At 40.8% G+C, this 46,750-nt stretch carries 45 protein-coding genes and 2 pseudogenes; 28 read left to right on the plus strand and 19 right to left on the minus strand.

All coding sequences use genetic code 11. The features are described 5' to 3' along the window. Positions 1–669, minus strand: a 669-nt coding sequence (locus AACS90_RS13730; protein ID WP_445286261.1) for a phage integrase, incomplete at its 3' end; no start/stop codon positions are given. Positions 670–884: 215 nt separating this feature from the next. Between AACS90_RS13730 and upp the strand changes: the two genes are divergently transcribed. The 4 genes from upp to hda all read left to right on the plus strand — a co-directional run bounded on the left by upp (position 885) and on the right by hda (position 4,586). Continuing rightward, positions 885–1,511 (plus strand): uracil phosphoribosyltransferase, encoded by a 627-nt coding sequence (gene upp / locus AACS90_RS13735; RefSeq protein WP_099110881.1) that lies wholly within the window; start codon positions 885–887, stop codon positions 1,509–1,511. Between the two features lie 65 nt (positions 1,512–1,576). Next, on the plus strand, positions 1,577–2,890 hold the full coding sequence (gene uraA, locus AACS90_RS13740) for a uracil permease (protein ID WP_099123030.1): 1,314 nt from the start codon (positions 1,577–1,579) through the stop codon (positions 2,888–2,890). A 212-nt stretch (positions 2,891–3,102) separates the two neighbouring features. After that, positions 3,103–3,453 (plus strand): hypothetical protein, encoded by a 351-nt coding sequence (locus AACS90_RS13745; protein ID WP_099123031.1) that lies wholly within the window; start codon positions 3,103–3,105, stop codon positions 3,451–3,453. 425 nt (positions 3,454–3,878) lie between these two features. Beyond that, a complete protein-coding gene (gene hda, locus AACS90_RS13750) occupies positions 3,879–4,586 on the plus strand; it encodes a DnaA inactivator Hda (RefSeq protein ID WP_193757262.1) in 708 nt (235 codons plus the stop codon). Positions 4,587–4,649: 63 nt separating this feature from the next. Here the strand turns inward: hda and arsC are convergent, their stop codons facing one another. Together arsC and AACS90_RS13760 are read right to left on the minus strand one after the other, a co-directional pair. Beyond that, a complete protein-coding gene (gene arsC / locus AACS90_RS13755) occupies positions 4,650–5,009 on the minus strand; it encodes an arsenate reductase (glutaredoxin) (protein WP_099123033.1) in 360 nt (119 codons plus the stop codon). A gap of 11 nt (positions 5,010–5,020) precedes the next feature. Then, positions 5,021–6,484 (minus strand): beta-barrel assembly-enhancing protease, encoded by a 1,464-nt coding sequence (locus tag AACS90_RS13760; RefSeq protein ID WP_099123034.1) that lies wholly within the window; start codon positions 6,482–6,484, stop codon positions 5,021–5,023. A gap of 158 nt (positions 6,485–6,642) precedes the next feature. Between AACS90_RS13760 and AACS90_RS13765 the strand changes: the two genes are divergently transcribed. Together AACS90_RS13765 and AACS90_RS13770 are read left to right on the plus strand one after the other, a co-directional pair. After that, entirely contained in the window at positions 6,643–7,710 is a 1,068-nt protein-coding gene (locus AACS90_RS13765) for an AI-2E family transporter (protein ID WP_099123035.1), read from the plus strand. Between the two features lie 63 nt (positions 7,711–7,773). After that, a complete protein-coding gene (locus tag AACS90_RS13770; protein ID WP_228863939.1) occupies positions 7,774–8,796 on the plus strand; it encodes an AbrB family transcriptional regulator in 1,023 nt (340 codons plus the stop codon). Between the two features lie 83 nt (positions 8,797–8,879). Here AACS90_RS13770 and bcp read toward each other — a convergent pair whose 3' ends face one another. The 3 genes from bcp to AACS90_RS13785 all read right to left on the minus strand — a co-directional run bounded on the left by bcp (position 8,880) and on the right by AACS90_RS13785 (position 10,791). Next, positions 8,880–9,353 (minus strand): thioredoxin-dependent thiol peroxidase, encoded by a 474-nt coding sequence (gene bcp / locus AACS90_RS13775; RefSeq protein ID WP_099123036.1) that lies wholly within the window; start codon positions 9,351–9,353, stop codon positions 8,880–8,882. A 79-nt stretch (positions 9,354–9,432) separates the two neighbouring features. Beyond that, positions 9,433–10,149 (minus strand): aspartate/glutamate racemase family protein, encoded by a 717-nt coding sequence (locus AACS90_RS13780; RefSeq protein ID WP_099123037.1) that lies wholly within the window; start codon positions 10,147–10,149, stop codon positions 9,433–9,435. 45 nt (positions 10,150–10,194) lie between these two features. Beyond that, complete coding sequence (locus AACS90_RS13785) at positions 10,195–10,791, minus strand: glycine cleavage system transcriptional repressor (protein ID WP_099123038.1); 597 nt, start codon at positions 10,789–10,791, stop codon at positions 10,195–10,197. Positions 10,792–11,038: 247 nt separating this feature from the next. On the opposite strand from AACS90_RS13785, the gene dapA reads away from it, so the two are divergent. The 3 genes from dapA to purC all read left to right on the plus strand — a co-directional run bounded on the left by dapA (position 11,039) and on the right by purC (position 13,803). Continuing rightward, positions 11,039–11,938, plus strand: a complete 900-nt coding sequence (dapA, locus tag AACS90_RS13790; protein ID WP_099123039.1) for a 4-hydroxy-tetrahydrodipicolinate synthase — start codon at positions 11,039–11,041, stop codon at positions 11,936–11,938. 16 nt (positions 11,939–11,954) lie between these two features. Continuing rightward, positions 11,955–13,001: an outer membrane protein assembly factor BamC gene (bamC, locus tag AACS90_RS13795; RefSeq protein ID WP_099123040.1), complete on the plus strand. Its 1,047-nt coding sequence runs from the start codon at positions 11,955–11,957 to the stop codon at positions 12,999–13,001. 88 nt (positions 13,002–13,089) lie between these two features. Beyond that, positions 13,090–13,803 (plus strand): phosphoribosylaminoimidazolesuccinocarboxamide synthase, encoded by a 714-nt coding sequence (gene purC / locus AACS90_RS13800; protein ID WP_099123041.1) that lies wholly within the window; start codon positions 13,090–13,092, stop codon positions 13,801–13,803. Positions 13,804–13,945: 142 nt separating this feature from the next. On the opposite strand, the gene AACS90_RS13805 is transcribed toward purC, so the two are convergent. Next, positions 13,946–14,281: a hypothetical protein gene (locus tag AACS90_RS13805; RefSeq protein ID WP_099110893.1), complete on the minus strand. Its 336-nt coding sequence runs from the start codon at positions 14,279–14,281 to the stop codon at positions 13,946–13,948. A 248-nt stretch (positions 14,282–14,529) separates the two neighbouring features. Between AACS90_RS13805 and AACS90_RS13810 the strand changes: the two genes are divergently transcribed. Both AACS90_RS13810 and AACS90_RS13815 read left to right on the plus strand, forming a co-directional pair. After that, positions 14,530–14,982, plus strand: a complete 453-nt coding sequence (locus AACS90_RS13810; RefSeq protein ID WP_099110919.1) for a DUF441 domain-containing protein — start codon at positions 14,530–14,532, stop codon at positions 14,980–14,982. Continuing rightward, positions 14,979–17,192 carry a tRNA(Met) cytidine acetyltransferase TmcA gene (locus tag AACS90_RS13815; protein ID WP_099123042.1) on the plus strand — a complete coding sequence of 738 codons (2,214 nt, stop codon included), beginning with the start codon at positions 14,979–14,981 and terminating at the stop codon, positions 17,190–17,192. Before AACS90_RS13810 ends, AACS90_RS13815 begins: the two co-directional genes overlap by 4 nt. Here AACS90_RS13815 and AACS90_RS13820 read toward each other — a convergent pair. The 5 genes from AACS90_RS13820 to AACS90_RS13840 all read right to left on the minus strand — a co-directional run bounded on the left by AACS90_RS13820 (position 17,107) and on the right by AACS90_RS13840 (position 20,889). Then, positions 17,107–17,331, minus strand: coding sequence for a YpfN family protein (locus tag AACS90_RS13820; protein ID WP_099123043.1), 225 nt, complete (start codon positions 17,329–17,331; stop codon positions 17,107–17,109). The genes AACS90_RS13815 and AACS90_RS13820 overlap by 86 nt on opposite strands. Next, positions 17,319–18,005 carry a M15 family metallopeptidase gene (locus tag AACS90_RS13825; protein WP_099123044.1) on the minus strand — a complete coding sequence of 229 codons (687 nt, stop codon included), beginning with the start codon at positions 18,003–18,005 and terminating at the stop codon, positions 17,319–17,321. Before AACS90_RS13825 ends, AACS90_RS13820 begins: the two co-directional genes overlap by 13 nt. Next, the gene (dapE, locus tag AACS90_RS13830) at positions 17,992–19,128 is read right to left on the minus strand and encodes a succinyl-diaminopimelate desuccinylase (RefSeq protein ID WP_099123045.1); all 1,137 of its coding nucleotides are present in this window, start codon (positions 19,126–19,128) and stop codon (positions 17,992–17,994) included. The genes AACS90_RS13825 and dapE overlap by 14 nt, the downstream gene beginning before the upstream one ends. Positions 19,129–19,286: 158 nt before the next feature. Beyond that, positions 19,287–19,697 carry an ArsC family reductase gene (locus AACS90_RS13835; protein WP_099123046.1) on the minus strand — a complete coding sequence of 137 codons (411 nt, stop codon included), beginning with the start codon at positions 19,695–19,697 and terminating at the stop codon, positions 19,287–19,289. Between the two features lie 556 nt (positions 19,698–20,253). Next, positions 20,254–20,889, minus strand: coding sequence for a response regulator (locus AACS90_RS13840; RefSeq protein WP_099110899.1), 636 nt, complete (start codon positions 20,887–20,889; stop codon positions 20,254–20,256). A gap of 628 nt (positions 20,890–21,517) precedes the next feature. On the opposite strand from AACS90_RS13840, the gene maeB reads away from it, so the two are divergent. From maeB to AACS90_RS13865, 5 genes are all read left to right on the plus strand, one after another. Beyond that, on the plus strand, positions 21,518–23,797 hold the full coding sequence (gene maeB / locus AACS90_RS13845) for an NADP-dependent oxaloacetate-decarboxylating malate dehydrogenase (protein ID WP_099123047.1): 2,280 nt from the start codon (positions 21,518–21,520) through the stop codon (positions 23,795–23,797). Positions 23,798–23,963: 166 nt separating this feature from the next. Further along, a complete protein-coding gene (locus AACS90_RS13850) occupies positions 23,964–24,866 on the plus strand; it encodes a ChaN family lipoprotein (RefSeq protein WP_099123048.1) in 903 nt (300 codons plus the stop codon). Positions 24,867–24,978: 112 nt separating this feature from the next. Then, entirely contained in the window at positions 24,979–25,785 is an 807-nt protein-coding gene (locus AACS90_RS13855) for an energy transducer TonB family protein (protein ID WP_099123049.1), read from the plus strand. A gap of 40 nt (positions 25,786–25,825) precedes the next feature. Continuing rightward, complete coding sequence (locus AACS90_RS13860) at positions 25,826–27,997, plus strand: S9 family peptidase (RefSeq protein ID WP_193757263.1); 2,172 nt, start codon at positions 25,826–25,828, stop codon at positions 27,995–27,997. Between the two features lie 141 nt (positions 27,998–28,138). Then, on the plus strand, positions 28,139–30,394 hold the full coding sequence (locus AACS90_RS13865) for a TonB-dependent receptor domain-containing protein (RefSeq protein ID WP_099123050.1): 2,256 nt from the start codon (positions 28,139–28,141) through the stop codon (positions 30,392–30,394). Between the two features lie 116 nt (positions 30,395–30,510). On the opposite strand, the gene AACS90_RS13870 is transcribed toward AACS90_RS13865, so the two are convergent. The 4 genes from AACS90_RS13870 to xseA all read right to left on the minus strand — a co-directional run bounded on the left by AACS90_RS13870 (position 30,511) and on the right by xseA (position 33,219). Further along, a complete protein-coding gene (locus AACS90_RS13870) occupies positions 30,511–30,735 on the minus strand; it encodes a hypothetical protein (RefSeq protein WP_099123051.1) in 225 nt (74 codons plus the stop codon). 234 nt (positions 30,736–30,969) lie between these two features. Further along, positions 30,970–31,203: a hypothetical protein gene (locus AACS90_RS13875; protein ID WP_099123052.1), complete on the minus strand. Its 234-nt coding sequence runs from the start codon at positions 31,201–31,203 to the stop codon at positions 30,970–30,972. Positions 31,204–31,318: 115 nt separating this feature from the next. Continuing rightward, a complete protein-coding gene (locus AACS90_RS13880) occupies positions 31,319–31,555 on the minus strand; it encodes a hypothetical protein (protein ID WP_099123053.1) in 237 nt (78 codons plus the stop codon). Between the two features lie 302 nt (positions 31,556–31,857). Beyond that, the gene (xseA, locus tag AACS90_RS13885; protein ID WP_099123054.1) at positions 31,858–33,219 is read right to left on the minus strand and encodes an exodeoxyribonuclease VII large subunit; all 1,362 of its coding nucleotides are present in this window, start codon (positions 33,217–33,219) and stop codon (positions 31,858–31,860) included. A 174-nt stretch (positions 33,220–33,393) separates the two neighbouring features. Here xseA and guaB point away from each other — a divergent pair, with 174 nt between their 5' ends. From guaB to AACS90_RS13915, 6 genes and pseudogenes are all read left to right on the plus strand, one after another. Continuing rightward, positions 33,394–34,860 (plus strand): IMP dehydrogenase, encoded by a 1,467-nt coding sequence (gene guaB, locus AACS90_RS13890; protein ID WP_099123055.1) that lies wholly within the window; start codon positions 33,394–33,396, stop codon positions 34,858–34,860. Between the two features lie 82 nt (positions 34,861–34,942). Then, the gene (gene guaA, locus AACS90_RS13895) at positions 34,943–36,520 is read left to right on the plus strand and encodes a glutamine-hydrolyzing GMP synthase (RefSeq protein WP_099123056.1); all 1,578 of its coding nucleotides are present in this window, start codon (positions 34,943–34,945) and stop codon (positions 36,518–36,520) included. Between the two features lie 214 nt (positions 36,521–36,734). Further along, positions 36,735–37,385: a tyrosine-type recombinase/integrase gene (locus AACS90_RS13900; RefSeq protein WP_099123057.1), complete on the plus strand. Its 651-nt coding sequence runs from the start codon at positions 36,735–36,737 to the stop codon at positions 37,383–37,385. Positions 37,386–37,883: 498 nt separating this feature from the next. Beyond that, complete coding sequence (locus AACS90_RS13905; RefSeq protein ID WP_099123058.1) at positions 37,884–38,399, plus strand: DUF7823 domain-containing protein; 516 nt, start codon at positions 37,884–37,886, stop codon at positions 38,397–38,399. A 106-nt stretch (positions 38,400–38,505) separates the two neighbouring features. Continuing rightward, a pseudogene (locus AACS90_RS13910) lies at positions 38,506–38,775 on the plus strand (IS110 family transposase); the annotation flags it as partial. A gap of 43 nt (positions 38,776–38,818) precedes the next feature. Then, positions 38,819–39,516 (plus strand): IS1 family transposase gene (locus AACS90_RS13915; RefSeq protein ID WP_099123059.1). Its coding sequence is split into 2 segments (ribosomal slippage): positions 38,819–39,068 and positions 39,068–39,516, totalling 699 coding nucleotides; the frame shifts between segments, so codons are not numbered across the junction. Here the strand turns inward: AACS90_RS13915 and AACS90_RS13920 are convergent. From AACS90_RS13920 to AACS90_RS13930, 3 genes are all read right to left on the minus strand, one after another. Further along, a complete protein-coding gene (locus tag AACS90_RS13920) occupies positions 39,444–39,926 on the minus strand; it encodes a contractile injection system protein, VgrG/Pvc8 family (RefSeq protein WP_099123060.1) in 483 nt (160 codons plus the stop codon). The genes AACS90_RS13915 and AACS90_RS13920 overlap by 73 nt on opposite strands. Before the next feature lie 76 nt (positions 39,927–40,002). Then, positions 40,003–40,839: a hypothetical protein gene (locus AACS90_RS13925; protein ID WP_099109781.1), complete on the minus strand. Its 837-nt coding sequence runs from the start codon at positions 40,837–40,839 to the stop codon at positions 40,003–40,005. Positions 40,840–40,852: 13 nt separating this feature from the next. Then, on the minus strand, positions 40,853–41,467 hold the full coding sequence (locus AACS90_RS13930; RefSeq protein WP_099123061.1) for a hypothetical protein: 615 nt from the start codon (positions 41,465–41,467) through the stop codon (positions 40,853–40,855). Between the two features lie 319 nt (positions 41,468–41,786). Here AACS90_RS13930 and AACS90_RS13935 point away from each other — a divergent pair. From AACS90_RS13935 to AACS90_RS13960, 6 genes and pseudogenes are all read left to right on the plus strand, one after another. Further along, positions 41,787–41,876: pseudogene (locus AACS90_RS13935) on the plus strand (hypothetical protein); the annotation flags it as partial. Positions 41,877–42,203: 327 nt separating this feature from the next. Further along, entirely contained in the window at positions 42,204–43,400 is a 1,197-nt protein-coding gene (locus tag AACS90_RS13940) for an SIR2 family NAD-dependent protein deacylase (RefSeq protein ID WP_339373623.1), read from the plus strand. A gap of 133 nt (positions 43,401–43,533) precedes the next feature. Then, positions 43,534–44,154, plus strand: a complete 621-nt coding sequence (locus AACS90_RS13945) for a recombination protein NinG (protein WP_099123062.1) — start codon at positions 43,534–43,536, stop codon at positions 44,152–44,154. Positions 44,155–44,341: 187 nt separating this feature from the next. Next, entirely contained in the window at positions 44,342–44,926 is a 585-nt protein-coding gene (locus tag AACS90_RS13950) for a DUF1133 family protein (protein WP_099123063.1), read from the plus strand. 478 nt (positions 44,927–45,404) lie between these two features. After that, entirely contained in the window at positions 45,405–46,268 is an 864-nt protein-coding gene (locus AACS90_RS13955; RefSeq protein ID WP_099123064.1) for a Thoeris anti-defense Tad2 family protein, read from the plus strand. A gap of 133 nt (positions 46,269–46,401) precedes the next feature. Beyond that, on the plus strand, positions 46,402–46,608 hold the full coding sequence (locus AACS90_RS13960) for a hypothetical protein (RefSeq protein ID WP_099109787.1): 207 nt from the start codon (positions 46,402–46,404) through the stop codon (positions 46,606–46,608). The last annotated feature ends 142 nt before the right edge of the window (positions 46,609–46,750 follow it).

Consider the following 46,750-nt stretch of genomic DNA (forward strand, 5'->3'; position numbering starts at 1 on the left):
AATGCGCATACAAGAAAGTATTGAGAAATTTAAGATATCTTCGTAAGGAATATTGCTTGTCCAATGATTCCCTTTTCTACGTAGCACCTCCATTATTCTTTCCAGTTCCTCACGTTCTGGCCTTCTGCTGCGTCGCTGGCTTTTACAGATCAATCCCATTTGCGTTAACAGAGGGCGGGCTTCATGTGATGGATTTGAGGTGTAGTCTATATCATAGATGGGTTTAGCTGATTTAAAGGCTGAGGATAAATAGGCGATATCCAGATTAATAGTGGCAGGAGTAATACCTTTGGAACGCCGTTGTTTGCAATGCTCAATAATGTGACTGGTCGAGAGTTCAGTTAGAGTAAGTTTTGCTAATTCACTATTTAATAATGCATTCAATATACCCTTCTTGGTTCTTCCTGCCTTCATGCCCAGATTAGGATCATTAATATACCTGTGCAGCAAGTCACCCAGGGTTAAACTTTCGTCCTCATTGTTCGAAGGTATCCCGTTCTGTTCCAATTCAACTACCCGCATAGCACCCCAAGTTTTAGCGTGAGCTTGCTTTCCGAATGTACGATTCTCTCTGTAAATATATTTACCGCCGGATTTAACGCCCACAGTACAGCGATAACGGGTGGTGCCATCTGCACGTGAGCGCTTTTCTATGCTATAGTAAGCCATCTTTAATGCTCTCCAATTTGTATTTTTACGATATTAAGGGGTGCTATTAGGGGTGCTGATAATCCTAAAATAGCTTAAAATACCCTTAAATGCACAAAAATAAACAAAATATAAATGGACATAAATTCAGCTCAATAGCGAGATATAATGGGGTTCTAGCGTGTTATTTGAGTATTATTTTTTTATCTGCCGGCTATATACAGTAGGAGAAACCCATGAAGATCGTTGAGGTTAAACACCCACTCGTTAAACATAAACTGGGCCTGATGCGTGATCATGATATAAGCACTAAGCGCTTTCGTGAACTGGCTTCAGAGGTGGGAAGTCTTCTGACATATGAAGCAACTGCTGATTTAGAAACTGAGAAAGTGACCATCGAGGGATGGTGTGGTCCGGTAGAAATAGACCAGATTAAAGGGAAGAAAATTACTGTTGTGCCTATCCTGCGTGCAGGTCTGGGAATGATGGATGGTGTTCTGGAAAATATTCCGAGCGCTCGCATCAGTGTTGTCGGTGTTTATCGTGATGAAAAAACCTTTGAACCTGTACCTTATTTTCAGAAACTGGTTTCTGATATCAATGAGCGTATGGCGTTGATTGTTGATCCGATGCTGGCAACAGGTGGCTCTATGATTGCCACCATTGATTTGCTGAAAAAAGCAGGATGCCCTGTTATTAAGGTTTTGGTTCTGGTTGCTGCTCCAGAAGGGGTTGCCGCTTTGGAAAAAGCACATCCTGATGTTGAATTATATACTGCATCAATTGATGAGTGCCTTAATGAGCATGGATATATTGTTCCTGGCCTGGGGGATGCAGGCGATAAGATATTTGGTACAAAATAATATTTTTAGCCGGCTGAAAAGTCGGCTTTTTTTTGGTTCCTAGTAAAACATAGAGGACATAGATAGTGACCCGTCGGACTATTGGGGTAGATGAAAGGCCACCGTTAAGACAGACCATTCCGTTAAGTTTGCAACATTTATTTGCGATGTTTGGGGCGACAGTTCTGGTTCCCATTCTGTTTAAAATTAATCCCGCCACAATTTTATTGTTTAATGGTATTGGAACACTGTTTTATCTGTTTATTTGTAAAGGAAGGATCCCGGCTTATTTAGGATCCAGTTTTGCCTTTATATCTCCTGTATTATTGTTGTTGCCTTTAGGGTATGAACTGGCACTGGGCGGATTTATTGTCTGTGGATTGCTGTTCTGTCTGGTTTCCCTGATTATTAAAATCGCGGGAAGAGGCTGGCTTAATGTGATGTTTCCTCCTGCTGCAATGGGAGCTATTGTTGCAGTGATCGGTCTGGAGCTGGCAGGGGTTGCCGCTGATATGGCCGGGCTACGTCCTGCTGCGGGAACGGATGTTAATACGACGAATCTGATCATTTCAATGGTTACACTGGCTGTGACAATATTGGGTTCAGTCATGTTCCGCGGTTTTATGGCGATCATTCCAATCCTGATTGGGGTGCTGGTGGGTTATACACTATCCTTTTTTATGGGAGTCGTGGATTTTACACCAGTGCGTGAAGCGCCATGGTTTGCATTGCCGACTTTTTACACTCCGCGTTTTGAGTGGTTTGCTATTATGACGATTTTGCCTGCGGCACTGGTTGTCATTGCGGAGCATGTTGGTCATTTGGTCGTAACAGCCAATATAGTGCAAAAAGATCTGCTGAAAAATCCGGGATTGCACCGTTCGATGTTTGCCAACGGTTTTTCAACGATTATTTCAGGGTTCTTTGGCTCAACACCAAATACCACTTATGGCGAAAACATTGGTGTAATGGCTCTGACTCGCGTATACAGCACATGGGTCATTGGCGGAGCAGCGATTCTGGCGATTTTACTTTCTTGTGTCGGTAAACTGGCGGCCGCGATCCAGATAATTCCGGTTCCGGTAATGGGAGGCGTATCTTTATTACTGTATGGTGTGATCGGTGCATCTGGTATACGGGTACTGATTGATTCAAAAGTAGATTACAGCAAAGCTCAGAACCTGATTCTGACTTCTGTCATTCTGATTATCGGCGTGAGTGGTGCGAAAATCCAAATTGGTGCAGCAGAGCTGAAAGGTATGGCACTGGCAACGGTAGTTGGTATTGGTATGAGTCTGATTTTCAAGTTGATTAGTATCATTCGCCCGGATGAACCGTATATTAGTTCTTCTGTGGAATCACTCAGCGATGATAAAAAAGCGAGTGAAATCATAAAATAATTTGTATGGATTTTCCTTTAAGAGAAAGGGTTTTTCAACGAACTCTTTCTCTTATTTTTTTATTAGGAAAATATTGGCTAATTTCTCTTGATATCCCTATAGTTGCTTAATTTCACCTCATTCCTACTTATCGATTTGCTATCTTTTTGTCATAATCTTTTACTATACTTGTAAGTACAAACACTCAAAGATGAAAAATATTGAGGGATAAAATGGAAAGCATAAATAATATTACTCTATATATAGATAAATCATTGGAAAAAGAATTTTATACAGAGCTTAAAAAATTTAATATAGAAGTTAATTCAATCGGCTCGGATTTGAAAACACTCAATATAGCTAAGCGGACGCTCACGTTTATTAAAGATAATTTAAGGTATCTTGATGGTTTAAGAAAATCATTAATTGCTCTTTTAGGTGGTGAGCGTAATCTAAAAATATCTATCACTAAAAATGATGGTAGCTCCATATCTATTGAGGGTGATTTAGATAAAGGTGAAATTATTGAGGTCTTGAAAGAAGCGAGTGCTCTGATCATTTCGCAGTCTGATAAAGAAAGATAATTATTATTAATTAACAGATAATTCTCAGTTTGTTATCTGATATTTTTAAGTTTTGCTATTTTCTATCTTGATTGTTATTTTTAATGCTCATGGAGTTCAGTATAGGTCATATTATTCATTTCGGATATGTCATAATCAATGGTGATTTTAAACACAGTTTCGACAAAGAGTATTTTGTGGTGTTCAGTATAAATAATGTTCTGAAGCGAAAGAAAGGAATAATATTGAATATATGTCAATGATAATTTTTATTAAAAATAAATTTTTACTATTTCTTTGCTTTATTTTTCTTTTTTCATGAAAAAGCGAGTGTCAACGACAGCTACCATCTTAAACTAAGTATTCATTTCATTTGCTATCGTTTTTTGTGGTAAACTTGGTTTCTATGGTAAACTTAATGCTGTTCGTTATCCATTCTGTTTGAGGTGCTTCTGAATACACCGGCGCAGCTTTCATTGCCCTTATATTTGCCAGATGATGAAACATTCGCCAGTTTTTTTGCAGGTGAGAATTCTTCTTTATTAGCCGCAATAAAATTGGCTATTAGTCAGTCACATGGCAGTTATATCTATTTTTGGTCCCGCGATGGCGGGGGCAAGAGTCATTTGCTCCACGCAGCCTGTGCCGAACTGTCCCAGCAAGGAGAGGCTGTCGGATACGTGCCACTCGATAAACGTGCATATTTTGTTCCGGAAGTTCTTGATGGTATGGAACATTTATCATTGGTGTGTATTGACAATGTTGAATGTATCGCAGGTGATCCGGTATGGGAAATGGCTATTTTTAATCTTTATAACCGAATTGTAGAGATTGGCAAAACCTGTCTGTTGATCACCGGAGATCGCCCACCCCGGCAAATTAATTTAACATTGCCAGATTTGGCATCCCGGCTTGATTGGGGGCAGATCTATAAATTGCAGCCTTTGTCTGATGATGAAAAAATTCAGGCATTACAATTACGAGCTAAGTTACGGGGATTTGAATTACCTGAAGATGTGGGGCGTTTTGTGTTAAAGCGGCTTGACAGAGAAATGCAAACGCTATTCAGAACGTTGGATGAGCTTGACCGCGCTTCTATTGTGGCACAACGTAAACTCACTATCCCATTCGTAAAAGATATTCTTGATCTTTAATACGCCAGATCAGAAAAAAGTGATAGAGGTACAAAGTAGACTTCCCTATCACTTTTTTAATGATTAATTGCCCAAAATCTCTTTGACCTGTTCTGGTGGTCGCCCTAAACGTGCTTTATCTCCTGCAACAACAATCGGGCGCTCTATGAGCTTAGGATTATCAGCCATTGCCTGAAGTAAGGCTTCTTGCGTGAGTTCACTATTACCAAGCTCTAGTTCTTTATACAATTCTTCTTTTGTTCGCATTAATTGGCGGGCATCATCGAACCCCAGTTGTTTCAGTAAAACAGCCAGTTGTTCTGCTGTTGGGGGAGTATCGAGATAATGAATAACTTCTGGTGTAATACCGAGTTCCTGAACTAACTTCAGCGTTTCCCTGCTTTTTGAACAGCGGGGGTTATGATAAAAAATAACATGTTGCATATAAAAGAACCTCATTTCTTATATTGGCTATAGCGCTGTTGCAGCTTGCGTAACTGGTCGATACGAGCATCGTAACGGGCCTGATCATAGCTGTTCAGTTTTGCTAATGCACTGGCCTGACTAAGATAATTGATTGCCATATCAAATTTACCCTGTAATGCCATGGTTTCGGCGTAAGCTGACAGTTCTTCACTGCGTTTCCCCTGTTTGCTTGCTGCTTCGGCCATTAGTGACCAACCAGTTAAACTATCCGGATGACTGAAGGTGTATTGGAATAGCAGCTGTGATGCTTTCGAATACTGTTTGGCTTCGATATATACGTTAGCAAGATTGATTTGCAGCACAGAGTTATTTTTGTGTTTCTGTAATGCTTGCTGTAAGCGGGTAATCGCCTGCTCATATTGTGTTTGTTCAATATCGATATCCGTCATTGCATCAATAAACCAGATATTATCTGGCTGGTTATTCAATAACGGGGCGAGCACTTTTCTGGCTTCGGCATATTTTTTCTGTTTAGTCAGTAGCAGAGCCCGTCCATAAGAGGCCGAAATTTGTTCTTTTGGCGTTCCATGACTGTACTTATTGAGTAGATCTTCAATATAGGCTGAGCTAAGTGTGGATTCTAGTGTCAGAATTCGTACCCGGGCCAGTAGATATTCCTGTGATTCCGGAATAGATTTTTTCGGGTATTGATTGGCTCTGTTACGGGCATCAGCTAAACGGCTATCAGGCAGTGGATGAGTATATAAAATTTCTGGAATTTCTGAGTTGTGTAAAGTTCGCTCACTCAAAGTTTGCATAAAATTAGGCATTCCATAAGGATCAAACCCAGCCCGGCTTAATATTCGCATACCGATACGATCTGCCTCCTGCTCATTTTCACGAGTAAAGCTGATCATACCTTGTGAAAAACCAGCCAGAGTACCACTCAGGGCTGCCATTCCTGCCTGAGGGTTAGCCATTAGCAGTAAGATAGATCCAAGTGTGCCGGCCCATGCCAGTGGTGCTTTTCGCTGTGTATCTTCCATCATACGAGCCAAATGGCGTTGTGTTACATGAGATATTTCATGGGCCATAACTGAAGCCAGTTCGCTTTCATTTCGGCTGTAACGGAACAGAGCAGAGTGGAGTACAACGTTGCCACCGAAAAAGGCATACGCATTAATGTTAGGATTATTGACGATATAAAAGTGAAAAGGTGTTTTCACTGCATCAGCATGGTTGACGAGCCTCTGGCCTAATTTATTGATGTATTGTGTTAATAGAGGATCATAAATCAAGGGTGTTCCAGCACGTATTTCACGGATATAGAAGTCACCCATCTCTATTTCCTGATTGGTACTGAGAGTGGATGCAGCGGTTGTACCAATATCTGGTAATGTTTCGTCAGTAGGTACAGAGTATGCAGGGCTATTGCCAAATAGTGTCAGACTGACCAGTATCGCTATCAGGGGTTTAGTAGATGTTTTTTTCATAGAGCGATTCTCATAAAACGATTTTTATAAAATGCTGTGCCCAGTTAGCTATCAATTTCAGGATACGTGTATGATAGCTAAGGTTAACTTAAAATCGATCAGCCGTAAGCACTTTTAGTAAAATAGTCATTAAGTATTGTTATTAAGGAGTTTGGTTTATGTTGGATATGATCATGCAATGGTATCGCCGCCGTTTTGCTGATCCGCAAGTTGCTGCACTATCATTCATTTTGCTGGCTGGCTTTGGCATAATTTATTTTTTCAATGGTATTTTAGCTCCTGTTCTTGCTGCGATTGTGTTGGCTTATTTATTGGAATGGCCGACGGTAAAATTAGAAAAGCTGGGTTGTAGTCGTACTCTTTCAGTGACAATCGTATTAGCCATTTTTATGGGGATCAGTGCATTGATTATCCTGATTGTTGCCCCAACAGTCTGGCAACAGGGACTCAATCTGTTTTCCGATTTGCCGAATATGCTTAATCGCTTTAAGGAATACGCCCGGACTTTTCCCTCTCGTTACCCTGTTTTAGTTGATGTCGGTATCATTGATATGTTTGCCGAAAATCTGCGCAATAAATTTTCTTTAGCGGGAGAATCTGTATTTAAATTTTCTGTAGCGTCTTTGATTGGCCTGATGACGCTCTCTATTTATCTGATTATTGTTCCTTTAATGGTATTTTTCCTGTTGAAAGATAAAAATAAAATGGTAGCGGCATTCCAGCGTATATTACCGCGTAATCACGGTTTAGCCGGGCAATTATGGCATGAGATGAATCAGCAGATTACGAATTATATTCGGGGAAAAGTTGTGGAGATGGTTATTTTAACCATTTGTACTTATGCTGTATTTGCTTTCTTTGAGTTGCATTATTCCATGTTACTTGCTGTTCTGGTTGGTTTATCTGTTTTGATTCCCTATGTAGGCACGGTAATAGTGACTATTCCTGTCATTGTAGTGGCCCTATTTCAGTGGGGATTAGGCGCAGATTTTTGGACACTATTTATTGCTTATCTGGTTGTTCAGGGATTAGACGGTAATCTGCTTGTTCCTATTTTATTTTCAGAAGCAGTTAATCTTCATCCGCTTATTATCATTATTTCCGTCATTATTTTTGGCGGATTGTGGGGTTTTTGGGGCGTTTTTTTCGCGATTCCATTGGCGACGCTGATTAAAGCTGTTATTAATGTCTGGCCGGAAGATAAATCAGAAGAGTTATCGCCGTAATTTGAAATTATTGCAGTAATTTCGATAAAAATTCAAATAAACAGACTGAACTAAGGAGTGGCGGTGAAATCACTGTTAAGTGTTATACCTTGCATGCTTTTAGGATGGGTTTTGTCACTGCTGGGGCTACCTCTGGCATATATGTTTGGAGCAATGGCGGCTGTTATTATTGCATCCCGGCTGAGAATATCACTTACAGCACCAAAACATAGCCTGACTGTGGTCCAAATTGTATTAGGAAGCTCTATCGGGTTGATGGTCAAAGGATTACCGATGGAAGAGGGGCGGGATATCCTGATGCTGCTCCCCGCATTATTAATCTGCCTAATCCTGCAATTTAATGTCGGTTATTTTTGGTTTCACCGGAAAATGGGATGGACACGCACAGAGTCAGTATTGGGTGCTGTTCCCGGTGCGTTGGCTGCGATCTTAGTGCTGACTGAACACTCCAAAACCCCGCCACAAAAAATTGTTATCTCCCATGCCATTCGTTTGGTCGTCTTGATTATTATTGCCGGGATTATTACCGGATTAAATCCTCCTCCAGTGATTGAAGCAGCACCTTTTTCTTATACACCCGGCATTATTGGCTGGTTGATCCTGATTGCCGCCGGAGGTTATATCGTCGGCGTTTTGCTGGAGCGTTTACATATTCCGGCACCCTATATGCTGACTTCATTGGTTGTTGCTATCGCTGTTCACTATCTGTCTGATGTAACACTGAAGCTGCCTGAATTGCTCAGTTTATTATCAATGGGGTTAATGGGCATGAGGATTGGTTTGTATTTTAGTGCGTTTCCGTTTTCAGCATTGATTAGTAATATTTGGTCTTCCATACAATCTGTATTTATCGCACTGACCATCACAGTTTTAGTTGCAGCAGTGACGGCACAGGTGATGGATTACCCAATGCACTTGCTGATCCTTTCGTGGGCGCCCGGCAGTATGGAAGCAATGTTATTTGCCGCTATGGCGATGAAGGTTAATGTAGGTATTGTGATGGCAAGCCACATTATACGTATGTCGTTACTTCATATAGTTTCTGCGATTGCACTGATCGTGCAGGGAAGGCATAAAAACAGCTAATTTATTCTACAGGAGTTTGTGGCATCCTCCGTCAGTCAGACGGAGGACTGTGTTACTTGACTTGCTACCAGCTACATCAGATTTCAGGATGAATGCTGTTGCAGATAATCCAGAACAACTTGATGATGATCGCTTGTTTTGAATTTATCAAAAACGTGTTCAACATTACCCGCAGGATCAATCAGAAAACTGATGCGATGAATGCCATCATAGACTTTGCCCATAAACTGTTTTCTACCCCAAACACCAAACTGTTCGGCAACTTGATGATTAACATCGGAAAGCAGAGTAAAATTTAGCATTTCTTTCTCGACAAATCGGGATAATTTCTCGGGAGCATCTGTACTGATGCCTAATACGACAACATTAATTTTTTCCAGTTCATCCATCGTATCGCGCAAACCACATGCCTGAACAGTACAGCCCGGGGTCATTGCTTTGGGGTAGAAATAAACTAAAACACGCTGACCTTTGAAGTCAGATAAGTTAATGTTTTCACCATCTTGGTCAGGTAGGCTGAATTGTGGTGCCTTATCTCCGGCTTTCAATGGACTCATCACGTATTCTCCGTTTAGTCGTTTTTATCTAACTGGTTTTATACACTAATATTCTTATATGTTCACTACATGTATATTTTTAATCTTTCGGGTTGCCCCTTAATTCATAAAATGAATGAATAGTAGCTTCCGCCAGACTGGAAGCTGTGTCCACTATCTTCAGTGACTGGTTTCTCTTGTTTTTTATAAGGGGGCTGATATCAGTACAGGCAATCAGTAATACGTGCACCTTTAATGCCTGCGCACAGGATAATATTGTATCCCAGATAGCGACAACCTCTTCATGCTCAAACCCTTTCTCTTTAATTAACGTAATCAGTTTTGTTGTGTGATTACGCAATTCTGCCGATGAAACAGGTTCTTTCCCTACAGCCTGAATACGGGCCTGATAGAATCCGGCTTCAATTGTGGGTTCTGTACCAATGATTGCTATTTTTGTGTCATCAGGTGTTATTTTTTGGAGTGCACAATCAGCGATATGTAAGACAGGTATACCGATACTGGCCTTTTCTATTTCACTGTAATATATGTGCGCAATATTGCAGGGAATCACAATCAGATTTACTTCTGCTTTAACTAAATCTGCAATACCCGTTTGTAATGCTTGAACCATTTTCACATCATCAATAGCTTGCCCCGGATAAAAAGGAGTTGGTAAAGAGATGATGTGCATTTTGGGAAAATCTATATCGTTTTTTGCACCATAAAGATACTGGGATGCATTAACGAGCATGTCGATAAAAGGTGCCGTTGATCTTGGTCCCATTCCAGCAAGTACACCGATTGAATAAGACATTGCTTTTTCTCTCTATTTTTTATAGATACAGTTAATCAAAAATATCTATTTCACTTTTTTATCATTATTTGTTTTTATCCAGTCAACCGTATTGTCACCTAATACTTCCTGTACACTGATACTGCCTTGAGCATTTAACTCTGCACATAGGTGCTGAAAGGTTTCTTTAAATACAACGCCTTTATCATCTAATGGATTATGGCCTGTGATTTGTATTTGCAGCCGTGCAGGCATATTTTCAGTAGAGGGGTGCGTTTTTGAAACCAGTTCAGCAATATTGAAATTCTGGGTTGTGAACAGATTAGTAAAACGCTCGACGATGCCGGGAGAATCATCCACATCTACCCGAACTGAAATAGTAGAGGGAAATTTTTTTGCCGCGCCACTGCGGGTACGCTTCATTACAACAAGTAATTCGAGTTCAGCGGCTCTTTGTGGCAGGGTCGATTCAATCAGAGTAATTGCGTTCCAGCTACCGGACAGCAACATAATAAAGGTAAATTCTTCGCCAAACATTGCCAGACGGCTGTCCTCAATATTGCCGCCGCATGTATTAACAAGGCGGGTGATGGTGTTGACGATCCCGGGGCGATCTACACCAAGAGCTGTGAGCACTAAAAAATGTTGTTTTGATTTCGGCAAAGCGATTTTCCTTATCTATGGTCGATGGCTGCGGGTACATGTCGCTACTAAACATAAAAAATGATCAAGAGAAGGTCAATGGCATTTATAAGAGATGGAGCACGATTATAATCTCTGTTTAATTGTCTACACTTGATATTAACAAAAATCATCGAAATCATAGGGCCAAAGAGTTTCCTTCCTTATGACAAGAAAGTACCATGATTTTCTTATTTGTAGTGTAAGACTCATTGTAGAGGAAATGGTAATGGAGAGTGGTCACTTCGATTTTACAGGCAGTATGGTTGCGATAATCACACCGATGGATTCAACTGGCCGGGTTGATAAGAGCAGTTTGAAAAAATTGATTGATTACCATATTGCCAGTGGTACGGCATCAATTGTTTCTGTCGGAACAACCGGGGAATGTGCCACGCTTAACCATGATGAACATGTCGATGTTGTACTGACAACACTCGAATTAGCTGATGGTCGTATTCCTGTTATTGCCGGAACAGGCGCGAATGCTACTGCGGAAGCAATATCGCTGACCCGATGCTTTGAAAATACAGGTGTTGTTGGTTGCCTGTCTGTGACACCTTATTATAATAAGCCTTCGCAGGAAGGTTTGTATCAGCACTATAAAGCAATAGCTGAGAATACCGACTTACCACAAATTCTGTATAATGTACCATCGCGTACCGGATGTGATTTGCTGCCACCGACTGTTGCACGTTTAGCGAAACTGAAAAATATTGTCGCAATCAAGGAAGCAACGGGGAACTTAAGTCGTGTCAGCCAGATCCAAGAACTGGTTAATGATGAAAGTTTTATTCTGCTAAGTGGTGATGATGCAAGTTTTCTCGACTTTATGTATCTTGGTGGAAAAGGAACGATTTCTGTAACAGCGAATGTAGCGGCAGCAGAAATGGCACAAATTTGCCAGTTGGCTTCTCGTGGTGAATTTGCGAAAGCGCGTAGCCTGAACAGTAGCCTGCAGGAATTGCATCATAAACTATTTGTTGAACCTAGCCCGGCACCAGCTAAATGGGCATGTCATAAACTGGGACTGATTGCCAGCGACACATTGCGTCTGCCAATGGTTCCGCTGACGCAAGAAGGGCAAATTTCAGTTGAGAATGCCTTGAAAATGGCTGAATTACTGTAAAATTTAGGGAATTTTAATGGCAACATTATTGCAAAAATCGAAGGTCATGAAGGTTGCTGGCCTGTCATTGGTCGTTTTGCTGGCAGCCTGTTCCAGCGATCAGAGCTATAAACATCAAGTGAGTGGTGATGAATCTTATCTTGATACCCCCCCTCTGAAGTTATTGAATATTCCTGCTGGGATGAACCTACCTCTGCAAAATGGTGAATATGATATTCCATCTGTGGATCCACAAGGGAATGTCGGAAAATCGGTTGATATACGCCCACCGTTGCAGGCCGTGGCGCTATTAGCGGGTTCCCGTGTTGAAAATAGCGTACAAAGCAGTAAGCTGTTGCTTGAAAATACCCCTGAGTACAGCAAATTGTGGTCACAAGTAAATAGTTTTCTGGCTGAAAAAGGCTATCCGATTAGCCAGAAAGATGACGCAGCCCAGACATTGACAACTGACTGGATTTTATGGCCTCGATCAGATGAAAATGTTCCTTATAAGGTTCGTTACCACATTTCTGTGGTTCAGCAGGGCTACCAAATTGTTTTAACAGTTTCAGGTGCAGGTCTGGAACAGGGTGATAAAGCGGTTAACACCCCGTCGGAAATCCAGCGTTACAACACCTTGATGCTAAATGCGCTGACAGGTTATCTGAACGATCAAAAAGAAGCTTCAGCGCAGCATAATACGCAGAATGATGGTGCTTTATCGGTACAAAGTGGCGGTGATAATACAGGATTGCCACAAATTATCGTCCGTGCACCATATAACGTAATCTGGAATAGGCTGCCTTACGCGTTGGAAAGCATAGGTATGCAGGTGAACGATCGTACCCGTTCGACTGGTGCGATAGAGGTTACTTATAAAGGTTTGTCCTCTTCCGGCTGGAAAGCGTTAGGTGTGGAAGCACCAACTATCAGCGAAGGTAACTATAAGTTACAGGTGGGTGATTTGGATAACCGGAGCAGCCTGCAATTTATCAGCGAAAAAGGCAAACCGCTGACTCAGTCTGAAAATGATCAAATGGTAGAGGTGCTACAAGCAGCATTTAGCAAATCTACAGTTAAATAATATATAAAGGGGCTTCGGCCCCTTTATATTTAGGTAAAATTTTTTGTTTAATAGTCCGTTTAAAGATGTCATATCTCTGGAGTGTAATATGCAGAAAAAAGCTGAGTTGTATCGTGGAAAAGCAAAAACAGTGTATGCCACTGATAATCCTGACTTGCTTGTGCTGGAATTCCGTAATGATACATCAGCATTGGATGGTGAACGCATTGAACAGTTTGATCGTAAGGGAATGGTAAACAATAAATTTAACCACTTTATTATGAGTAAGCTGGAAGAAGCGGGTATTCCCACCCAACTGGAACAGTTGCTGTCAGATAATGAATCTCTGGTTAAGAAGCTTGATATGGTGCCGGTTGAATGTGTTATCCGCAATCGTGCGGCTGGTTCGCTGGTGAAGCGTCTTGGCGTGGAGGAAGGAATGTTACTGAATCCTCCTTTGTTTGATTTGTTTCTGAAAGATGATGATAAGCATGATCCGATGGTGAATGAATCTTATTGCGAAACTTTCGGTTGGGTTAGCAAAGAGCATTTAGCTGAAATGAAGCGCCTGAGCTATAAAGCGAATGAAGTCTTGGGTAAGTTATTTGATGATGCCGGTTTAATTTTGGTGGACTTTAAGCTGGAATTTGGTCTGTTTAAAGGGAAAGTGGTGCTAGGTGACGAATTTTCACCAGATGGCAGCCGGCTGTGGGACAAGCAGACAATGGATAAAATGGATAAAGATCGTTTTCGCCAGAGTCTTGGTGGCTTAATTGAAGCGTACGAAGAGGTAGCTCACCGGATTGGCGTTATTTTGGATTAATGACGCAAACGATTACCTTGCTTGAATGATGGCTGATTTTGTATCAAACATGCGGGTATAAAAAACAAAGGTGCTCTGTACACTAGAGCACCTTTGATTTCATAAGAAGATGTTTTCAGGGTGGATACCCAGCTATGGCAGGTTACAGCCAGTAATTTGTTTTTTGCTTCCAGCCTTTTTGCTGCATACAAAAACTATAGACCTGATTTCTGGAACTTTCGTTAACGTCAATGATATAACTTTCAGTCATAGGAACGCTTTGCATATATGTGCAATCTTTACCACAGGAATTTCTGACGGTTTTGAGGTGAGAAGTTTGGGCTACTTCATTTTTCACCGGGAATTGCTGTAGAGCGTTTGATTGACACTCCAAATCTGCTTCATGAAAAGGTGTTGGATTGCTCCTTGCTGGTATCCATTGAGTAGTACAACCTGTTAATAACATACTGATTGTGATTAAAAGTGCTGATTTTTTCATATTTCCTGTATGAACGCTTCCTGTTGCCGAGGAAGTGCCTCGTGACCTTTCCGCATTCACCTTATAAAAGCATCAATATCTGTCAGAAAGATAATTTGAAAGATTAACTACGTATTCGCAACTATTTTTTATAAAATATAGTGATTCATTGACTATATTTCCACTGATATTAATATTTCTACTTACATGTCTAATAATTAAGTTATCATTCTGCTCTATATCAGGATGTATATATGGAACAGAAAATGATGAGTCACATTGATCCTACCTTACTCATTTTGTTAGTACTGGCAGGGCTCGGTATTATCAGTCATAACATGACGGTAACATTGGCAATGTTGTTTTTGCTTGTTGTCCGAATCACTCCTTTGAATCAATTTTTCCCCTGGGTCGAAAAATATGGTCTAACTCTGGGGATCTTAATACTCACCATCGGTGTTATGGCTCCTATCGCAAGTGGCAAAATATCTGCACAGGATATATTCAGTTCATTCCTAAACTGGAAATCATTGCTTGCTATTGCTGTCGGCGTTCTTGTGTCATGGCTGGGAAGCAGGGGAGTATCCCTGATGTCAAATCAGCCATCGACCGTAGCCGGATTATTGGTCGGCACGGTGCTCGGTGTTGCTTTGTTTAAAGGTGTTCCGGTTGGCCCATTAATTGCGGCAGGCATATTATCCATTGTGATTGGAAAATCATGACGGGAATGGATTTTGAATGGAAAACGTTGCAGGAGCAGATGCAACGACAAGGGCAGCGTCGTTTGCTGGTGCTCAGCGGAGAAAATAATTGGAGTGAACAGATTGTTGCCTCTCTGAAAAATCAGCTACAGGGAGACTGGATAACAATAGCATCTGGTACTCCCGGCTATGTTGAGCCGATAAAGGCAGTTGGTTTACTGGGACGTGAATTTTTGCACGGGGTCTTTGATGCTACCCGTGGCTTTAATGCCGAAGCATTAGCAATACTGGCGGGGACTCTAAAAGCAGGAAGTTTGTTGGTGATGCGCGTTCCTGTCTGGTCACAATGGGTTGATTTACTGGATGAAGACAGTGCTCGCTGGAATGAATCTGCTGGTGTAATCCCAACCCCCTATTTTATTCAGCATATCCAACAACAGCTCCTCAATTCTTCTGATTGTTTATTATGGCGGCAGGGCAAGCCTTTTCAGGCATCGTTATTGCCTCAGACTCCGTCGTGGAAGATTCCTGATGGAAATCCGACAGCAGGCCAGCAACTCATTCTTGAACAATTGCTACAGGTTTCACAAGGGGTCTGGGTAGTTACTGCGCCACGCGGACGAGGCAAGTCTGCACTTGCAGGAATGCTGGCTCGTCAGTGGCAGGGAAGCTGCTGGTTATGTGCTCCGGCAAAAATAACAACTGAAGTCATTCGGCGCTATGCTGAATCTTTTAATAATAGGCTTGAAGATGGCCTTCAGAATAGCGCCACAGTTTCTGACGCGCAGCAAATACCATTCTGGTCAGTTGATAATTTACTGAAATTTATCCGGGAGAATGCGTGTCGGGAACAGGGAAATACAGACACACAACAGAGCAGTGCTGACTGGCTTTTGATTGATGAAGCGGCAGCAATTCCGACACCGCAGTTATCTGAGTTGATTCGACACTTTCCACGTGTACTAATGACCACAACAGTGCAGGGTTACGAAGGCACCGGACGTGGATTCTTATTGAAATTCTGTGCTGCTTTGCCTGATTGTCAGATTAGGGAGCTGAAAACGCCAATGCGCTGGTCTGAAAATGATCCGCTGGAAAAGTGGCTGGATAACGCTCTACTATTTGATGACAACAATTTGTTTTCATCGTTATTACCTGATCCTAATATTGAAAATAATTTGTCTTTTCAGCCTATTAATCAGGCAACGTGGTTACAACAGCCCCAGTTATTGCGGCAGTTTTACGGATTACTGGCAAGCGCACATTATCGTACGTCTCCCCTCGATTTACGTCGGTTACTGGATGGCAATGGAATGACATTCCTTGCTGCCATGTCCAGTTCCGATAATGCTAATCCACAATTGATTGGCGCTCTGTGGATGGTGAATGAAGGCGGGTTATCTCCGGCACTGGCACATGAAATATGGGCTGGTCGTCGTCGCCCGAGAGGTAATCTGGTAGCTCAGTCTCTGGCTGCTCATGCAGGATTTCCGCAGGCAGCAGTGATGCGTTCACAGAGAGTCAGCCGCATTGCTGTTCAGGCACAATACCGGCGTATGGGGATTGCACAGCGTCTGATTACTCAGCAGTGTCAGGTAGCCCGAACTCAAAAGCTGGACTTCATTTCCGTTAGTTTTGGTTATACCGCTGAACTCTGGTCACTTTGGAAAAAATGTGGTTTTCAGTTAGTGCGGATGGGAACACACCTTGAAGCGAGTAGTGGTTGTTATGCTGCAATGGCGATTCTGCCCTTGAGTGAACAGGGGGAATGGTTGGCCCGAGCTGCACAGCAGCAGTTATCCCGTGATGCAAGTTGGCTAGAGTCGTTGACTGGTTTTGCGCTGCCTGTTGAGCATAACAATGATAATCAGCTTAATGAAAATGACTGGCGGGAGCTGGCTGGTTTTGCATTTGCGCATCGTTCCTTGTCGTCTTCTTACTTTGCGTTGCAACGCTTGCTGTTGGCAAGTGATCTGGCTTTACCGGCGTTGAGGAAACATCTTCAACAAAAAATAGAGATTGAGCAATGTGCGCATGACTTATCACTGAATGGGCGTAAAGCATTGTTGAAATGCTGGCGGGAAGAAACGGCCCATGCTCTGGCAAATATTGATGAAATACTTGCCAGACAATGGAAAGATTGGGTTATTTCTTCTGATCATCCTTTTGATGATCACTCTTTTTACCATTCGCCTGAGGCCAGTCGTCCTCGTCATCCCATGAAGCATTAAGATCCCGATGAGGAGGAATTTCCGGTTTGTTATCCAAAAATTTTTTTGGATTGAGGCGGCTGAGTTCTTTTATCGCGTTAATAATAACCCCAGCGAGTAACAGCAAGACTATCCACCAATAATCTGTTAACCAGTGCATGATTCTCCTTCTGTTTTAACGTATTTTTTAAAAACATAGGAGAGGTTAGCGGTCAGCCAGTCGATACCGGCGATATCACGATCCTGCCATGCATTTAACAGAGTTTGCTCATTAAATAGACATTCTGCTTCATGAGAAAGAGGCCAATAGCTGATATGCCACGGTTCATAGGCTACACCCAGTGCACAGTCACGGGTAAATGGACGATAGAAGTCATAGCGGGACATATTTTCGGTTAACCAGTCAGTTAGTGGCTCAAAATAACCACCCGCTTCATATTCCCATGGCTCCAGCAATAGCTTTTTACCCTGAGGCAATAGGAAAGGATCATAGATATCCAGTTCTGTTCCCCAATGGTGGCGACTTGCTCCCGGCAAGGCAGACCAGCGTAGAATAGCTTCACAGATTTCTCCTTCGGTCATTTTGCTGATATCAAGAGGCTGACTATCGGCATCCAGTACCGGGCGTTGCCCACGACATTTCTCATTCCAGATAGTCTGTTGGCGGGTAAAATCACGAAACGAGCTGGCTGGTTGTAATTTAAAGCCAGCATTGGCCGCATCCCGTTGCATCGCAAGGAAGGCTTTAGTTGCATCAAATTGTAAATGGTGGCCTCCCGACAGTGCCACTAGGTGTTCTGTCGAGAGACCTGTCAACATTTCAGGCGACATCATTTGATAATTGCTCCATGATACGCTGATAAATAAGGCTTAATCCCTGTAGGTCAGAGACGCTGACGCACTCATTGGTTTTATGAATGGTTGCGTTAATAGGCCCCAACTCTACAACCTGAGCCCCGGTTCTGGCAATAAATCGCCCGTCAGATGTACCGCCGCTGGTCGATAGTTCCGGCTGGTATCCACAATAATGGCTGATAGCTTCAACTGTTGCATCAACCAGCTCCCCTTTACAGGTCAGGAAGGGCTGACCGGATAACCACCACTCAATATCATGCTTCAGATTATATTTCTTCAACATGTTTTCAACTCGTTGGCGGATCTCGGTATCGGTCAGTTCGGTACTGAAACGGAAGTTAAACTGAACCTTTAATTTACCCGGTATGACGTTATTACTTCCCGTACCCGCATTAATATTGACTATTTGCATACTCGTTGCAGGGAAAAACTCATTGCCATTATCCCATTTAGTATTGACGAGTTCCTGTAGGAAGGGGAGAGAATTATGAATTGGGTTATCAGCAAATTGAGGATAAGCAACATGCCCCTGAATACCATGAATGGTCACAGTTGCAGTCAGAGAGCCCCGGCGACCATTCTTGATCATATCGCCAAGGCGCTTTTGGCTGGAGGGCTCACCCACCAGACAGTAATCCAGTCGCTCATGGCGAGCCATTAAAGCTTCAACGACTTTAACAGTACCGTTTATTGCGTGGGCTTCCTCATCGGAAGTAATTAAGAAAGCAAGGCGACCCTGATGATTAGGGTTTTCTGCAACAAAGCGTTCTGCTGCAACAATCATGGCAGCCAGAGAGCCTTTCATATCCGCAGCCCCGCGGCCATACAACATTCCGTCACGAATGATTGGTTCAAATGGCGGGCTTTGCCATTCTGAAATATCACCGGCAGGGACAACATCGGTATGGCCTGCCAGAGCAAACGTAGCTCCTGTTCCATGGTAGGCCCAGAAATTCAGGGTATCACCAAAAGGCATCCGTTCAATGGTAAAGCCAGCGTTTTGCAGGCGTTGGATCATAATCTCCTGACAGCCCTGATCATCGGGGCTGACGGAAGGCCTTTTAATTAATTGCTGGGTTAATTCAATTACTGGACAAGTCATTATATACGCCCCTATTAAGTTGGAAGATCTTTCTGCCTGTCATCTTTCAGGCTGCGTTTCTTTGCAGCGGAGACGCAGCCTGAAATTTACCGGGTATATTTGTAAGAGAAATTCTCTACAGTTTTCAAGCTGTAGTTTTGTCAGCTTTCTTTTAGAAACTATTGGATAGAATCACGTGAAAAAAACTGTTGGTACTGTTCAGCTTTGAAGCCCAGTAAGTAACTGCCTGTTTTTTGCGATGTGTTTTCTTCTTGAGACGCTAATAGTGGTCGTTTAATGATAGCGGGTTGTTCCAGCATCAGAGCCTTGGCTGCTTCGGCATTATTGATGGCTGATTTTTGCTCATCGGTTAGTTTGCGCCAGGTTGTTCCACGGGTATTGAGTAAAGATTCCCAGCCTAACTGTTCAATAAATAGCTGAAGTAGATCAGGTGATAAGCCGTCAGCGCGATAGTCATGGAATTGATATGGGATCTCTTGATCTTCCAACCAACGACGTGCTTTTTTCACAGTATCGCAATTTTTGATACCGTACAGAGTGAATGTTTTTTGAAAGGTGGTATCTGACATTATGAGATCCTTAATCCTGATTTAATCCGACATATATACCCGTTGTTTTTCAAGCTGCCTCTTGCTGACTGGGAAAATTCGTTTCCTTGTCACCGCAATGCAACGCGCAACCCATGGGGTATAGCTGTTACTTTCAAGTTGCAGTCAGTTGGCTGAATCCTGAAAGGGGGAGAGTATAATGCGGGAAATTTGCCATTTTATCCAGATAACACAAACCTGCATATTGCTTCGGTTGAGCGGGGTTTACGTTTTCATCCGGCTAGCTATGCTCGCAAGGTTTGATCAGTGGTCAACTAGGCACAAGTTGGTTTGCTTTATTTAATATCAATAGATAGTTAAAATTTACAGAATGCAATTATCTATATATTTGGTGAATAAATTAACTTTTAAAACTTAGTTTCATTATAAAATAATAATATTATTTATTATAAGTCAAATTATTATAAATTTGGTTGAATTAATTCTCATTAACTTTAAGAGGTTTTAATTCACAATTTCCCTGTAAATTAAAATCAGGGAAATTGTGTTATACATTATAGGAATTGAGCGTCGAATATTATATTAAATCTGCTTTTCTATGTTTCAGATAGGTAATGGTGGCTTCGAGGCGGGAACGGGCTTTAAGTTTTTTCAATAGGTTACGTGTATGGACTTTGACTGTTTCTTCTGAGATAAAAAGAAAGTCAGCAATTTCTTTATTCGTCATTCCTTCTGAGATTTCTTTTAAAACATCTAATTCTCGTTTGGTTAATTTGGATAAAGGATCAACATAAAGATGACGGTTAGATAAATATTGGTAAACTTTCTCACTGTATACGGCTTGTCCGTTTACTGCTTTTTTAATGTTAACCAGTAGAGGGCTAAGTTCAATATCTTTTAACAAATAACCATTTGCACCTGCATCCACAGCATCATAAATATCACCTCTGTTATCTGAATCTGAGAGAACCAGAACATAGGAATCAAGCCCTTTTCGGCGTAATGACTTAATCGTATCAATCCCTGAAAGCCCATGAATCTTCAAATCTATTAAAATGATATCTGGCTTTATTTGACAAGCGATATTAATGGCATCTTCGCCGTTATCTGTCTCCGCAGTCACAATGAGTTCTCTTTCTGATTCAATCAGCCCTTTTAAACCATGACGAATGATAGGGTGATCATCGACTATCATGACTGTATGATTATGCATATTCCTTCTCCCATAATAGAAATGCCGGTCTTATGTTTTGATAAAACATAAAAAACAGAATTCTGTTTTATGTTAAATAGCTGTGTGATTTTTATAGAGTATATTGAATCATCAATAATAGAGATTCCAAAAATATATCCTGATATAAAAAATGAAATATCGCAAATAAGATTATCAATTCACGTGAAATAAATTCCATAGACATAAGAAAATGATTTTCCTTAATTGCTAATAATTTTCTCAATCAAATTTTTATGATTATTTTATAGATTAATTTTTGTTTTTGTAAACTCATTTTAAAGTTGTTTCTTAAATGTCTCTTTTATTAATTCAGTGAGTTATTAATGGATGGAAAATGGAGCTACCTCTACATGAGTATAATTAGCGTATTTCTATATAATATTGGTTAATGTGAAGCCATTAACAGATCATTTTATACTCTCTATATTTCAGGTTGTTTCTTTGTTGATTGCTTTGCTGGTTGCATTGAATTCTGAAAACAGCAGGGGATATGATCTGAAGTTTCGACGATCATTGATAAAAATGCGGTTAGCACCATGATTTAACCTTCCGTAACTATTATACTGAGCGGATTTTTACTTAGACATGACTCACAAAGGATCAGACGATGGACGAAAAATTAAAACAAAGTGCCCTTGATTTTCATGAATTTCCGCAGCCGGGGAAAATCACGGTTACTCCGACTAAACCGTTGACGACACAACGTGATTTAGCTTTGGCATATTCACCGGGTGTTGCCGCTCCTTGTCTTGAAATAGCAGAAGATCCACTGATGGCATATAAATATACTGCCCGTGGTAATCTGGTGGCAGTTATCTCCAATGGTAGTGCTGTATTGGGGCTGGGAAATATCGGGGCACTGGCTGGCAAACCCGTAATGGAAGGAAAGGGAGTTCTATTCAAAAAATTCTCTGGCATTGATGTTTTTGATATTGAAATAGATGAGTCTAATCCGGATAAATTAATTGACATCATTGCGGCATTGGAGCCGACTTTTGGCGGTATCAACCTCGAGGATATCAAAGCTCCAGAGTGCTTCTATATTGAACAGAAACTTCGCGAGCGAATGAAAATTCCTGTATTCCATGACGACCAGCATGGTACAGCAATTATCTGTACTGCCGCAGTACTTAACGGGCTGCGTGTCGTTAATAAAGATATCAGCAAAGTACGGATGGTAGTATCTGGTGCGGGTGCTGCATCTATTGCCTGTATGAACCTGCTGGTGGCTTTAGGCCTGAAACGTGAAAATATTGTCGTTTGTGACTCGAAAGGCGTTATCTATCGTGGTCGCGAAGAGAATATGGAAAAAACGAAAGCCGATTACGCAATTGAAGATAATGGCAGCCGCACACTGGCCGATGTTATTCCTGATTCTGATATTTTCCTCGGATGCTCCGGCCCCGGAGTACTGACGCCAGAGATGGTGAAAACAATGGCGAAGGATCCGCTGATTATGGCACTGGCGAACCCAGAGCCGGAAATCCTGCCACCACTGGCAAAAGCTGTGCGTCCTGACGCAATTATTTGTACAGGTCGTTCTGATTTCCCTAATCAGGTCAATAACGTGCTCTGTTTCCCATTCATCTTCCGTGGTGCGCTGGATGTAGGTGCAACGACTATTAATGAAGAGATGAAACTGGCCTGTGTACACGCAATTGCTGATCTGGCGCTGGCAGAACAAAGTCAGGAAGTGGCCTCTGCCTATGGCGATCAGGATTTGTTCTTCGGCCCGGAATACATTATACCGAAGCCATTTGATCCACGTCTGATTGTGAAAATTGCCCCTGCTGTAGCAAAAGCAGCGATGGATTCAGGCGTAGCAACCCGTCCTATTACCGATTTCGGTGCCTATATCGAAAAACTGAATGAGTTTGTCTACAAAACTAACTTATTCATGAAGCCTATTTTCTCTCAGGCGAAAAAAGAGAAAAAACGTATTGTACTGGCAGAAGGTGAAGATATCCGGGTACTCCACGCGACTCAGGAATTAGTTTCCCTCGGGTTGGCGTATCCTGTTCTGATTGGTCGCCCAAGCGTTATTGAAATGCGTATCAAGAAGCAGGGGCTTCATATTGAAGCAGGTAAAGACTTCGAAGTCGTTAATAACGAAAACGATCCACGTTTCAAAGAATACTGGCAGGAATATTACCAACTGATGAAGCGCCGTGGTGTTTCTCAGGATCAGGCACGCCGGACGGTTATTGGTAACCCGACTCTAATCGGTGCCATCATGGTTCATCGTGGAGAAGCTGATGGCCTGATTTGTGGTACGGTCGGTAGTTATGGTGAGCATTACCAGATTATCAAAGACGTCTTTGGTTTCCGTCAGGGTGTTCACACAGCAGGTGCAATGAATGCCTTGTTGTTGCCGATGGGTAATACTTTTATTGCTGACACTTATGTTAACGAAGACCCGACACCAGAAGAGCTGGCTGAAATTACACTGATGGCAGCAGAAACTGTGCGCCGCTTCGGTATTGAACCAAAAGTTGCTCTGTTGTCCCGTTCAAGTTTTGGCTCTTCTGACTGTGAATCTGCTCAAAAGATGCGTAAGACACTGGAGCTGGTGCAACAAATGGCACCATCACTGGAAATTGATGGTGAAATGCACGGTGATGCTGCGCTGGTGGAAAGTATTCGTCGTGACATTATGCCGGACAGCCCGTTGAAAGGTTCAGCTAACCTGCTGATTATGCCTAATATGGAAGCTGCTCGTATCAGTTATAACTTACTGCGTGTCACCGGTTCAGATGGCGTCACTGTCGGTCCGGTGCTGATGGGGGTTTCTAAGCCTGTCCATGTACTGACACCAATCGCTTCTGTTCGCCGTATTGTTAACATGGTGGCCCTGGCTGCGGTCGAAGCGCAGACTAATCCACTGTAATTGATTGGTATTATAATTCATTGGTATCAATATCCCGGTTTCATTAATTAGCCGGGATAAACAGACAATACCCCGTCAGGCTCTTGTTTAGCGGGGTATTTTTATTTGTAAATAATTATCATTATCTATAATATGCAGGGAATTTTTAACTGGATAATGAATACCAATGAAAACATCTATCTGTATAAAAACAACTTTTTTAGCGTGTGCCTTCCTGCTTGGTGGTTGTGCGACAACATCAACAACGACACAAAATAACTCTCAGGCAGTAAAACAAACGCTTTCCGGTGAATTAACCCAATCAGGCGTATTGCTTGACATGAGAACAGGCAAAGCCATCACTTCTGATGAATTACTTAATCAACTGGCCACTTATCCCAGAGTTATTGTCGGTGAAAAACACGATAACCCTTATCACCATCAAATTGAATTATGGCTGGTTCAGCAGCTGGAGAAAAAACGGCCTCATGGTTCCGTATTGCTGGAAATGATTAATCCGGATCAACAAGAAAGAGTCAATAAAGTTAAAAGCTGGTTGCAGGATGATCCGATAGTCAGGGATGAGCGCATTAAACAGCTGTTGGCATGGCAAGAAGGCTGGCCTTGGGAACAATATGGAAAACTGGTTGTGGAACTGGTGAAAGCACCTTATCCCTTGTTAGCCGCTAACCTGAATCGTAGTGAAATCGATCGGGCGTATAAAAGTTATAAAGCTGGAGACAAAACTTCCTTAGTCTCTGAAGATGTCAAAAAGCGTATTGATGAAACCATCAAAAATTCCCATGGTGGCAATATAGATGAATTACATCTTGCTGCAATGAGCAAAATTCAGCAACTTCGTGATCAGAGAATGGCAGAACAATTGATGAAAGCGCCATCACCTGCAATGCTGTTTGCCGGAGGATATCATGCGGTAAAAGCAATGGGCGTACCTCAGCATGTGAAAAAAGTAGCATCTGATGAACAGGTTGTTGTGCTGGTTATTGCTGAAAAAGGCGTTGTTTTGAATAAAGAATACGCTGATTTTGTCTGGTTTACACCCAAAGTGGCTGCCAAAGTAACTAAGTAGGTGTATCTATCACAAGGATGTGATGCTCATAATAAATAAAAATAGTTTTCATTTATATATCCAATTGATTATCATTCCCTTAATTTATCTTTGACATAATGTGCTATAAGAAATGTTGACGTATACAACGTATCAAACCACTCACGTTGGTCACGTGACAAAATCCTTTCTCGCCGCTATCACACTGCACGTCCTGTTGGTCGGTTGGTTGATTTATAAACCGAAGGATCTTGATATTGAGGAATTTTTACCTCCACCTGCAGTTATGATGGAAGTATCACTACAGACGGAAGCAATACACAAGGTCGAAAAACAGCCGGTTGGTATTGAACAGCAGTTATCTGTTACCAGCGAACAACAGGAAAGTAAGATTGATGCTGTCAATATGCCGAAACTGGATGTAAATGAAGAAGCCATGCTCCTGGTTGATAAAACGAAGAAAAAGAAACCAAAAGAACAGGATGCACCTAAAAAGGCTCAACCGGTTAAGCGCGTACAGGCAAAAGAGCAGGAAAGTGAAAAATCACAAAGTACCGCAGCACCGACAACCAGTACGGCTACGGCGGATAACATTACTTCCCGCACAGCGGCTTCTTATGAAAGTAATTCAGATGCTGCCGCTGATGCTAAAGCTGTCTGGCAGGCGGAAGTAAGCGGTCATTTAAACCGCTATAAAAAATACCCGGGAGATGCTCAGCGGAGAAAACGTACAGGGCGTCCAACGGTGAAATTTACCGTCAATCAATTTGGTAATGTGATTGACAGTGAATTGGTAAGACGCTCTGGAACGAACTCACTTGACAGGGAAGCAAGGCTTGTACTGGAAAGGGCGCAACCATTACCCATTCCGCCTGATTCTATTTTAACCAATGGCAGTGTTACGGTTGAATTACCGGTTGATTTCACTTTATATCAATAACAATTGATTTTAAAAACAATAAAAAAACAGGACGAATGGCATGTCACAGTATAAAACGGTGTTTTCACCAAAAGCCAAGAAAGCCGTGCTCAGTTTTTTGTTGGGTAGTAGTTTGCTGAGTAATAGCGTCACGGCTATCGCGATGGAGGAAAAAATGATACCACCTATGGCAAAAAAGCAGCCTCATGAAATAACTATTCATGGTGATACCCGTGTTGACGATTATTATTGGTTACGTGATGACCAGCGTCAGAATAAAGAAGTTATTGATTATCTGGCCGCTGAAAATAACTATACCAAAGAGATGCTGAAATCTGGTCAGGAGCTACGGGAAACGCTGTATAACGAAATGGTTGGCCGTATGAATAAGGAAGACCAGTCGGTACCTTATACCTACAATGGTTATATTTATCGCACCATTTATGAATCAGGCAAAGATTTCCCTATCTATCAGCGTAAGCCGGTTGATAATTCAACTGACTGGCAGGTCATGGTTGATGGTAACGAACGAGCTAAAGGCCATAAGTTTTATCAAATCGGTGGGTTTGCTGTTACCCGGGACAATAAACGCATTGCTATCGCTGAAGATACTCAGGGCCGCCGTAACTTCCAAATCTCTTTTAAAAATTTTGGTGACAGTGAGTGGCAAAATGACGTTATAGAGAATACTTCCGGTAATATTTTGTGGGCCAATGATGGAGAAACTCTGTTTTATGTCCGCAGAGATCCACAAACCCTGCTGCCTTACCAGCTATTTCGTCACCAATATGGCACGGATACCCAACAGGATAAAAAGATCTATCAGGAAGACGATGATCGCTTCTATCTGTCAATTTCGAAAAGTACCTCGCTTGACTACATTCTGGTTTCGATCACCAGCTATTCAACCTCAGAATATCGGTTGATAGATGCAAATAATCCGCAACAGGAACCACAAATGTTCTCTGCCCGTCAGGCTGGGCGTGAATATTATATCGACCATTTCCGTGGGCAATTTTATATCCGTTCCAATTATGAACACCCATTGTTTGGTCTATATCAGACAGATGCCATTAATAAGCCATGGAAAACAGTAATTGCACCACAGGATAATACTGATCTGGAAGATTTTAGCCTGTTTAACAAGTGGCTGGTGGTACAGGAGCGAACTAAAGGATTGTCCTCAATTCGTCAGATTGACTGGAAAACCCAGCAAGAAAAACAGGTTAAGTTCGATGACCCGGCTTATATGGCATCCTTGAACTATAACCCTGAGCCAGAAACGGATTTGCTGCGTTATAGTTATTCATCCCTGACCACACCAAGTTCAGTATTCCAGTGGAATATGCAAACCGGTGAACGCGAATTGCTAAAACAGCAGGAAGTGAAAGGGTTCAATAAAGAAAACTATGAAAGCCAGCGTATTTGGATCAAAGCACGGGATGGGGTAGAAGTACCGGTTTCTTTGGTTTATAGCAAGTCCCTGTTCAAAAAAGGTCAGAACCCGATTTTGATTTACGGTTATGGTGCCTATGGTATCAGCATGGATCCTTATTTTAGCTCTGCACTTTTAAGCCTGTTGGATCGTGGTTTTGTCTATGCATTGGTGCATGTTCGTGGTGGTGGTGACTTAGGTCGTAATTGGTATCTTCAGGGCAAGCTCGAAAATAAAATGAACAGCTTCCATGATTTTATTGATACTACGAAGGCATTAATTGCTGAAGGTTATGGTGATAGTAAACGCGTTTATGCCGAAGGTGGCAGTGCGGGCGGTTTACTGATGGGAGCAGTGGTTAATCAGGCACCCGAGCTATACCGTGGTGTGATCGCTAAAGTTCCTTTTGTTGATGCAGTGACGACAATGCTTGATCCGTCTATTCCTTTAACTACAGGGGAATATGATGAGTGGGGGAATCCGGATGATAAGGAAGTTTATTTCCGTATGAAATCTTATAGCCCTTACGACAATATTCAGCCCCAGCGTTACCCTCATTTATTAGTGACAACCGGTTTACATGACTCTCAGGTACAATACTGGGAGCCAGCGAAATGGGTAGCGAAATTAAGGGAAATGAAAAAAGGGGATAGTTTACTGTTATTAGAAACCAACATGGATACAGGACACGGTGGAAAGCCGGGGCGTTTCAATCGTATAAACGATATCGCTTTCGATTATAGTTTTCTGTTGATGTTGGATGATGCTAAAACATATTTTCCACACTTAAAAGATTAATAAAAATATATTAATAATTATGGATGCTGATAATTCGTTATCAGTATCCAGGGTTTTTACACCCTAAAAACAATAAAACTATCGCAAAATTAGCGAAGCAATGTGAGCTTTAATAAATATTTTTAATTTAGGATGATATTAATGAAAATCATGGCAAGAATAGCCGGAGCCAGTGCAGTATTTATCGGGCTTCAGGGAATCGCTTACGCTGAAAACACAGATGACAATAAAAACCAGAAAGTCATGCGATTCAGCCCATTAAAAGTTTCCGGTTCTCAGGATAATAAAAACAGGCCGCAAATTGAAGCCATGGAAAAACCCGGTGCTTATAGTTCTGTGGGAGAAGATAATAAACTGGAATCTATGGACAGCGTATTACGTAGTTTGCCGGGGACTTATACCCAGATGGATGTCAGTCAGGGGACTATAGCTGTGAATATCCGTGGAATGAGCGGATTTGGCCGCGTTAATATGATGGTAGATGGGGTGAGCCAGAGTTTTTATGGTATAGCTCCGAATCCATATGGTCATGGGCAACAGCCTTATAATCAATTTGGTAGCTTAATTGATCCTAATTTTATTATCCGGACGGATATTAATCGTGGGCAGGCTAGTGATGGGGATTCAGTTAATGCGCTGGTGGGAAGTGCTAACTTCCGTACTATTGATATTGATGATGTTATTTTTGAAGGAAATAACCTTGGTATACTCACTAAATCAACTTATGGTACTAATGGATTAGGTAAAAATGGTATGATTGCCATTGCAGGAAAAACGCAGGCATTCAGCACCGAAGGTTCTATTGGTGCTATGCTTGCTATGAGTGGTCACAGTATTGATGCTCACTATAAAAATGGCATGGGAATTAGCAGTGACGAATTTGGTACAGATAAAACATTTAAACAGAAACCCAATTCACAATTGATGAAAATCAATATTAAACCGAATGATTTTCATGATTTGGAATTAGCTGGGCGTTTTTATCATAATAAGTTTACTAAACGTCATGTGGATAGTTATGATTATTATCTAAAATATAATTACACACCATTTAGTGAGTTAATTGATACTAAAGTTTTGCTTAGTACGGGGAGTAGTGATCAGAATGTGCAATCTGGTGCTATACCTGGTTTAGGTGGTAGTGAATCGCATAATAAATCTGCTGCCATTAATATCAAAAATACCAGCCGATTTAATTACGTCAATACTGATTTTGCATTTACTCTTGGTAGTAAATTGATGAGCACTGAATACAATAAGAAAACATTCATAGGTCTTGGTGATGAAAATACAGTAAAAGAAGAAAACATCCAATTTTCACCGAATGGAAAGCAATATATTAATAGTATTTATAGTAGATTAAAAATAGATCATGGTATTTATACGGCTGATTTAGGAGTGAATTATTTAAATTATAATATTAAGGGATTTAAACCAGCCTGTGACTCTCGTATTCCCTGCTTTCCTCAGGGAGCTGCTCCGGTGAATGTTAAAGATCATGGAATTAACCCGAGTATTTTGCTATCAGCAGAAATCATGCCTGAATTTCAGCCATTTGTGAGTTACACACATTCAATGAGGGCACCTAATATTCAAGAAGTATTTTATGGCGGCGGAGAAGGTAGTTCTGTCAATCCTTTTCTTAAAGGTGAAACATCGGATACTTATCAAATAGGTTTTAATAGTTATCGTCCAGATTTAATTGTTGATGGAGACTCATTTTATTTGAAGGCTGCACTATTTAACACTAAAATAAAAAATTATATTAATAGTGATAAATATACGCTTTGTGGTGAAAGAAAAATGTGTAAAAACGATATATCAATAAATGATATAGATATTAATGATTTAAGTCCTGATGTCAATACATATATATATACTAACAGTTTAAGCCCTGTCATTATTAAAGGTGTTGAGATTGAAGCCAATTACGATGCTGGTATCTTTTATAGTTCGCTGGCATATAGTCATCAGAAGACACGGCAACCTACCTCACAAGCGGCAACTGTCATGGGAACAAGCTCTGCATCTCAGCTACCGGAGTGGTATATGACATTGGATACTGGCTTTCGGCTATTGGAAGAAAAAATAAGTGTAGGCGCAATAGTGAAATATACCGGGCAATCTTATCATCAGGATTCTGATATAGATTTCAACTGGGACATTGAGGATAAAATGGTAAAAGATGATAAGATACCGACTATTATTGACTTATATACAGATTATCAAATGAATAAAAATATCCTTGTTAAATTCTCAGTGCAGAATGTAGCTAATAAAAGTTATGCGGATGCGCTGAATCGCATGAATTCTTCACCAAATATAACGAATGGCGAAGTTTCATCACAAACCGCCCGCGGCAGAACCTACGTAATGGGTGCTGAAATTCGTTTCTGATAGAATATAATTGTTTTAAAATAGCGGTAGAAAACTGCCGCTATTTTATAATGCACTGTAAAATAAAAAATAAATTTTCATAGAGCAATCTTATTAATACTATATTCAATTTGGTTTTAATAGTGCTTTTGACGTTCCAAAATACTATTAATGGCTACAACTATAGATGATATAAAAATCCGTATTGTTAGTGATAGATTGTAAGAGATTACTCCCATCTTATTCAAAGCGCTAATAATATTTTTAATTAATGTGGATAATCCACTAGAGATATTTTCTAAACTATTCCAGAAATCATCATTGGGAAATGAATTTATTTTTGTATTTGTTTTTTTGTTCATAATATATTCCTTGTCTGATTCAATTGATTTTTAACTAAGTATTATATGAGCATTGAAATATTAACCACCTTAGAATATTCTAAAATGGTTAACATTTCTATGATTAGGATTCATAATTATGGTCTAATTCAATCTTCTATTTGTTTCTTGATTGGTGGTTTTTTCTCACCTTAGTTATATATATCTATATTATTAGAGCTGATTTATTTTTCACTGTAATATATATTGAGAATGTTAATAATGGGAAAAATATTGCGCAAGTTGTATGCCGAGCTTACAGAGGCCAATGATTGATGTTATTAATGAACCTATAATTAGTTTAAGATTATCAGGTAAAATCCCTATATCTTTTAATGAACTAGCTATGTTACTCAATACGGTTTCAAGGGCGTTAGCAATATTTGTTATATAGTTCCAAAAAGATTCATGTGAATCTAATTTTTCATTTAATTGTGTTAATTCTTTCATAATAACCTCGTTATCTTTTAGGGTAAATTAAATTTTATAATTATGAATCAGATGCAATTGCTAATTCTATGATTAGAGAATATATAATCAATTGTTTATTAATCGATATTTTTCTTTAGTTAATACCTTTTTCTTTTTGATGCTTGATGATTTCAGATGCAGTCTTATATATTTCTTCTACAGCATAATTTATTTCTTCTACTATATCATGGGAAAGTTTTCCCGAAGCTTCTACTGCCAAAAATATATTCTCAAGTATATCTTTTACTCCTGCGCAGGCATTATTTATGTCATCCCAAAAAGCATCGGGAATGGTGTTTTTATTTAACTCTTTGTTTTTAAGTTTGCCCATAATATCCTCTCTGTTTTCTAATGCTGAGTACGCTATATAAAGATAGCGATTATTATTTTCGTGAGTTAACTAAGATAATGTTTTTTTAAAGGTTTCTATTTATATAACTTTGAACACATAATAAAGTATTTAAAAATAAAATAATTATCACTATAATTTATAGTAATAATATAAATAATCTTATTCTGTAATTAATTGTAGGGTATATATGCTATTCATCAAGTAATAAAATTAGGAAAAACATAATAAGGGGGGCGCTTTTAATATAACCCCCTTATTAATTTAAAAATTATAATGTGAATTTATTTTTTTCTCGTACTAACTTTCTGTACTTGAGTCACCTGGCTCTCAACCCAGCCATCCTGTACACGTGTTTTCAGGGAATCACCCACTTTTACCTGTCTAACCTGCTTTAGCAACTTTCCATCTGGTGTTTCGCTGATGCTATAACCGCGACTCAAGGTTGCCAGCGGGCTGACAGCTTCCATACGCGAACAGGAAACAGCGAATTTCTCTTTATAGCGGGATAATTGCCGCTCAATTGCCTGTTTTAAGCGAAAATCAATTTGTTGAATATGCTGGCTATAATGTCTTATCTCCTGCTCAGGAGTATGCTGTAACAGGCGCTGAATTAATTTTTCACTGGTAGCAGAATTCTGTTTTAAATGACGTAGTAAAGCGTCAATTAATTTCTGACGTAATTCAGATAAATGATTTTGTTGACGGGCCAGCCGTAAATCAGGGCTTTGTTGCTGGAGGCGGTGGTGTAATCCATTAAAAATACGTTGCTTCTGGGCAAAGAAGTAATCCATTGCCATTTCGAGGCGCTGTTGCAGGGATTGAACTTGTCTCAGCAGCTCAAGTTGATTGCGACTCACCAACTCAGCCGCAGCGGAAGGAGTGGGTGCACGTAAATCAGCGACGAAATCTGCAATGGTGACATCAGTTTCATGCCCAACGGCACTGACGACAGGAATTTGGCTCTGGAATATCGCCCGTGCCACCTGTTCATCATTAAAACACCATAAATCCTCCAGTGAGCCGCCACCGCGCCCGAGAATGAGAACATCACATTCCTGCCGGATATTAGCTAATTCAATTGCCCGAATAATTTGTAGCGGTGCATCTGTTCCCTGAACGGCTGTAGGGTAAACAATAACGGGTAGAGAAGGGTCACGACGTTTCAGAATATTCAGAATATCGTGTAACGCAGCACCACTGGCTGAAGTAATCACGCCAAGCCGTTTTGCAGGCGAGGGAAGTGGTTTTTTATAAATCTGCTCAAATAACCCTTCAGCGGTGAGTTTTTGTTTTAAAACTTCAAATTGTTGTTGCAGCAACCCATCACCGGCAGGCTGGATACTTTCCACAATCAACTGATAATCACCCCGTGGCTCATACAGAGTGATCTGTGCTCTTACTAACACCTGCTGACCGTTTTGTGGCCGGAAGGTCGCCCGCAAATTGTAACTACGAAACATTGCAGCCCGGATTTGTGCCCGCTCATCTTTCAGCGTGAAATACCAGTGGCCGGACGAAGGCTGGGAAAAGTTAGAAATTTCAGCACTGAGCCAAATTTTACCCATTTCCAGTTCTAATAGCTGACGAACCGTCTGATTCAGACGACTAACAGAAAAAATTCCAGTGTTGGTTGGCAGTGACATGTGAGCTAGATCAAATTTTAAAACAAGGACTTAATTGACTGATAATAACTGCTCGCCACCACTAATCAAGAAATTTTTTCAGAAAATGCTGGAGGCAACCGATTACGGCCTGTATAATGCCGCGGCAATATTTTATCCCTTATTGACGCCCCATAGCTTGGTGAGATATTGCTCATGTTACGAATTAAAAAAGAAGCATTAACTTTTGACGACGTTTTGTTGGTTCCTGCCCATTCTACAGTTCTGCCTAACACGGCAGATTTGTCCACACAATTAACATCTACTATTCGCCTGAACGTGCCTATGCTCTCAGCAGCAATGGATACCGTGACGGAATCTTCTCTGGCTATCGCGCTGGCACAGGAAGGGGGAATTGGTTTTATTCACAAAAACATGCCTATTGAACGTCAGGCTGAAGAAGTCAGCCGCGTGAAAAAACATGAAAGTGGTGTTGTCACCGATCCTGTCACTGTAACGCCACAAACGACACTGCGTGAAGTTAATGAATTAGCTGCGCGTAATGGCTTCGCTGGTTATCCTGTCGTCACAGAATCTAACGAGCTGGTTGGTATCATCACTGGCCGTGATGTGCGTTTTGTTACAGATTTGGAATTGCCAGTTACCGCAGTCATGACGCCAAAAGAGCGTCTGGTGACGGTAAAAGAAGGCGAAGCCCGCGATGTAGTATTGCAGAAAATGCACGAAAAACGCGTTGAGAAAGCACTGGTTGTAGATGATAACTTCCATTTGCTTGGCATGATCACCGTGAAAGATTTTCAGAAAGCAGAACGTAAACCAAACGCTTGTAAAGATGAGCAGGGTCGTCTGCGTGTAGGTGCTGCTGTTGGTGCCGGTGCTGGTAATGAAGAGCGTGTTGATGCGTTGGTAGCGGCTGGTGTGGACGTGTTGCTGATTGACTCATCCCACGGTCATTCTGAAGGTGTTTTGCAGCGTATCCGCGAAACCCGCGCTAAATACCCCGATCTGCAAATCATTGGTGGTAACGTAGCAACCGGTGAAGGCGCTAAAGCGCTGGTAGAAGCAGGTGTGAATGCGGTTAAAGTCGGTATCGGCCCTGGTTCTATCTGTACTACCCGTATTGTGACCGGTGTTGGTGTACCACAAATTACCGCAATTGCTGACGCAGTAGAAGCACTGGAAGGAACAGGGATCCCGGTTATTGCTGACGGTGGTATCCGCTTCTCCGGTGACATCGCTAAAGCGATTGCCGCAGGTGCTGCATGTGTGATGGTGGGTTCAATGCTGGCAGGTACAGAAGAATCTCCGGGTGAAATCGAACTCTATCAGGGCCGTTCATTCAAATCCTATCGTGGAATGGGTTCTCTGGGCGCAATGTCCAAAGGTTCTTCTGACCGCTACTTCCAGACTGATAATGCGGCAGATAAATTAGTACCAGAAGGCATCGAAGGCCGTGTCGCTTATAAAGGATTGCTGAAAAATATCGTTCACCAACAAATGGGTGGACTACGCTCCTGTATGGGTTTGACAGGCTGCGCTACGATTGATGAACTGAGAACTAAAGCAGAATTCGTTCGCATCAGTGGCGCTGGTATTCAGGAAAGCCACGTTCATGATGTGACTATCACGAAAGAATCACCAAATTACCGTTTAGGCCTGTAATTTACTTACACAGTGGCTCGCAATAGCGGGTCACTGATTTTTTTACTTTTTAATTGCCACTTGTTTTGGGAATTCACCTCTAATGACAACTAATATCCATCAGCATCGCATTCTGATCCTTGATTTTGGCTCGCAATATACACAACTTATTGCCCGCCGTATCCGTGAAATCGGTGTTTATTGTGAACTTTGGACATGGAATGTCACTGAAGAACAAATCCGCACATTTAACCCTAGCGGTATCATTCTTTCTGGTGGCCCGGAAAGCACAACTGAGAACAACAGTCCACGTGCGCCAGAATATGTGTTCAACGCGGGTGTGCCGGTATTGGGTGTCTGCTATGGCATGCAAACCATGTCTATGCAATTGGGTGGAGAAGTTTCTACTTCTAATGAGCGTGAGTTTGGCTATGCTCAGGTTGAGCTGAAAGGTGATAGCGAACTGTTCCGCGGTATTCAGGATGCACTGAATGAATCAGGTACACCGGTACTGGATGTGTGGATGAGTCATGGCGATAAAGTTACTGCCATTCCGGAAGGCTTCACTACCGTAGCCAGCACTGACAGTTGCCCATTTGCCATTATGGCGAATGAAGAAAAACGTTTTTATGGTGTACAGTTCCACCCGGAAGTGACTCACACTCATCAGGGTCTGAACATCCTGAAACGCTTTGTGCTGGATATTTGTCAGTGTGAAGCCCTGTGGACACCTGCATCTATCATTGATGATATCGTCGAGCGTCTGCGTGCGCAGATCGGTGATGATAAAGTTATCCTTGCTCTGTCTGGTGGTGTCGATTCCTCAGTAACAGCACTGCTGCTGAACCGCGCAATTGGTAAGCGTCTGACCTGCGTATTTGTAGACAACGGCCTGCTTCGTCTGAATGAAGCGGATCAGGTGATGGAGATGTTCGAGGGTAAATTCGACCTGAACATCATTCATGTTAAAGCTGAAGATCGCTTCCTTTCCGCATTGGCGGGAATTAATGATCCTGAAGCTAAACGTAAAACCATCGGTCACGTATTTATTGATGTGTTTGACGAAGAAGCTTCAAAACAAACTCAGGTTAAATGGCTGGCACAGGGCACGATTTACCCGGATGTTATCGAATCAGCAGCATCAGCAACAGGTAACGCGCATGTAATCAAATCTCACCACAACGTGGGTGGTTTGCCTGAAGATATGGCTCTGGGTCTGGTTGAGCCTCTGAAAGAGCTGTTCAAAGACGAAGTTCGCCGCATAGGTCTGGAACTGGGTCTGCCATATGACATGCTGTACCGTCACCCATTCCCGGGCCCGGGTCTTGGTGTACGTGTACTGGGTGAAGTGAAGAAAGAATACTGTGACTTGCTGCGTCGTGCTGATGCTATCTTCATTGAAGAACTGCATAAAGCTGATCTGTATAACAAAGTCAGTCAGGCATTTACCGTATTCCTGCCAGTTCGTTCTGTCGGCGTAATGGGGGATGGACGTAAATATGACTGGGTTGTTTCCCTGCGTGCAGTAGAAACCATTGACTTTATGACCGCGCACTGGGCACACCTGCCATATGATTTCCTTGGCCGTGTATCAAACCGTATCATCAATGAAGTCAGTGGAATATCGCGTGTAGTCTATGACATCAGCGGTAAACCACCAGCAACAATTGAGTGGGAATGATATAAAGCCTTCCCAAGCCTCACCAAATCATCATGATTTCTGAATTAAGACCCTGATTTCAGGGTCTTTTCATCTCCAAGCCTCACCGTATCAGCATGCGATTATTGACGGTATTTTTGACGGTATCGTAATATACTTTATCTCTGATGAGTCAAAATACCGTCAGGTTTTTTTGTGAAATTGACGGTATCAGAAAGATAAAAAGGATACCGCTATGCTGACAGACACCAAGTTAAAAAACCTCAAACCTACCGATAAATTATACAAGATTTCTGACCGTGACGGACTCTATGTAGCCGTTACAAAAGCAGGTACAGTCTCGTTTCGTTACGATTACCGAATTAACGGACGACGTGAAACTGTTACGCTTGGAAGATATGGCGCTGACGGTATTACGTTAGCAGAAGCTCGGAAAAGGTTAGTTGAAGCCAAAAAAATAATTTCCGATGGATTATCTCCATCCACAATAAAGAAAAACGAAAAAAAATTATCTAATAAATCAAACACATTTTCTGCGTATGCTGAACTCTATTTTAAGAATATTAAGCTTGCTGATAGCACTAGAAAGATGAAGGTGTCGGTATTAGAAAGAGAAATCATAACGGTATTGGGACGGTATTTGATGACAGAAATAAATACCTTCATGGTCAGGGACTTATGTGAGAAGATTAAATCTAGAGGAGCCAGAGCAACCGCACTGCAAGCAAGGGAAATAATACAGTCAGTTTACAATTTTGCCATATCTCGCGGAGAAGCATTTCAAAACCCCGCTGCAAATATTCGAGCCTCATCTATTGCTACTTTTGAGGAACGGACTAGACATATCCCAGAAAGAGACTGGGATTTTCTTGAATGCGCTGGATGAAATAGGAGCAATACCAACTGTAAAAGCAGCTTTGTGTTTGGTCTTTCTAACTTTAGTCAGGAAAAGTGAGTTAATTAGAGCTGAATGGAACGAAATTGATTTTTCTGGTGGTATACCGTCTGGATGACGGTATTGTTGAAAGACTATAATCACCGTTACCGGAATTCCGGCATCGGAACAAATTCAAGTAGTTATAACGGGTCGAGCAGCACCATATACTATATCTAAATCAGTATGTTAGGTGTTATTTTGGCTGATATGAGCAACATCTCGATCCCTACAAATTAAGCCCGTATCAGCACCAAACTTCAAATATACACCTCACTGAATCACGCACTCGACTAACAGATAAACTTTATAATGTGCCACCCTATTTTAAGGCGTATTGATTCTGTTGCAGGCTATTCAATTGAGATAAGAACCTGACTTCAGTAATATTAACTGGCTAGTTAGCAGTAGGATGAAATGACCTTTAACGAATAATAAAGTGAGGTGTTTATGTCTGAAGTTAATAAGCTGGATGATTGTATGGTGTCTTTTGATCTTACAATAGGAGAGGAGCAGCAGAAGGATAGTATTTTTTTTGGATCCGCAAAGAATAACGACAATAATGAACCTGATTATCCTAAGTCTGTTATAGGTTCTACAATACTCATTAATAACAAGACAGATATTAAGGAGGTTTTAGCATTCTATTGTATTCGAGAGATAACAGAATCAGGATCACCTTTTGGTTTTTTGTGGCATGTATCCTCTAGCAAAGATAATGTGAAGAATTTAATGTCTTTATTCGAAAAAGACCTCCATATAATGGTTGATGATATGCCATATATCCTTAATCACATATCAGAAGTAAGAGCGGTATCAACTGAGGTGACGGGTATTTCTGAGGTTTCAATAATATTTAGTATAGCGGATTATCCTGAAGGTCTCACAGGAGACCAACAAAAATTAGGTGCGCTACTGGCACAAAACGTAGGTAATACACTGCGTTTTTGCTTCAACTGGAAATAAATCTACACCCTGAATTCAAGGCTGCTTAATGCGGCCTAATGAGATGGTCACCCCCACCCTGTGAGCGGTATGCTGCCAGGGTGTTTTTCTTTCAGGAGAGGCCATCATGCAAAACGTCACACTTATTGGTATTGATCTCGGTAAACATTCTTTCCACGTGCATTGTCAGGACAAGTCCGGCAAGGCGCTACTACGTAAAAAATTCACGCGTACCAAACTGATTGAATTTTTAGCAGGATGTTCATCAGCGACTGTTGTGATGGAGGCCTGCGCCGGTGCCCATTTTATGGCGCGTCAGATCGCTGATTTAGTCCATGAAGCAAAGCTGATCTCTCCACAGTTTGTCCGCCCTTTTGTAGGTCATGCTCCCAATGATTAGATATTGTGATAGAATCCCTGCTTTTTCTTATGGGTGAGATATAGCGAAAGTTGATGTGGTTTGTCGTTACTGTCATACAACAGATCAGGTTAAAGGGCATGGAAAAGGACGTACTGGACATCCTCGCGATCACTGCTATGCCTGTCGCAAAACCTTCCAACTACACTATACCTATCAAGCCTGCCAGCCCGGTATGAAAGAGCGAATTATTGATATGGCCATGAATAACGCCGGTGTCAGGGACACGGCTCGGGTTTTGAAAGTCGGCATTAACACCGTCATTCGTACATTAAAAAGCTCACACCAAGACAAGTCACTACGCTGCCGCTTGCGGGCAGTGAGATTCATCTTGTCTGTGAAATAGACGAACAATGGTCATTTGTCGGTAATAAGAAAAATCAACGCTGGCTCTGGTATGCCTGGGAGCCGAATAGGAAACGGGTAGTGGCACATGTGTTTGGGGATCGCAGCAGGAAAACGTTGAAAAAGCTGCTGGCTCTCTTGTCTCCTTTTACTATCCGGTTTTACTGTACAGATGATTATGCGGTTTACGATTGTCTGCCTAAAGAAAAACACCTCACGGGAAAGAAATTTACCCAACGTATTGAGAGAACAAATCTTACGCTTCGTATCCGGATAAAGAGGCTGAATAGAAAGACAATAGGTTATTCCAAATCCGAAGAGATGCATGACAAAGTGGTAGGGACGTTCATTGAGCGTGAATACTCTATTTCATAACAGATATAACTATTGGGAGCATGACCCACAACGGACTGATTTTGGAAAATCCGGCTATTGACCCGCAGAGAAGTACGCCATAACGGAGGTTGAATAGTGATACGGTAATGACTAACATGACGTCCGGTGGAAATCAATGAAAATTGAGTGACCATCCCTGTGATTTGTCGTTCAACTTGTCCATTGCGATGTACGGCAAAAGCGGCATTACTGTCGAGAACATTGGCAAAGTCAATCTCCGGGCTTTTACAGGTTAGAGTGGCTTCCAGTCGGAAGGGAGAAGATAGTGATTCATGTAGGGAAAAATCGACAACAGCAAAGGTTTGTTCGGGTAAGTTTTCCGTAATCAGTGTAAATCTTAACCCTGAGCGATCAAATAGTTGGTTGATTTTATCTATTACCCTGCTCATTTGTGCTCTCCATGATATTGGGGTGGATCAATTTATTAGTTCACTACGACTCTATGAATTCAAGAGATATTTCCATTTAGCTGATTTTAATATCTGTTTTATTGCTATTTGTTTGAGTAAGTATTATTTGTGATAGTGTTTTTTTAGGCGGTTTATTGTAATGTTGTTTATTTAGCTCACTATCAGGGAATGGCGCAGGAATTGATTTTATATGCGGGATGTTATTATCCACCTTAAAATCACCATCAAATTTTTTAAATATTTTATTGATTTTATTAATTCCAGTAAAGTCATTCCATGTTATTTCGGGTATGAGTCCTGCACTGCGAAGTGCTTTCCAAGTAAAATCAATACAACTATTCGTCGCACCATTATATCCAAGATTAAAATCTGGGTTATTTCCACTTTTAGCTAATTCGCCGTATTTCTTCAATTTATTATAGTGTTCTTCTGCAATTTCCATGGTACGACTATATCGTGGATTTTCATAATGTATTGTATCTTCTTTTGTCACCCTACCTGCTCCCGTAATTCCTGATACAATAGGTGCAAATCCATAGGAGTCATTAACATAACTGTCTGAAATTTCATACCACATATGTCCAGCCGCCGATGTTACTCTTTCACCTTTTTCAAAGTGAGGCGTTCCATCATCGTTATTAAGAGGCGTGCCCGGATGCGCTGCGTAAATAATAACGATATACCTTTTGTCTAAAGATTTAATTAAATTTTCTACAAATTCGGGTCTTGCTTGTGGAGGTGCACACGTAGCACATGGTTTTCCTGCGGCATAATTTGTTTTTTGATCAGGATAAGCACTGGCATTGATACGTTTTTCTTTATTTTCTTTTGAAAGAGTATTGTCGTTAGCAATTTCTATTAATAATTCTTCTGTCGTGTTTTTTGGTGTCATTTTTTAAATCCTTTTATTTTATTGATCTCTGATCAATATAAATGGAATAACTTAAGTCATCCATTTTTAATGCTGACAAATCAGCTAGTACTTCCACTGTCAACCGATATTGCCCATATTGATATGGGGATCCAAAATCCACTAAACCAAATAAATTATTACCTGACCACCCAGATGAAGAAGTTACTCTTGTGTGAGTTTTTTCATATACTATGCTTTCTGTTAAATCATCATTTATTTTATATATTTTTATATCAAAAATAGGCTTTCCTTTAAGGTTATGTATAGGGCCGCTTCCTCTAAATATGTCACTAACATAGAACCCTAAATTAGAATTTTCGCGTTTTTTAATATTCAAACTAATTTTAGGTGATGGAGTATTAGCAGGAATAAGATAGAGAAGTTTAGGTTTAGGTTGAGGAACCTTCCAAAACACCAAATCTACTTTTTCCCCTTTTTCATACAGCTTAATCGGAGCTTCGATCGCGTGGTAACCACCAAGTGTAGTTGGTTTAGGATTTAAAAAAAAGTAAGGATCTTCTGTGGGGGGACGCATCCACTGGATTAGTATTACGATACCCGCACCTAAAAAAGCAGCCAAAGCCAGTAACATAGTTTTTTTCACCATATTTGCTCTTTCCATTCATCAGAAGCAAAGAAAATTTAGGATTCCGTGCCACAGTTAAATTAATAGCTACGATCTCATTACATCTGAGAAGCTAAGCCGACTAAAACCTGTTTATTATCAATGACAACGACTTACCGTAAGTACATATACCGAATAAGATATAACAGAATAATTTATCTATTCAAGTGTAAATAGAGATACCTCAAAAGAATTGTGATTAACTTCTCTTCTTAAATAAAATCAGTTAATTACATCATTTAAATTTCACGTAACACAATAGATTCAAATTACACTGACGCGCTACGCTTGTCTTCTATGGGTTGAAGCATGGTGTGCTCAGTTTGGTCTGGCACTGACAATTTCGCATGACAGCGAGTATATGCAACTCAAGTGGAGGCAGGAACAGTGACAGATAAGGACGTGGTATTTAATCAATGAGGTTAAACAATAACTGAAATGGCTAGGACAAAAGAAACACATAACTTTGTGTGATACATAACAAAAACCACTAATCTCAATAGACAGCATATTAACTTATGTAGAGGATTATCTTATATATTCATTATCTATGATAAACCCTATGATTCGCGATTATAAGCAATATCAATCAGATGTAACGGATGATATCTAGGCATGTTTAGAAAGTCTTGAGTGTCAACCAATTCTTTTTATTGGATCAGGCCTAACTAGGAGGTATGCAAACGGGCCAGATTGGGAAGGTTTATTGAAGGATTTAATGGCGAAGTGCCCAGAAATTAAGCATCCATTTGCTTATTACACACAAAAAAAAGTAACAAACATAGATATCGGAACTATTTTGTCTGACGCTTATCGTGATTGGGCGTGGGGTGATGGACGAAATGAGTTTCCAGAAGAACTATTTTGTGAAGATTATGAAGGGGATATCTATCTGAAGCATAAGATAGCTGATTTTTTTAAAGGGTTAAATATAGTTAATCAAAGAGAGTTTACTAAAGAAATAGAAGCGCTAAAAAAGATAAGGCCTCATTCTATAGTCACAACAAATTATGATAATATTATAAATAATATTTTTCCTGATTATGAAGTTATCGTTGGTCAACAGATTATTAGATTAGCTAATGGAAGTATTGGGGAAATATTTAAAATACATGGCTCTTGTGATGAACCAGAATCAATAGTCATTAATAAAAATGATTATGATATTTTTTTAAGCAAGAAAAAATACCTTAGTGCTAAATTATTAACTTTCTTTTCTGAACACCCGTTAATATTTATTGATTATAGCATTGAAGATGAGAATATAAAAGAAATTTTATCTGATATAGATGAAATTTTATCAGAGGGAGGGGGGTTAATTAGCAATATATACATTTTGCATAGAGATGCTGATTTAAATGATAATGCTTATCCGTCTCGAGAAGCTCTAATTCCAATAGATAATAATAAATCTATTCGAGTGAAAAGAATAGTATCTAATGATTTCACATGGGTTTTTGATGCTTTTTCAGATAATCCAACAATAAATAATTTTGATCCTAAGGTTTTAAGGGCATTATTGGCAAGAAGTTATAAGTTGATAAGAACTGATATTCCTAAAAACCCAGTGCAAATAGACTATAAAAGATTAAGTTCTATTGCTAATGAAAGTAATGAATTACCTCGTTTGTATGGGATAACGGATGCTTCAACTCCGGAAGCGTTTAATTCGAATTACCCATTTAGCTTAACAAGATTAGGGCAGGCATTGGGTTTTAAAGGATGGCATGGTGCTAATGACTTACTCCAGAATGTGAAAGAAATTACAGGGGTCGATCTAAAATCATCTGATAATAAATATCATTGCGCCATAATGAATGGAGAAATAAAAATGTCCAGTAGATACTCCAATGAAGAGAAAGAATTATTAATTTTAGTAAAAGACGGAAAAAAGTTCAGCCTTGATATGGGTTAAGTTATTGGCTATTTGCAAAAGCCGCCTGATGGCGGTTTTTTTATGGAAAAAGGGAATCAAATGAAATACCTCATATTCACACTCTTTTGGATCACAGTCACACTGATTATTGGATTGGCTTTAGGGGGATAAGGTGGCAAAGGCAAAAACGCCGAAGCCCAAGACTTGTAAGATTTGCCAATCAGAATTCACACCTAGAAGTACCACTCACACCGTCTGCTCTCTCGAATGCACCATCGAATTATCAAATAGAAACATCCAACGCAAGGAGGACAGAGCACTCCGGCGTCAGCGTTCTATTGAGCGTCAGGAACTGAAAGTCAGACGGGAAAAGCTAAAGTCTAAATCTGACTGGACTAAGGAAGCGCAAGCCGCAGTTAATAAATACATATTTTGGCGTGATTACGGTCAACCATGTATTGCCTGTGGCAGAGCGCTGAATTACGGCGTGAGAGGAGGGGCAGTTGATGCAAGCCATTACAGGTCAAGAGGATCGGCCTCACATCTAAGGTTTAATCTATTCAATATTTATGCTGGTTGTGTCCAATGCAACCGCGACCTATCAGGGAATTTAATCCCGTACCGCATAAACCTGATTGAGAAAATTGGTGAAGAGCGAGTCACTCAATTGGAGCGCGACAACCAACCACGCAAATTCAATATCGAGTACCTGAAACGGGTGAAAAAGCTCTTCACTCGTCGTGCCAGGTATTACGAAAAGCGGCAGAAACAGAAACAAATGGAGGCAGCATAGTGTTTACCGAACTAGAGCCTGCAATCGAAGAGGCCAGATATCTGAAAAGGAGAAAGGGTCATCACCGCTGCATTCTCCAACTGGAGGGCGGGAGGATGGTTGTTAGGGTACATAGAAAATCAATGGCGGGAATTTTGATGTATACAACGCGTCTCGATAAAGAGCATACGGTATTGCCGGAGGTAAGATGAGAAAGGGAGATTACACGGAACTAGCCGGCTTTAGGTCTGAAAAACAACTTCGTCAAAAATGGTGCAGAGGGGTGAAAAAAATAACTCCCTCAGATCGCACATGGGTAAGGTATATGTTGATGTTATGGGGGGCTGAAAATCAAGGTGATGATTCACCGGGTGGCGGAAATATTAATATCATTGGTCGCCTGATGGTGAGGGAAACATGGGATGACGGAACCACTACCGCAATTAATTTAGTGATGACTAATTATGCGAAATTAGGCTACACCGGAAAGGAATTATTAGAGAAAGTGAAAGAAGTAATCATGCCAAATAAATCAACTCTCGGTGCTCTTCGCCTCGCCAAAGAAAAAGATGATGCCGAATTTGTTGAAAAGTGTATGACTGAAGTATTCACGATTGATAATCCCATTCGCGATGTAGTTATTAAACGATACAAGATGCGCAGAAGCTCTCAAAGCATTTTAGAGAGCCTTTCTCATCAGACAATTGATATTGATTCTGCAAAACGGCGCGTCAGGTGGGCTAATAACGCTGCTGAAGATATGCTTTATTCCATTATGACAGAGAATAAATAGAATTTATTTTTATAAAATGAAAAATAAGGAGAAATATATTTGACAAACGCGCCTAAAAACTATATGTTTTATGTTATGCTCGAGTAGTAAAACCGAAAGCAGATTAAAGCCTCACTAACCAAGTGGGGCTTTTTCGTATCTACCAGTAGTTAATTTAGAGTTTTCAGCTCAAAGTGTACGTTACGATCAATACCTATATTGTAGTTAAATCAATATATTAAGTGTGATTTTAAGTGTTTCGGTCAACATACTGATCGCCATAGATTAAGCTCATACCAGCACCAAACTTCAAATATACACCTCACGGAATCACGCACTCGACTAACAGACAAACTTTATCATGCGTCACCTTATTTTAAGGCGTATTGATTCTGTTACAGGCTATTCAATTGAGATAGGAACCTGACCTCAGTAATATTAACTGGCTAGTTAGCAGTAGGATGAAATGGCCTTTAACGAATAATAAAGTGAGGTGTTTATGTCTGATGTTAATAAGCTGGATGGTACGCAATGTTCTTTTGATCCTGAACAATTTAAAGTTAAAATTAAATCTGTTAAGTACGAAGCGATTGAACCTAAAATTAAATCTGTTGAGTATGAAGCGATTGAGCCTAAAATTAAATCTGTTGAATATGAAGCGATTGAACCTAAGATTAAATCTATTGAATTTAATGATAGTGTAGGTGCGCCAGCAGGTACTTTCCCGTGGGCAATTATTCAAGTGTATTTAAATAAGCCAGTGAGACGCAGTAGCTGGAATGCAAATATATACCTTATTCCCAAAAACGACAGTTCTGGCCATCTTATCTATATTCAGGAGTCAGATACAGATGGTAGTCCTTCACCTTGGGTGCCTGAATCAAAAGATATGATGGCCTGTGATTGGGTTTTGATGGATTGTATGCTGTCTTTTGATCTAAATGTAGAGAAAGGCAGTTACCAAAACGTTGAGCTGATATATGGCTACCTCGCTGACGATGAGTTTGAATCTGGTGGGAATCAAGGGCCTTTTGGTACTTTAACTAACCTTAAAAATAAAACTGATATTACGAAATTTTCATATTTCGTGTGGGATGATGAAGGTAAGGGCATTTATATCAGGGTCTCCTCTGATAACAATCAAGAAGGCCATCAGAAAATGGTAGAGTTATTTGATAAAATTCTTTCTGTAAATGTTGATGGGGTACTTTATCATCTAGGAAGCGCTGGCGAAGCATCTATTGTTGGTGAAGGCCCATACGAATTCATCGGGCAGTATAATAACACTGATGCATCAAAACTAGGCGATCTACTGAAACAAAACGTAGGTAATACACTGTTTTTTTGCTTCAACTGGAAATAAATCCACACACTGAATTCAAGGCTGCTTAATGCGGCCTTTTTTATTAATCTATTAATGATGTGACACTTAGCTGAGAAGCGTTTATTTATTGATCATATTATTTCCTGGCGTACGCAACAATAGGAGAAAATGCATGCACTATTATGTTCATACTGAGACTGACAATCAGGGTGATTACGAAGTACACCATGCCGGATGCCTTCATATCCCACTAGCTAGAAATAGAGAATACCTTGGCTATTTTTCTAGTTGCACCCTTGCTGTCGCACGGGCAAAAGAGATTGGTTATAAAACTGCCGATGGTTGTTACTGGTGCTCACCGGCTTGTCATACATCCTGATATCAACAATATGAATTCATCAAAGGTCGCTATATGCGACCTTTCAGACTGCTGACAAACCGCGTTGAAAATAACGCGGTTTGTTGCCTTCATTATAAATCCTTATCTTTCGATTTTTCCTGCCTCATCCCTAAACAATCCT

This window comes from Xenorhabdus sp. KK7.4, assembly GCF_963876465.1.
Classification (GTDB): domain Bacteria; phylum Pseudomonadota; class Gammaproteobacteria; order Enterobacterales; family Enterobacteriaceae; genus Xenorhabdus; species Xenorhabdus stockiae.

Bases quoted from the DNA above. Each gene is read 5' to 3' on its own strand.
- AACS90_RS13765 (WP_099123035.1), top strand. From the start codon at position 6,643: ATGTTGGATATGATCATGCAATGGTATCGCCGCCGTTTTGCTGATCCG.
- AACS90_RS13960 (WP_099109787.1), top strand. From the start codon at position 46,402: ATGCACTATTATGTTCATACTGAGACTGACAATCAGGGTGATTACGAA.
- AACS90_RS13825 (WP_099123044.1), bottom strand. From the start codon at position 18,005: ATGATGTCGCCTGAAATGTTGACAGGTCTCTCGACAGAACACCTAGTG.
- AACS90_RS13840 (WP_099110899.1), bottom strand. From the start codon at position 20,889: ATGCATAATCATACAGTCATGATAGTCGATGATCACCCTATCATTCGT.
- AACS90_RS13835 (WP_099123046.1), bottom strand. From the start codon at position 19,697: ATGTCAGATACCACCTTTCAAAAAACATTCACTCTGTACGGTATCAAA.
- AACS90_RS13930 (WP_099123061.1), bottom strand. From the start codon at position 41,467: ATGGTGAAAAAAACTATGTTACTGGCTTTGGCTGCTTTTTTAGGTGCG.
- bamC (WP_099123040.1), top strand. From the start codon at position 11,955: ATGGCAACATTATTGCAAAAATCGAAGGTCATGAAGGTTGCTGGCCTG.
- AACS90_RS13855 (WP_099123049.1), top strand. From the start codon at position 24,979: ATGTTGACGTATACAACGTATCAAACCACTCACGTTGGTCACGTGACA.
- AACS90_RS13940 (WP_339373623.1), top strand. From the start codon at position 42,204: ATGGCGAAGTGCCCAGAAATTAAGCATCCATTTGCTTATTACACACAA.
- maeB (WP_099123047.1), top strand. From the start codon at position 21,518: ATGGACGAAAAATTAAAACAAAGTGCCCTTGATTTTCATGAATTTCCG.
- guaA (WP_099123056.1), top strand. From the start codon at position 34,943: ATGACAACTAATATCCATCAGCATCGCATTCTGATCCTTGATTTTGGC.
- AACS90_RS13905 (WP_099123058.1), top strand. From the start codon at position 37,884: ATGTCTGAAGTTAATAAGCTGGATGATTGTATGGTGTCTTTTGATCTT.
- AACS90_RS13760 (WP_099123034.1), bottom strand. From the start codon at position 6,484: ATGAAAAAAACATCTACTAAACCCCTGATAGCGATACTGGTCAGTCTG.
- AACS90_RS13780 (WP_099123037.1), bottom strand. From the start codon at position 10,149: ATGTCTTATTCAATCGGTGTACTTGCTGGAATGGGACCAAGATCAACG.
- AACS90_RS13925 (WP_099109781.1), bottom strand. From the start codon at position 40,839: ATGACACCAAAAAACACGACAGAAGAATTATTAATAGAAATTGCTAAC.
- purC (WP_099123041.1), top strand. From the start codon at position 13,090: ATGCAGAAAAAAGCTGAGTTGTATCGTGGAAAAGCAAAAACAGTGTAT.
- arsC (WP_099123033.1), bottom strand. From the start codon at position 5,009: ATGCAACATGTTATTTTTTATCATAACCCCCGCTGTTCAAAAAGCAGG.
- upp (WP_099110881.1), top strand. From the start codon at position 885: ATGAAGATCGTTGAGGTTAAACACCCACTCGTTAAACATAAACTGGGC.
- AACS90_RS13865 (WP_099123050.1), top strand. From the start codon at position 28,139: ATGAAAATCATGGCAAGAATAGCCGGAGCCAGTGCAGTATTTATCGGG.
- bcp (WP_099123036.1), bottom strand. From the start codon at position 9,353: ATGAGTCCATTGAAAGCCGGAGATAAGGCACCACAATTCAGCCTACCT.
- AACS90_RS13880 (WP_099123053.1), bottom strand. From the start codon at position 31,555: ATGGGCAAACTTAAAAACAAAGAGTTAAATAAAAACACCATTCCCGAT.
- AACS90_RS13745 (WP_099123031.1), top strand. From the start codon at position 3,103: ATGGAAAGCATAAATAATATTACTCTATATATAGATAAATCATTGGAA.
- AACS90_RS13810 (WP_099110919.1), top strand. From the start codon at position 14,530: ATGAGTCACATTGATCCTACCTTACTCATTTTGTTAGTACTGGCAGGG.
- xseA (WP_099123054.1), bottom strand. From the start codon at position 33,219: ATGTCACTGCCAACCAACACTGGAATTTTTTCTGTTAGTCGTCTGAAT.
- AACS90_RS13850 (WP_099123048.1), top strand. From the start codon at position 23,964: ATGAAAACATCTATCTGTATAAAAACAACTTTTTTAGCGTGTGCCTTC.
- AACS90_RS13815 (WP_099123042.1), top strand. From the start codon at position 14,979: ATGACGGGAATGGATTTTGAATGGAAAACGTTGCAGGAGCAGATGCAA.
- AACS90_RS13920 (WP_099123060.1), bottom strand. From the start codon at position 39,926: ATGAGCAGGGTAATAGATAAAATCAACCAACTATTTGATCGCTCAGGG.
- AACS90_RS13870 (WP_099123051.1), bottom strand. From the start codon at position 30,735: ATGAACAAAAAAACAAATACAAAAATAAATTCATTTCCCAATGATGAT.
- AACS90_RS13860 (WP_193757263.1), top strand. From the start codon at position 25,826: ATGTCACAGTATAAAACGGTGTTTTCACCAAAAGCCAAGAAAGCCGTG.
- dapA (WP_099123039.1), top strand. From the start codon at position 11,039: ATGGAGAGTGGTCACTTCGATTTTACAGGCAGTATGGTTGCGATAATC.
- AACS90_RS13875 (WP_099123052.1), bottom strand. From the start codon at position 31,203: ATGAAAGAATTAACACAATTAAATGAAAAATTAGATTCACATGAATCT.
- guaB (WP_099123055.1), top strand. From the start codon at position 33,394: ATGTTACGAATTAAAAAAGAAGCATTAACTTTTGACGACGTTTTGTTG.
- dapE (WP_099123045.1), bottom strand. From the start codon at position 19,128: ATGACTTGTCCAGTAATTGAATTAACCCAGCAATTAATTAAAAGGCCT.
- AACS90_RS13820 (WP_099123043.1), bottom strand. From the start codon at position 17,331: ATGCACTGGTTAACAGATTATTGGTGGATAGTCTTGCTGTTACTCGCT.
- AACS90_RS13955 (WP_099123064.1), top strand. From the start codon at position 45,405: ATGTCTGATGTTAATAAGCTGGATGGTACGCAATGTTCTTTTGATCCT.
- AACS90_RS13900 (WP_099123057.1), top strand. From the start codon at position 36,735: ATGCTGACAGACACCAAGTTAAAAAACCTCAAACCTACCGATAAATTA.
- AACS90_RS13805 (WP_099110893.1), bottom strand. From the start codon at position 14,281: ATGAAAAAATCAGCACTTTTAATCACAATCAGTATGTTATTAACAGGT.
- AACS90_RS13950 (WP_099123063.1), top strand. From the start codon at position 44,342: ATGAGAAAGGGAGATTACACGGAACTAGCCGGCTTTAGGTCTGAAAAA.